53 protein-coding genes and 1 pseudogene (1 of these 54 cut by a window edge) are annotated in these 56,695 nt (G+C 61.0%); 28 read left to right on the forward strand and 26 right to left on the reverse strand.

Annotated elements, in window-relative coordinates; all coding sequences use genetic code 11:
- Both cobD and cbiB read right to left on the reverse strand, forming a co-directional pair.
- Window positions 1-917: threonine-phosphate decarboxylase CobD (gene cobD / locus JOZ76_RS22260; RefSeq protein WP_291701914.1), on the reverse strand; the 917-nt coding region annotated here is incomplete at its 3' end.
- Between the two features lie 12 nt (window positions 918-929).
- Window positions 930-1,871: an adenosylcobinamide-phosphate synthase CbiB gene (gene cbiB / locus JOZ76_RS22265; RefSeq protein WP_291701916.1), complete on the reverse strand. Its 942-nt coding sequence runs from the start codon at window positions 1,869-1,871 to the stop codon at window positions 930-932.
- A gap of 119 nt (window positions 1,872-1,990) precedes the next feature.
- Here cbiB and cobU point away from each other — a divergent pair, with 119 nt between their 5' ends.
- Window positions 1,991-2,494, forward strand: a complete 504-nt coding sequence (gene cobU / locus JOZ76_RS22270) for a bifunctional adenosylcobinamide kinase/adenosylcobinamide-phosphate guanylyltransferase (RefSeq protein ID WP_291701918.1) — start codon at window positions 1,991-1,993, stop codon at window positions 2,492-2,494.
- Window positions 2,495-2,504: 10 nt separating this feature from the next.
- Here cobU and JOZ76_RS22275 read toward each other — a convergent pair whose 3' ends face one another.
- From JOZ76_RS22275 to JOZ76_RS22285, 3 genes are read right to left on the reverse strand one after another with little or no spacing between them, the layout of a single operon-like run.
- The gene (locus JOZ76_RS22275; RefSeq protein ID WP_291701920.1) at window positions 2,505-3,071 is read right to left on the reverse strand and encodes a histidine phosphatase family protein; all 567 of its coding nucleotides are present in this window, start codon (window positions 3,069-3,071) and stop codon (window positions 2,505-2,507) included.
- A 2-nt stretch (window positions 3,072-3,073) separates the two neighbouring features.
- On the reverse strand, window positions 3,074-3,835 hold the full coding sequence (gene cobS / locus JOZ76_RS22280; RefSeq protein WP_291701922.1) for an adenosylcobinamide-GDP ribazoletransferase: 762 nt from the start codon (window positions 3,833-3,835) through the stop codon (window positions 3,074-3,076).
- 49 nt (window positions 3,836-3,884) lie between these two features.
- Window positions 3,885-4,688 carry a shikimate dehydrogenase family protein gene (locus JOZ76_RS22285; protein ID WP_291701924.1) on the reverse strand — a complete coding sequence of 268 codons (804 nt, stop codon included), beginning with the start codon at window positions 4,686-4,688 and terminating at the stop codon, window positions 3,885-3,887.
- Between the two features lie 113 nt (window positions 4,689-4,801).
- Between JOZ76_RS22285 and JOZ76_RS22290 the strand changes: the two genes are divergently transcribed.
- Window positions 4,802-5,017 carry a hypothetical protein gene (locus JOZ76_RS22290; protein WP_291701926.1) on the forward strand — a complete coding sequence of 72 codons (216 nt, stop codon included), beginning with the start codon at window positions 4,802-4,804 and terminating at the stop codon, window positions 5,015-5,017.
- A gap of 200 nt (window positions 5,018-5,217) precedes the next feature.
- A complete protein-coding gene (locus JOZ76_RS22295; RefSeq protein ID WP_291701928.1) occupies window positions 5,218-5,448 on the forward strand; it encodes a hypothetical protein in 231 nt (76 codons plus the stop codon).
- A gap of 2 nt (window positions 5,449-5,450) precedes the next feature.
- Here JOZ76_RS22295 and JOZ76_RS22300 read toward each other — a convergent pair whose 3' ends face one another.
- The 3 genes and pseudogenes from JOZ76_RS22300 to JOZ76_RS22310 form a co-directional block, all read right to left on the reverse strand.
- The gene (locus JOZ76_RS22300; RefSeq protein ID WP_291701930.1) at window positions 5,451-5,663 is read right to left on the reverse strand and encodes a hypothetical protein; all 213 of its coding nucleotides are present in this window, start codon (window positions 5,661-5,663) and stop codon (window positions 5,451-5,453) included.
- A 105-nt stretch (window positions 5,664-5,768) separates the two neighbouring features.
- On the reverse strand, window positions 5,769-6,050 hold the full coding sequence (locus tag JOZ76_RS22305; RefSeq protein WP_291701932.1) for a hypothetical protein: 282 nt from the start codon (window positions 6,048-6,050) through the stop codon (window positions 5,769-5,771).
- Between the two features lie 269 nt (window positions 6,051-6,319).
- A pseudogene (locus JOZ76_RS22310) lies at window positions 6,320-6,844 on the reverse strand (EAL domain-containing protein); the annotation flags it as partial.
- A gap of 777 nt (window positions 6,845-7,621) precedes the next feature.
- Here JOZ76_RS22310 and JOZ76_RS22315 point away from each other — a divergent pair.
- Genes JOZ76_RS22315 through JOZ76_RS22325 form a run of 3 tightly spaced genes read left to right on the forward strand, consistent with a single transcriptional unit; the run spans window position 7,622 to window position 10,906 of the window.
- Entirely contained in the window at window positions 7,622-8,722 is a 1,101-nt protein-coding gene (locus tag JOZ76_RS22315; protein ID WP_291702024.1) for a DegT/DnrJ/EryC1/StrS family aminotransferase, read from the forward strand.
- A gap of 47 nt (window positions 8,723-8,769) precedes the next feature.
- Window positions 8,770-9,735, forward strand: coding sequence for an NAD-dependent epimerase/dehydratase family protein (locus JOZ76_RS22320; RefSeq protein WP_291702026.1), 966 nt, complete (start codon window positions 8,770-8,772; stop codon window positions 9,733-9,735).
- 31 nt (window positions 9,736-9,766) lie between these two features.
- Window positions 9,767-10,906 carry a DegT/DnrJ/EryC1/StrS family aminotransferase gene (locus JOZ76_RS22325; RefSeq protein WP_291701934.1) on the forward strand — a complete coding sequence of 380 codons (1,140 nt, stop codon included), beginning with the start codon at window positions 9,767-9,769 and terminating at the stop codon, window positions 10,904-10,906.
- On the opposite strand, the gene JOZ76_RS22330 is transcribed toward JOZ76_RS22325, so the two are convergent.
- Window positions 10,903-11,952: a Gfo/Idh/MocA family protein gene (locus tag JOZ76_RS22330; RefSeq protein ID WP_291702028.1), complete on the reverse strand. Its 1,050-nt coding sequence runs from the start codon at window positions 11,950-11,952 to the stop codon at window positions 10,903-10,905. The two genes, JOZ76_RS22325 and JOZ76_RS22330, sit on opposite strands and share 4 nt — an antisense overlap.
- Window positions 11,953-12,019: 67 nt before the next feature.
- The gene (locus tag JOZ76_RS22335; protein WP_291701937.1) at window positions 12,020-12,502 is read right to left on the reverse strand and encodes an acyltransferase; all 483 of its coding nucleotides are present in this window, start codon (window positions 12,500-12,502) and stop codon (window positions 12,020-12,022) included.
- Window positions 12,503-13,344: 842 nt separating this feature from the next.
- Here JOZ76_RS22335 and JOZ76_RS22340 point away from each other — a divergent pair.
- The 4 genes from JOZ76_RS22340 (at window position 13,345) to JOZ76_RS22355 (ending at window position 18,172) form a co-directional block, all read left to right on the forward strand.
- Window positions 13,345-14,811 carry a lipopolysaccharide biosynthesis protein gene (locus JOZ76_RS22340; RefSeq protein ID WP_291701939.1) on the forward strand — a complete coding sequence of 489 codons (1,467 nt, stop codon included), beginning with the start codon at window positions 13,345-13,347 and terminating at the stop codon, window positions 14,809-14,811.
- The gene (locus JOZ76_RS22345) at window positions 14,811-15,749 is read left to right on the forward strand and encodes a glycosyltransferase family 2 protein (RefSeq protein WP_291701941.1); all 939 of its coding nucleotides are present in this window, start codon (window positions 14,811-14,813) and stop codon (window positions 15,747-15,749) included. The genes JOZ76_RS22340 and JOZ76_RS22345 overlap by 1 nt, the downstream gene beginning before the upstream one ends.
- Entirely contained in the window at window positions 15,746-17,311 is a 1,566-nt protein-coding gene (locus JOZ76_RS22350) for an O-antigen ligase family protein (RefSeq protein ID WP_291701943.1), read from the forward strand. The genes JOZ76_RS22345 and JOZ76_RS22350 overlap by 4 nt, the downstream gene beginning before the upstream one ends.
- Before the next feature lie 105 nt (window positions 17,312-17,416).
- Window positions 17,417-18,172, forward strand: coding sequence for a class I SAM-dependent methyltransferase (locus JOZ76_RS22355; protein ID WP_291701945.1), 756 nt, complete (start codon window positions 17,417-17,419; stop codon window positions 18,170-18,172).
- 49 nt (window positions 18,173-18,221) lie between these two features.
- Here the strand turns inward: JOZ76_RS22355 and JOZ76_RS22360 are convergent, their stop codons facing one another.
- Entirely contained in the window at window positions 18,222-19,196 is a 975-nt protein-coding gene (locus JOZ76_RS22360) for a glycoside hydrolase family 16 protein (protein ID WP_291701947.1), read from the reverse strand.
- Window positions 19,197-19,655: 459 nt separating this feature from the next.
- On the opposite strand from JOZ76_RS22360, the gene JOZ76_RS22365 reads away from it, so the two are divergent.
- The gene (locus JOZ76_RS22365) at window positions 19,656-20,798 is read left to right on the forward strand and encodes a glycosyltransferase family 4 protein (protein WP_291701949.1); all 1,143 of its coding nucleotides are present in this window, start codon (window positions 19,656-19,658) and stop codon (window positions 20,796-20,798) included.
- 14 nt (window positions 20,799-20,812) lie between these two features.
- Here JOZ76_RS22365 and JOZ76_RS22370 read toward each other — a convergent pair whose 3' ends face one another.
- The 4 genes from JOZ76_RS22370 to JOZ76_RS22385 all read right to left on the reverse strand — a co-directional run bounded on the left by JOZ76_RS22370 (window position 20,813) and on the right by JOZ76_RS22385 (window position 25,287).
- Complete coding sequence (locus JOZ76_RS22370) at window positions 20,813-21,751, reverse strand: glycosyltransferase family 2 protein (RefSeq protein WP_291701951.1); 939 nt, start codon at window positions 21,749-21,751, stop codon at window positions 20,813-20,815.
- Window positions 21,752-22,127: 376 nt separating this feature from the next.
- Window positions 22,128-23,108 carry a glycosyltransferase family 2 protein gene (locus JOZ76_RS22375; protein WP_441300074.1) on the reverse strand — a complete coding sequence of 327 codons (981 nt, stop codon included), beginning with the start codon at window positions 23,106-23,108 and terminating at the stop codon, window positions 22,128-22,130.
- 66 nt (window positions 23,109-23,174) lie between these two features.
- Window positions 23,175-24,200 carry a glycosyltransferase family 2 protein gene (locus JOZ76_RS22380; RefSeq protein ID WP_291701955.1) on the reverse strand — a complete coding sequence of 342 codons (1,026 nt, stop codon included), beginning with the start codon at window positions 24,198-24,200 and terminating at the stop codon, window positions 23,175-23,177.
- Window positions 24,187-25,287, reverse strand: coding sequence for a glycosyl transferase family 1 (locus JOZ76_RS22385; protein WP_291701957.1), 1,101 nt, complete (start codon window positions 25,285-25,287; stop codon window positions 24,187-24,189). The genes JOZ76_RS22380 and JOZ76_RS22385 overlap by 14 nt, the downstream gene beginning before the upstream one ends.
- Window positions 25,288-25,620: 333 nt before the next feature.
- Between JOZ76_RS22385 and JOZ76_RS22390 the strand changes: the two genes are divergently transcribed.
- Entirely contained in the window at window positions 25,621-27,864 is a 2,244-nt protein-coding gene (locus JOZ76_RS22390) for a polysaccharide biosynthesis tyrosine autokinase (protein ID WP_291701959.1), read from the forward strand.
- A 64-nt stretch (window positions 27,865-27,928) separates the two neighbouring features.
- Here JOZ76_RS22390 and JOZ76_RS22395 read toward each other — a convergent pair whose 3' ends face one another.
- Together JOZ76_RS22395 and JOZ76_RS22400 are read right to left on the reverse strand one after the other, a co-directional pair.
- Window positions 27,929-29,143, reverse strand: a complete 1,215-nt coding sequence (locus JOZ76_RS22395) for a glycosyltransferase (RefSeq protein ID WP_291701962.1) — start codon at window positions 29,141-29,143, stop codon at window positions 27,929-27,931.
- A 287-nt stretch (window positions 29,144-29,430) separates the two neighbouring features.
- A complete protein-coding gene (locus tag JOZ76_RS22400) occupies window positions 29,431-30,726 on the reverse strand; it encodes an ATP-grasp domain-containing protein (protein WP_291701964.1) in 1,296 nt (431 codons plus the stop codon).
- Between the two features lie 185 nt (window positions 30,727-30,911).
- On the opposite strand from JOZ76_RS22400, the gene JOZ76_RS22405 reads away from it, so the two are divergent.
- The gene (locus tag JOZ76_RS22405) at window positions 30,912-32,132 is read left to right on the forward strand and encodes an NAD(P)-binding domain-containing protein (protein ID WP_291701966.1); all 1,221 of its coding nucleotides are present in this window, start codon (window positions 30,912-30,914) and stop codon (window positions 32,130-32,132) included.
- 567 nt (window positions 32,133-32,699) lie between these two features.
- The gene (locus JOZ76_RS22410) at window positions 32,700-33,713 is read left to right on the forward strand and encodes an acyltransferase family protein (RefSeq protein ID WP_291701968.1); all 1,014 of its coding nucleotides are present in this window, start codon (window positions 32,700-32,702) and stop codon (window positions 33,711-33,713) included.
- 57 nt (window positions 33,714-33,770) lie between these two features.
- Here JOZ76_RS22410 and JOZ76_RS22415 read toward each other — a convergent pair whose 3' ends face one another.
- Complete coding sequence (locus JOZ76_RS22415; RefSeq protein WP_291701970.1) at window positions 33,771-34,490, reverse strand: metallophosphoesterase; 720 nt, start codon at window positions 34,488-34,490, stop codon at window positions 33,771-33,773.
- A gap of 350 nt (window positions 34,491-34,840) precedes the next feature.
- Here JOZ76_RS22415 and JOZ76_RS22420 point away from each other — a divergent pair, with 350 nt between their 5' ends.
- From JOZ76_RS22420 to JOZ76_RS22450, 7 genes are all read left to right on the forward strand, one after another.
- Window positions 34,841-35,533, forward strand: coding sequence for a hypothetical protein (locus tag JOZ76_RS22420; protein ID WP_291701972.1), 693 nt, complete (start codon window positions 34,841-34,843; stop codon window positions 35,531-35,533).
- 60 nt (window positions 35,534-35,593) lie between these two features.
- Window positions 35,594-37,855 carry a polysaccharide biosynthesis tyrosine autokinase gene (locus JOZ76_RS22425; RefSeq protein ID WP_291701974.1) on the forward strand — a complete coding sequence of 754 codons (2,262 nt, stop codon included), beginning with the start codon at window positions 35,594-35,596 and terminating at the stop codon, window positions 37,853-37,855.
- Window positions 37,856-37,875: 20 nt separating this feature from the next.
- A complete protein-coding gene (locus JOZ76_RS22430; protein WP_291701977.1) occupies window positions 37,876-38,631 on the forward strand; it encodes a hypothetical protein in 756 nt (251 codons plus the stop codon).
- Window positions 38,632-39,461: 830 nt separating this feature from the next.
- The gene (locus tag JOZ76_RS22435) at window positions 39,462-40,052 is read left to right on the forward strand and encodes a sugar transferase (protein WP_291701979.1); all 591 of its coding nucleotides are present in this window, start codon (window positions 39,462-39,464) and stop codon (window positions 40,050-40,052) included.
- Window positions 40,053-40,463: 411 nt separating this feature from the next.
- On the forward strand, window positions 40,464-40,595 hold the full coding sequence (locus JOZ76_RS22440; RefSeq protein WP_291701980.1) for a hypothetical protein: 132 nt from the start codon (window positions 40,464-40,466) through the stop codon (window positions 40,593-40,595).
- A gap of 101 nt (window positions 40,596-40,696) precedes the next feature.
- The gene (gene galE, locus JOZ76_RS22445; protein ID WP_291701981.1) at window positions 40,697-41,674 is read left to right on the forward strand and encodes a UDP-glucose 4-epimerase GalE; all 978 of its coding nucleotides are present in this window, start codon (window positions 40,697-40,699) and stop codon (window positions 41,672-41,674) included.
- Window positions 41,675-41,835: 161 nt separating this feature from the next.
- A complete protein-coding gene (locus tag JOZ76_RS22450; protein ID WP_291701982.1) occupies window positions 41,836-42,492 on the forward strand; it encodes a transglutaminase-like cysteine peptidase in 657 nt (218 codons plus the stop codon).
- 26 nt (window positions 42,493-42,518) lie between these two features.
- Here the strand turns inward: JOZ76_RS22450 and JOZ76_RS22455 are convergent, their stop codons facing one another.
- Both JOZ76_RS22455 and JOZ76_RS22460 read right to left on the reverse strand, forming a co-directional pair.
- The gene (locus JOZ76_RS22455; protein ID WP_291701984.1) at window positions 42,519-43,925 is read right to left on the reverse strand and encodes an O-antigen ligase family protein; all 1,407 of its coding nucleotides are present in this window, start codon (window positions 43,923-43,925) and stop codon (window positions 42,519-42,521) included.
- A 30-nt stretch (window positions 43,926-43,955) separates the two neighbouring features.
- Entirely contained in the window at window positions 43,956-45,164 is a 1,209-nt protein-coding gene (locus JOZ76_RS22460; protein ID WP_291701986.1) for a polysaccharide biosynthesis/export family protein, read from the reverse strand.
- Between the two features lie 703 nt (window positions 45,165-45,867).
- Here JOZ76_RS22460 and JOZ76_RS22465 point away from each other — a divergent pair.
- Window positions 45,868-46,122 carry a hypothetical protein gene (locus JOZ76_RS22465; RefSeq protein WP_291701988.1) on the forward strand — a complete coding sequence of 85 codons (255 nt, stop codon included), beginning with the start codon at window positions 45,868-45,870 and terminating at the stop codon, window positions 46,120-46,122.
- 24 nt (window positions 46,123-46,146) lie between these two features.
- On the opposite strand, the gene JOZ76_RS22470 is transcribed toward JOZ76_RS22465, so the two are convergent.
- Complete coding sequence (locus tag JOZ76_RS22470) at window positions 46,147-47,226, reverse strand: hypothetical protein (protein WP_291701990.1); 1,080 nt, start codon at window positions 47,224-47,226, stop codon at window positions 46,147-46,149.
- Between the two features lie 403 nt (window positions 47,227-47,629).
- Here JOZ76_RS22470 and JOZ76_RS22475 point away from each other — a divergent pair, with 403 nt between their 5' ends.
- A complete protein-coding gene (locus JOZ76_RS22475) occupies window positions 47,630-47,914 on the forward strand; it encodes a hypothetical protein (protein ID WP_291701992.1) in 285 nt (94 codons plus the stop codon).
- A 95-nt stretch (window positions 47,915-48,009) separates the two neighbouring features.
- The gene (locus JOZ76_RS22480) at window positions 48,010-48,219 is read left to right on the forward strand and encodes a hypothetical protein (protein ID WP_291701994.1); all 210 of its coding nucleotides are present in this window, start codon (window positions 48,010-48,012) and stop codon (window positions 48,217-48,219) included.
- 12 nt (window positions 48,220-48,231) lie between these two features.
- Here the strand turns inward: JOZ76_RS22480 and JOZ76_RS22485 are convergent, their stop codons facing one another.
- Both JOZ76_RS22485 and JOZ76_RS22490 read right to left on the reverse strand, forming a co-directional pair.
- Window positions 48,232-48,846: a hypothetical protein gene (locus tag JOZ76_RS22485; RefSeq protein ID WP_291701996.1), complete on the reverse strand. Its 615-nt coding sequence runs from the start codon at window positions 48,844-48,846 to the stop codon at window positions 48,232-48,234.
- A 1,032-nt stretch (window positions 48,847-49,878) separates the two neighbouring features.
- Window positions 49,879-50,271, reverse strand: a complete 393-nt coding sequence (locus JOZ76_RS22490; RefSeq protein ID WP_291701998.1) for a GFA family protein — start codon at window positions 50,269-50,271, stop codon at window positions 49,879-49,881.
- Between the two features lie 214 nt (window positions 50,272-50,485).
- Between JOZ76_RS22490 and JOZ76_RS22495 the strand changes: the two genes are divergently transcribed.
- The gene (locus JOZ76_RS22495; protein WP_291702001.1) at window positions 50,486-51,514 is read left to right on the forward strand and encodes a Gfo/Idh/MocA family protein; all 1,029 of its coding nucleotides are present in this window, start codon (window positions 50,486-50,488) and stop codon (window positions 51,512-51,514) included.
- Between the two features lie 254 nt (window positions 51,515-51,768).
- Complete coding sequence (locus tag JOZ76_RS22500; RefSeq protein ID WP_291702003.1) at window positions 51,769-52,167, forward strand: hypothetical protein; 399 nt, start codon at window positions 51,769-51,771, stop codon at window positions 52,165-52,167.
- Between the two features lie 333 nt (window positions 52,168-52,500).
- Here the strand turns inward: JOZ76_RS22500 and JOZ76_RS22505 are convergent, their stop codons facing one another.
- Window positions 52,501-53,154: a hypothetical protein gene (locus JOZ76_RS22505; RefSeq protein WP_291702005.1), complete on the reverse strand. Its 654-nt coding sequence runs from the start codon at window positions 53,152-53,154 to the stop codon at window positions 52,501-52,503.
- 1,037 nt (window positions 53,155-54,191) lie between these two features.
- Here JOZ76_RS22505 and JOZ76_RS22510 point away from each other — a divergent pair.
- A complete protein-coding gene (locus tag JOZ76_RS22510) occupies window positions 54,192-54,434 on the forward strand; it encodes a hypothetical protein (protein ID WP_291702007.1) in 243 nt (80 codons plus the stop codon).
- 89 nt (window positions 54,435-54,523) lie between these two features.
- Here JOZ76_RS22510 and JOZ76_RS22515 read toward each other — a convergent pair whose 3' ends face one another.
- Complete coding sequence (locus tag JOZ76_RS22515) at window positions 54,524-54,973, reverse strand: GNAT family N-acetyltransferase (protein ID WP_291702030.1); 450 nt, start codon at window positions 54,971-54,973, stop codon at window positions 54,524-54,526.
- Between the two features lie 175 nt (window positions 54,974-55,148).
- Between JOZ76_RS22515 and JOZ76_RS22520 the strand changes: the two genes are divergently transcribed.
- Complete coding sequence (locus JOZ76_RS22520; RefSeq protein ID WP_291702009.1) at window positions 55,149-55,655, forward strand: MarR family winged helix-turn-helix transcriptional regulator; 507 nt, start codon at window positions 55,149-55,151, stop codon at window positions 55,653-55,655.
- A gap of 14 nt (window positions 55,656-55,669) precedes the next feature.
- Here the strand turns inward: JOZ76_RS22520 and JOZ76_RS22525 are convergent, their stop codons facing one another.
- Window positions 55,670-56,695: the 3' portion of an indolepyruvate oxidoreductase subunit beta family protein gene (locus tag JOZ76_RS22525; RefSeq protein ID WP_291702011.1), read on the reverse strand. It continues 624 nt past the right edge of the window; only the last 1,026 of its 1,650 coding nucleotides appear in the window; its start codon lies beyond the right edge, outside the window — the gene reads right to left on this strand; its stop codon occupies window positions 55,670-55,672.

The raw sequence follows: 56,695 nt of genomic DNA on the forward strand, positions 1-56,695 counted from the left end.
GGCAAACCCAGGCGCAACCAGCCCGGCCGGTCCCTGAAGATGCGCGACCAGATTTTTGCGCGCGCCAGCCGTTCCTGCGCGGCGGCGGCATCGCCGACTTCATAGAGCCGGAACAACGGCGTTCCGCCCACCAGTCTCCAGCCGGCGTTCTGCGCCATGCCGTCGAGCCGCGGCACCTCCTCGGCAAGGCGCGCTGACGTCGCCTCCGCCCATGCGCGGTCCATGAGCGCCTGCTGGCCGATCGCGATCGCCGGACCCGAGACCGGCCAAGGACCGGCCAAACGCGCGAGAGCGGCGACGTCTGCTTCAGGGCCAAGCACGAAACCGAGACGCAGGCCGGCGAGTCCGTAAAACTTGCCGAGCGACCGCAAGATCAAAAGGCTCGAACGGCCCGCTTGCGGCGCAAGCGACAGGCCGGGCACCGCATCCGCAAAGCTTTCATCGACGACGAGATGGCCGACCTGCGGCAGCAGCGCGAGCAGCGCCACCGGATCGTGAACGCGCCCATCGGGATTGTTCGGATTGGCGATGATGGCGAGGTCGGCGCCGGCGAGCCCGTCGAGATCGGCAACGTCCCGGACATTCCAGCCGGCCGCCCGCAACACCTCCGCATATTCATGGTAGGTGGGTGAAAGAATCCGTGCGTCGCCGCGGACAAGCCAATGCGGCAGCAATTGAATGGCCGCTTGCGCGCCTGGCAGCGCCAGGACTTTTGCCGGCGTGGCATAGGCCTGGCGTGCGGCGTCTTGCAGTCTTTCGATATCTGAGCGCGACGGCAACGCCGTCCAATGCCGCAAGGCAAGCTCGGGCACCGGATAAGGGCTTCGGTTGATGCCGGTGGAGAGGTCGATCCAATCATCCGGCCGGCCACCAAAGCGCCGCATCGCCTGATCCAGATTGCCGCCGTGGTCCAACATGGCCTCTGTTAATCAGGCGAGCGCGACGATGACAAGCAGGCCTGTCAGCACGATCATCGCGCGGACATAGATCTCGAGCCCGAGCGCGACATCGAGCGCGCCCGGATCGCGCGCGTCCCGGTTCAGCCATGGCTCCTCCGCGAGGCGGCCGCGATAGGCCCGTGGTCCCGAAAGACGCACGCCGAGCGCGCCCGCCATGGCCGCTTCCGGCCAGCCGGCATTGATAGAGCGATGCTGCCGCGCATCCAGCATCATGCAGGACATGGCCTCCGATCGTCGTGCCGCAACGAGCGCAAACAGCAAGCCCGTGAGGCGCGCCGGGATAAGATTGACGATGTCGTCGATCCGCGCCGCAGCCCAGCCGAATGATTGGTGGCGCGCGGTGCGATGGCCGATCATGGAATCCAGCGTGTTGACGGCCTTGTAACTGAAGATGCCGGGCAGACCAAACAGCGCGCCCCAAAGCACCGGTGCCACCACGCCATCCGACGCGTTCTCAGCAAGGCTCTCGATCGCCGCACGCGCCACACCGGCTTTGTCAAGCAGCGCCGGATCGCGCCCGACAATTTTGGCGACCGCCAATCGCGCCGCGTCGAGGTCGCCTGCTTTGAGCGGCTGCGCGACGGCGGCGACGTGATCGTAGAGCGAGCGGAGCGCTAGCAACGGCCAGGCGATGATGCCGACGAGCACGAGGCGCGCCCAGCTGGCATCGATCGCCGATTGCACCGCCCAGCCTACGCCGGCCGCGAGCGCGATCACGGCCCCTGCCGCCGCGACGCCGATTGCGCGCCGCTGAAGCGGCGGATCGGTCTCGCGATTGCAGCGCGCGTCGAGCGCAGTGATGAGCCGGCCGAGCCAGGTGACGGGATGGCCGAAGCGCACGAACAGGGCGTCCGGCCAGCCCAGCACGCTATCCACCGCCATCGCCACCGCGAGCGCGTCCGCAAAGCCCACGCATCCTCTCCTGTTTGCCGCTTCCCTGATGCGCAAGAATGGGCCGTCAGCGCAAGAGGCGATTTTGCTTTGTCACCATAGGCGATAGATGGTTATTGGGGGTTCGAGGACGGACGAGCATGACCATCATCCTGATCACCGGAGGTGCCCGGTCGGGCAAGAGCGTGCGCGCGGAAGCCCGCGCGGCAGCCTTTGCAGGCCAGCCGATCTATCTTGCGACCGCGGAGGCGCTCGATGCCGAGATGAGCGAGCGCATCGCGCAGCATCGAGCGCGGCGCGGCCCGGACTGGATCGCGCGCGACGTTCCGCTGGAGCTCGCGCAGGCGCTGATCGAGACGGATGGCCGCGGCGCCCGGCTGATCGACTGCCTGACGCTGTGGCTGTCCAACCTCATGCATGCCGAGCGCGACGTCACTCAGGAGTTATCGCGGCTCGCGGCGACGCTCGCGGGCCAGAGAAGCCCGGTCGTGCTCGTGACCAACGAGGTCGGGCTCGGCATCGTGCCGGACAATGCGCTGGCGCGCCGCTTTCGCGACGCGGCGGGCGTGATGAACCAGACGATCGCCGGCGTTGCCGACGAGGTTGAGTTCGTCGTGGCCGGATTGCCGATGCGGCTGAAATAGCCTCGCAGTCTCACGCGCGATTGACCGCAACGATCCGCCAGCCGCCATCCAGGCGGTCGAGCCGGGTCAGCGACCAAGGATCGATCACGAAACCCAAAGCGGCCTCAGCGGCGATATCCAGCGCGATTGCAAGCGCGGCTCGAATCGTCCCGCCATGCGCGACGATGATGACGTCACCCGCCGACAGCGCATCGATCGCACCGCGCACGCGCGCGATCTGCTCGACAAACGTCTCGCCGCCGGGCGGCCGGCTGGTTGCAGGTGCGCGCCAGAAATCGTCATAGGTGGCGCCGAACGCGCGCCGGAGTTCGTCATGGCTGCGGCCGGTCCACGCTCCAAAGTCCTGCTCGTTGAAAGCCGGCTCGACGCGCGGCTCGAGACCGAGCGAGCGCGCGGTCTGTTGCGCGCGCCGCGCCGATGAGGTGATCGCAGAACGGTTGGCGGGGAGCTGCGCGCCAAGCTGCGACAGGGCCGCGACATCGCTGATATCAGCCGGCGCCTGGAGATCGTGTAGCAAGCCGGGCGGTCCCGAAACAGGCGCATGGCGGATCAGCCAGAGATGCGTTTCCAGCGCCACGTTCAGGCCTGCGTGGAGAGCAGCGCCAGCAGGGCCACCTCACCGACCTGCTCCGCCGCACCGAGAACGTCCCCGGTCTGGCCGCCGATCTGCCGCTGTGCCAGAACGGCAAGGCAGAACGAGGCGGCCGCCACGACCAGCATGGCCCTGATGGCCGCACCGAACGGCAGGCAGAGCAGCGCGATGACGGCCGCCATGAAGCAGGACGCAACGGCCGTCCTTGCGTCCGGCTGTCCGGCCGCGACAGCAAGCCCGTCATCGCGGGCGTAAGCCATGCGCGCCGCGATCACCGCGAGCGGCGCGCGCGACAGCGCATGAATGACGATCATGTCGAGCAAGATGTCGCTGCGCGGCAGCACGGCCAGTGTTCCAACCTTGACGGCAAAGGCGACCAGAAGGGACAGCGCGCCAAACGTGCCGAGCCGGCTGTCGCGCATGATCTCGAGTTTTCCCGCCTTGTCCCGGCCGCCGCCAAAGCCGTCCGCGACATCGGAAAGCCCGTCTTCGTGAATCGCCCCCGTGAGCAGCATGCCCGCGCCAAGCGCGAGCGCAGCGGCCGGCATCGGCGAGAGCCCTGCTCGCAGCAGCAGGAGATCGGCGCACGCGATCACCGCGCCGATCAGCGCGCCGATCAGCGGAAAGGCGCGATAGGCGCGTGCGAGACCGGATGAGGTCAACCCGGCGCGGCTCGGCACCGGCAGACGGGTAAGGAACGCCATCGCGTTCTGGAGGTCGTCAAGCCACTGGCTGATGATCGGGTTCATGCCGTGCCATTTACGGAAAGCGTGCGGACGACACCAGTAAAACATGCGCTTATTGCGACGCCCCGCCTTCGAAAAAATCCGCCATCAGGCCGATATTGCTCTCGAACATGCCGATGCCGGTCTGGATGGCACATCCTCTCTCCCGCGCGGCCGCAAGCAGCGGCGTGATCTCCGGCACCGTGATGACGTCGCCGACAAAGGTCGCCGCATCGAGGCGGGCAATGTCGAGCGGTAACGGATCATCCGCCCTCATGCCCATCGGCGTGGCGTTCACCAGAAGATCGACGTTCGACGCATCACCGGTCGTCTGCCCGATCCGGTCGCCAAACCTGTCAGCGAGCTTTGCGAGCAGCGCAGCGCGCCTGTCGGTATCGATGTCGTGAATGGCAAGCTTCGCCACACCACGATCGAGCAGAGACAAGGCGATCGCGCTGCCGGCACCGCCCGCGCCGATCAGAAGCGCGCGGGCGCCTTGCATGCGACATCCAACGCGCGCAGCCGCATCCGTAAAACCCTCGCCATCGAGCATGTCGCCATGCCAGCTCCCATCCGCATTGCGACGCGCGACATTGGCGGCACCGAGAAACCCCGCGCGATCCGACAGCGTCGAGCAATGCGATGCGAGCGCGAACTTATGCGGCACCGTCGCGATCAGCCCGTCGACATTGCGCGCACGCGATAGCACGGACAAGCCCGCGCCGACATCGGCCGTTGTGAGTTGCAACGGGACCACGATCCAATCCCGGCCGCGCTTGCCAAACTCGCGCGTCAGCCCACCAGGTGCTTTCACCTGCGCGATCGGATCGCCGATGATGACATGGAGCCGCGTCGCGCCGCTGTAGCTGTCGAGCATCACAGAACCAGAATCAACCAACCGGTAAATTACGGAACCGACAACGTCTCAAGCTGGCACAAACCCTGCAAGAGTGAAACCAACGGGTATTCTCCCGAGCAATGAAGGCACCCATGCTTGTTACTCTCGTCGCTATTCTCTGCAACGGCCAGCTCTGCATGGAGAAGGTCGTCACCAACAGTGAGCAGTCCGGTATTACGATGGCATCCTGCGCAATGAATGGGCAGATCGGGATTGCGGACTGGCTCGCACACGGGCCCTACCACGACTGGAGGCTGGAGCGCTACAAATGCATCGCCGGGCAATATTTGCCGAAGCGGGACGTTTAACTCACCGCGACAGCGCCCCTGCCCCGGACGCCTTGAGGCTCCCGCCCCGCGCAATTTGCGAGCGGACTGCGCGCCAGACGAGGCTCTGGGAGACGCGGTCGTTTACTCCATCTTCAGCATCTTGCCGATGCTGCGAGGCGCGTTTACCGCATTTGAACCGGACGCTGGGCTTAATCGCCTGCGGCAACCCGGCAAGCGCCATGGCAGCGAGAGTGACCATCCCGATCGACAATGATCACGCGCGCGCGATCTGCGATGAGATCGGCGAGCGCCTGCGCATTTGGCTCAAGCGCGACATGCCGACCCGTCTCCCGCCGCGCTTTCAGCAACTGATCGAGCAGCTGGCCGCGACCGACCACGACGTGGCACCGTCGATCGTACCGTCGCTCGACGACATTTCGGACAGCGTGGCTCCAACGCCCGCAAGCTGAGCTCACCAGCCGGTAAAGCGCGGATCCGGTCCCTCGTGGATCTCTTTCAGATAAGCACGCGCGTATTCTGCCAGTCGCAGTGGATCGCGTTGGCCGGCCGAGATGAGGCTGTCGATGTAGCGGGCCACCCTCTCGCGCGAGACTGCAACTTGCGCGGCGTCCATGGCGTCGGTCAACTCGTAGCTCTTGAAAGCCTGCTCGATGACTTCTCTCATCGAAACTCCAACGCTGCGCTGCACTCGACGCATTGCAGCATCGAAATTCGGGAGCGTCAAGGCTGGTGGGGTCGCAGCTAATTACCTCTCGCAACTTAGGATGAATCAGGCTGGCCCCTCGGACAGCTCAAACTCCTGCTGGCGCGCCGCCACCACATCCGCCAGCACGCTCCCGCATCGTTTGCGATCGGCTTTGCCGTACCTCACACCCTTGACGGCCCAATTGGCCGCATCGGGCCATGGCGGGACGACCCGCTCGACGAGAACAGCCACCAATCCCTCGCATTCCGGATGGCTGGCTCTGACCGCGTCGGCAAGCGCCTGCTCCAATTCGACGCGTGTCATCGCCTTGCGCGGTTTCGACTTGTCCTTGCTCTTCGCGTTCATCGCGTCCTGCGTGGCGTTGGAAGCGGGGTGCCATGCTACCTTCCGACCGGCTAAACCAGGCAATTGTTACGGAAAGCCGCGTGACCAGGCCGAAATAAGCTCTCGAGACACGACAGGATATCCGCCGCGGGCGAGCCTCGCAAGCTGGCGCCAAACAAGCCGCCTGATGTTCGCGGAGCAGCGTTTGCCATCCGACAGCGTTCCGCTAGCCGGCTTTTGCGACGATTGCGCGCTGCGCCAGGGTGGCCGCAATTTCGGAGTGCGGGAGCTGGCGGCGAGTAGAAATAGCCCTGCACCAGGACGCCTCCAAGCTCCTTGAGCGTGGCCATCTCCGCCCCGGTCTCGACTCCCTCGACGATGCAGTCGATCTTCATGTCGCCGCTGAGCGCGAGCAGCGACTTGACGATCTTGTAGCTCGCCGGTTTCTCGTGCAGGTCCGTGACGAAATCGCGATCGACGTTGATCTTGGTGAGCGGCAGCGCATGAAGCCGCGACAGGCTGGAATATCCCGTCCCGCAATCATCCAGCGAGATTCCGCAACCGAGATTCCTGAGCATGGGGATTGATTCCTGCAGCTGGCCAAAATCGCGCGTGAAGGCCGTTTCGGTAATCTCAAGCTCGAGGCGCCGAGCCTCGAAGCCGCTCTTCTCGATCGTGGCAACCACGGCGAGAACACCCTCGGACGAGGTGAGATCATAGCCCGAGAGATTGAACGACAGGCGCAGCCCGGCGGGCCAGCCCCGGGCTACCAACAATGCCTTTTCTAGTAACGGGCGCGTCAGCCGGCTGGTGATCATCCTATTTAGCCTGGTGATCTGGCCACCACTGCGCCCACCGCGTCTTTCAGATGATCGGGGATCCTGCCTTTGTGCTGAGTGAGAAGCAGAGAATCCAGCGGCTGATCATTCGCGTGAGCCCGCCCACGGCTGCCACTTCTGTGGCGACGTGCAACACGCTTTGATAGGAGCGCGCCCGAAATTCCCGACCTCCTCGCCTGAGGCGATCTGGCGTTCGACACCCATTCAAGACACGTTCAAGCCGGGGGCTGGCGAATATTCCGCAATGCGCGTGCGCCGCTATGGTTGAAGCGGTAGCGACATAGAACGCCGCCATATCGAGTTCATGATTTGCGTAGGCCGCCTCGGCGCGCTGGACCTCCGCCTCAAATCGAGCAAAGCTTGCTAGAAGTCGCGCGGCCGAATTGGATAACCCTCACGCTCCCCTCTGAACTCTTCGATTTTGTCACAGGACACTGACCAGCCGCTTGCTTGCGCCATTCTCGGTTACAAAAATTGACAAGAAATCCTATCCTTGCTGGCGACCTTGTCTACTCGGATTATGCTTAATTGGAGATGTTCGTTGCGTGCCTCATGGCACACGGATAGGTTAGTCGTTCTGATCGGTTAGCCTTTTTGCTGAAGCGGGTCCCCCACAATCCGGCTCGCTTTCGTTCGTAGTCTAGGAAGTGCGGCCTTCAGACCGGTTCTGACGAAGCGGTCCAGGCGGGTCATGTGGACCAGTTCAGGTTATATGAGCTTAAGACGGCAAACGCATTTGAGTTGGAGCTGATGATAATTCCTTTTGTTGACTTGAAAGTGCAGTACAAGGCCATCCAATCTGAGATTGATACCGCGATCAACTCCGTGTTGGATTCCTGCCAGTTCACGCTCGGAACGGAAGTCGTCGAGTTCGAGAAGGAGTTCGCGACGTACTCAGGTAGTGTCCACGGCGTTGGTGTAAACACCGGGACAAGCGCTTTGCACCTTGCGCTGTTGTCGGCCGGCATCGGCCCCGGCGACGAGGTCATCAGCGTTCCATTTACGTTCGTCGCGACGGCGGCGGCCATCCACTACACCGGCGCGAAGACAGTATTCGTTGATATTGACCCGGTCACTTACTGCCTCGATCCTGCACTCCTCGAAGCAGCGATCACCCCGCGCACAAAGGCCATCATACCGGTTCACCTGTATGGGCAGGCTGCCGATATGGACCCGATCTTGGCGGTCGCGCGAAAGCATAACTTGGTCGTAGTCGAAGACGCGTGTCAGGCGCACGGGGCCGAATACAAGGGGCGCCGCGTTGGAAGCATCGGCGACATCGGCTGCTTTAGCTTCTATCCTGGCAAGAACCTTGGCGCCTACGGGGAAGGGGGCATGGCGGTCACCGGGAATGCGACATTCGGTCGCTCGCTGCGCATGCTGCGCGACTGGGGGGCCGAAAAGAAATACGAGCACGTATTGAAGGGATACAACTACCGCCTCGAGACGATCCAGGGCGCCATCCTCCGCGTCAAGCTGCGCCATCTGGATGGCTGGACCGAAGCGAGACGGCAAGCTGCGAAGAGGTATGCGGCGTTGCTTGCCGAAACCGGCATCCCGTTGCCGCAGGAGGCGTCCTACGCCCGGCACGTCTATCACATCTACGCGATCAGAGCGCCGAATCGTGATGCGCTTCATGCACGGCTCCTGGCTAAGGGCATTCAGAGCGGAATTCACTATCCCCACCCGATTCATCTTTTGCCCGCCTACGCCGATCTTGGCTACAAGCGCGGTCAATTCCCGGCTGCAGAGCAAGCCGCAGCGGAAGTTCTTTCGCTCCCGATGTATCCGGAGCTTACCCAGTCTGCTCAAGAAGCGGTAGCGGCCGCCGTCATCGAAAACTACCAAAAATAGCGCTACCCTTCATCTTCATGCTTAAGTAGGGATAAACAATAATGGAAATCGAAGGCGCTCGAATTCTTGTGACTGGCGGTTGCGGCCTGATCGGCTCGACAACGATCGATCTCCTGCTACGCGAGCATAATCCCGAGCAGATCGTCATTTTGGATAATCTGAGCCGGGGCACGACGCGAAATGTCGAGGAGGCGCTGAAGGATCGGCGCGTGAAGCTGATCGAAGGAGACATTCGCGACGTCCCGACGGTGCATGCGGTCACGCGGGGCATGGACGCGGTCATCCACATGGCGACCTTGAGAATAACTGCCTGCGCTGCGGAGCCGCGTGAAGCCCTTGGCGTGATGTGCGACGGGAGCTTCAACGTGTTAGAGGCGGCCCACGCGGCCGGTGTTCGGAAAGTCGTCACCGCATCGACAGCGTCCATCTACGGACTTGCCGATACCTTTCCGACCCGAGAAGAACATCATCCCTACAATAACCGCACATGGTACGGAGCCTCCAAAATCATGCTGGAGGGCCTGCTTCGCTCGTTCAACGACATGTACGGCTTGCCTTACGTCGTGCTACGCTATTTCAACGTTTACGGCCCGCGCATGGACACTCACGGCAAGTATACCGAAGTGTTGATCCGTTGGATGGATCGTATCGCCAGCGGCCAGCGTCCCCTCATTCTCGGCGACGGCTCGACCACCATGGATTTCGTCTATATCGATGATGTTGCCCGGGCGAACATACTCGCACTGCAGAGCGGCGTGTCGGACGAGGCCTTCAACGTTGCAAGCGGGATCGAGACCAGTCTGAACGAACTCGCGGCGACATTGCTCGACGTCATGAACTCGAACCTCAAGCCGGAATACGGCCCCGAGCGAAAGGTGAATCCCGTTTCACGACGGCTCGCTGACACATCGAAGGCGGAAAAGCTGCTCGGCTTCCGGACGCGTGTCGGGCTAAGGGAAGGCTTAGAGCGACTCGTTACCTGGTGGCATGCCAATCGTGAACTGGTGAGCTAAGATCCGCGCTTTCATTCCTGAGGTTGCCGGCATGATACCGATCATCAAGCCCGTAATGGACGAACGGGAGGTTGAGGCTGCGCGACGCGTGATCTTGAGTGGCTGGATCACACAAGGGCCCGAAGTCGCGGCCTTTGAACGCGAATTCGCAGCGTTCACCGGGGCCGAGTTAGCCGTAGCCGTTTCGAACTGCACCACCGCTCTCCACCTGGCGCTCCTGGCGGCGGGAATTTCGCAGGGCGACGAGGTGATCACGGTCAGCCATTCCTATATCGCGACAGCCAACTCGATCCGATATTGTGGCGCGATACCGGTTTTCGTCGACATCGAACCGGAAACGTTCAATATCGATCCGACATTGATCGAGGCCGCGATCACGCCAAGAACTCGCGCGATCCTTTGCGTGCATCAGATGGGCATGCCCTGTGACCTTGGCCGAATCGTCGAGCTTGGCCGCCGGCATGGCCTGGTTGTGATCGAGGACGCCGCCTGCGCGATCGCCTCCGAGATCCTCATCGACGGCGAATGGGAAAAGATCGGCCGGCCGCGCGGCGACGTGGCGTGCTTTTCCTTCCATCCCAGAAAAATCATGAGTACTGGCGACGGTGGCATGCTCACGACTTCCAAGCCCGAGTGGGCGGCCAAGTTCCGCCTCCTCAGACAACATGGAATGAGCGTCCCCGACACGGTGCGCCATGGCTCGCCGCAGGTCATTTTCGAAGATCATCCTGTTGTAGGTTACAACTACAGAATGACCGATATTCAGGCCGCTGTGGGTCGGGAACAGCTGAAGCGTCTTCCGGTGATCGTCCAGGCGAGACGGCAGCGGGCCAGCCGCTATTTGGAACAGCTTGCAGCAATCCCGGGGCTTGGCTTGCCAGTCCAACCCTCCTATGCCCGCAGCAACTGGCAAAGTTTTTGCGTTCGTCTACCCGACGGTTGCCATCAGCGCCAGGTAATGCAGGCTATGCTCGATGAAGAGGTCTCAACCCGGCGCGGCATCATGTGCGCGCACAGGGAAAAAGCCTATTCTGGAATGCGGCACCTCCATTCGCTCGCAAGATCGGAAGAGGCCCAGAATCGAACCGTCATCCTGCCGCTCTATCCGCAAATGACCGATACCGATCAGGACCGCGTTGTGGACGCGCTGGCTAGGGCCTGCGGCCGCTAGCGAGACGCATATGTCAGCGGCTCGTCGGATTTGTGTCGGCGAATACGAACGGTTTCTCCCCGGCCACGCATCGAGCTTGTGGCGGCTTCGATCACTTCCACGATGCGGAGGCCAAGCCGGCCATCTGTGATGGGAGGTTCGCCCTTTGCGATACATTCCACGAAATGTTCGACAGCGACCCTCAATGCTTCGCTTCCGTCGAGTTTCGGCGCCCACATATCTCCTGTGCGATAGCCGACGCGCATCTCGTGTATCACCTTCGGATCATCGGTGAAGCTAATACCCTTGTCGTAGACCCTGACCTTCTCGCTAGGCTCTAGGTCATCGTATGTGATCATTCTCTTGCTTCCACCGACGAGAACCTTCCGAACCTTCACGGGCGCAAGCCAGCTGACGTTGGTGTGACCTATCGCGCCGGAATCGTAGAACAGCGTAATGTACGCAAGATTTTCCGGAGTCCCTGGAAAGTGGTTGATGCCGCTGGCAGAGACCGCTATCGGATGCTCATCCAAGAGATAGTCGAGAATCGCGAAATCGTGAACTGCAAGATCTGCGATCACGTTAACGTCGCGCTGAAACAGGCCGAGATTAACTCGCGTCGAGTCGTAATAGAGGATCTTCCCAAGATCTCCGCTCTTGATCAATTCACCCATCTTGCGGACCGCACCGGTGTAGATGAAGGTGTGATCCACGAACAGTGTGAGTGAACGCTTCTCCGCCTCCTCAACCAGCTTTTCTGCCTGGTGACTTGTTTCCGTCATCGGCTTTTCGAGCCACAAATGCTTTCCTGCCTTGAGGGCTGCCATACCGAATTCGAAATGGGTCGCAACTGGCGTTGCGACCACGATGGCTTCGATACTTTCGTCGGCGATGAGATCTTCGAAATGCGTTGTTGTTCTAATCGAAGGATATCGGCGCGAAACAGACTCAAGCTGCGCAGGCCTGAGATCTGCGACGGCGACCGTCCTGACGCCGGGCAATTCTGCAAAATTTCTCAGTAGATTGGGTCCCCAGTACCCGTAACCGATGAGGCCAATGTTCACCACTGCTTTCGATCCCAGTTTGTCTTCCATTTCCGTGCGCCTCGTGCAGCAATGAAGCAACAGAGGCCGTTCAAGCCGTTCTCTTCCGAGTGTCGCCAATGACGCGCGCAGGTACTCCTGCGACAATCGCATAGTCCGGGACGTCCTTGGTCACAACCGAACCGGCGGCGATCAGCGACCCTTCTCCGACGATAATGCCGCACAGGATGGTCGCGTTGGAGCCGATCGAGGCACGACGCCTGACGAGTGTTTTTTCAACGGACCAATCTGCTTCCGTCTGCGGCACGCCGTCCAGATTGGTCGCCTGCGGGAAACGATCATTGGTGAACATCACGCCGTGCCCGATGAAAACTTCGTCTTCAATTGTGACGCCTTCGCAGATGAAGCTGTGCGAGGAGAGCTTGCATCGCGCACCGATGGTGGCGTTCTTCTGAATCTCGACGAAAGAGCCAATCCGGCTTTCATCCCCGACGGTGCAGCCATAAAGATTGACTTGATCCTCATGGTAAATCCGCACATCTTTGCCAAGGCCCACCGTGCTCGCGATCGGCATAACACATTCTCCTGATAAGTTTACGCTGCGCTTAGAAAGCTGGTCAACCAAGGATGCCGGGCGCCGCCACGTCAACAGTAGCAGCCGCCCGAGCGGTTTTGGAAAATTCGCTGGCCTTTGCTTAACGCGCCGGTGCGACGTATTCGCGCAAAGGTGTGCGACTTGGTGTTTGAATGCCGGTCGTTAAGTAGTGGCAGCACGCCGGCGTGGCACCTACGACAGTTGGACGCCATCAGCCCGGGCGCCAAGGCATTGAACTCACCCGCCACGATCGCAAGTGACTCACGCTACGGTTCCCCGCGGGCGTGTCATCGCGGGCCTATCTGGCCGGCACCTATGGGTCATTGGGGGCGAAAGGCAATAGATGAACCAAAGTGCCGAGAAGAGAACAGCGATAGGGGTAGTCGTGTCGGCGGCCCTGCGCCCCCTGTCCAAGGCGGTATCGTGCCTGCTCGGCAAAAATGTCTGACGCCATGATCGCGGCAGCGATGAGCGTATCGATTTTATCGCCTCTACCGGTTTTCGAGTCTTCCTGCGGTACCATGATGCCTCACCAACCCGTGCGCCAACTGCTGAGAGGGCTGGCGCAGAGCGCATGACCGTTGGCGTTCCCGCATTCATTAAGAACAATGATAGTAACCGAAGTACAAGAAAAGGGCCTTGAGCTTTCCCGATTGTGCCGGGCACAACAACACTTGTTGTTTTTGCTTTCACCTCTGCCTTTACTATGAATTCACGATTATGTGCCGCAACTCTCTGAGCCCACCCTCTATGCTATGGGCTAGTGACCGAACTCGACTGCACGCCCGGGGACTGCGGCGCGCGATAGCAGGATCAGTATAGTGTCACTCCGCAGGATTGTGACTGGTACCGCACTCGTCTCATCGGCCAGCCTCACCCGCCTCCTCGCGCAGTTCATCGCCGTCCCGATTCTGTCGCGCCTGCTCACGTCCACCGACTACGGATTGGTCGCGATTGCATCGCCCCTCATACTCTTCTCAATGCTGATCACGGACGCGGGACTTGGCATGTCCCTCGTTCGCTCGACGCCGCTAAAGGACGAGACGGCGTGGTCGACAAGCTTCTGGGTGATCTTCTCCTTGGGCGGTGCAATAGTGCCGATCCTGGTCCTTCTTTCGCCGCTCGTGGCCTACACCTTCGGCGAACCGAAGCTCAAGCTAATTGTCACCACGCTGTCCTTAATCATCGCGGCACAGGCGGCCGCCGTAATTCCCGGCGCGGCGCTCCAGCAGGCCCGCCAGTTCTCAACTATTGCGGCTATCGAAATCAGTTCGACCGTTCTTGGTGTCGCTACGGCTGTCACCGCCGCATTCATGGGAGCCGGGGTCTGGGCCTTGGTTGCCCAACAGATTACCTTTTTCTTCACCCGGCTGTTAGTGACCTTCGTCTGCTCGCCATTCCGCCCGCGCTTGGTCTTCGATCTCGCCGCGATCAAACATCACCTGGTATTCGGCCGGGACGTTCTTAGTACCAACCTTATCGCTCAGCTGTCCGGATCGGTCGACAACCTTGCTCTCGGAGGTGTGCTGGGACCGACTTCGGTGGGCTTCTACACCATCGCCATGCAGTTCATTCGCCTGCCGACGATGGTCATCACCGGGCCGATGCAATACGTGCTCTATTCGCATTTGGCGACAGTCAAGGAGAACTTGCCGGCCATCCGGCGGACTTTCCTGCTCGCCACTCGCGTCCTCAGTGTCCTCGTGGTCCCGTCGATGAGCTTGGTGGCGGCCGCCCATCACTCGATCTTCAAGATCCTGCTCTCCGAAAAGTGGGCCCAATCGGGCACAATCTTCATGATCCTGGCGGCGGCTGGAGCGATCCAGGCAATGATGGCGCTCGGCGGTGACATCATGCTGGTGCTGGGCCGGCCTGATCTGAGGCTGCGGATGACGATCGAGTTCAGCCCCATCTGGCTCGGCGCGCTGCTGCTGTCGCTTTTGTTGTCCCACGATATCCATTGGGTGGCCGGAGCCTACACCTTCGCGGTCCTGCTTTATGTACCGCGCACGCTGAGCCTCGTGCTCTCTCTCCTTCAATGCCGGTTCGCGACATATCTCGAGACCTTGGTTGTGCCAGCTCTGATCACCCCGATCGCGATACTGGTCTACTCGGAGGTCAACAGAACCTTTGCACTTCAGAAGTTTGCCGACGTCGGGCTCTGCGCCCTCTTGGCTTTCGCGACGATGGTCGTCTGTGTCCTCGTTCAGCGACGTTCCTTCATCGACGAAAGCGCGCTGCTGTCTCTCCCGTTCGGATCGACTCCAGCCGTGCAAAAGCAGAGCTAATGAAAGTATCCGTCGTCATCTGCACCAAAGACCGAGCTCACGCGATCGTTCATTGCCTGCAATCGATCGACGCGGCTGCGCGGGCGGCCTCGCTGAGAGATGCCGAAATCGTGGTGGTTGACAATGCATCGATTGACGACACGGAGGCCGTTCTGCACAATTTCGCAGCCGACGCATCGATCCCGGTTCGGGTTGAATGTGAGCCTCGCACCGGCATCGCGATAGCAAAAAATCGAGGACTCCGAACAGCGCAAGGCGACATTCTCGTCCTCATCGACGATGATTGCCGCCTGCAGCGGGACTACTTCGTCGAGCTCGTGCACCTGCATGCGACGGATAAGGACCTCGCACTGCGTGGCGGCCGGGTCGAATTGGGGAACGCCGGGGACTTATCGCTGACGATCAAGACCGATACCACGCGAAACCAATGGCATATCAAGGACCGCTCCGCGCGATATGAGAACCTCGGGAACTGCTTTCTGGGCTGCAATCTTTTCGTGAGCCGGATGGTCTACGAACGACTTGGCCCGATGGACGAGCTGTTCGGGGTCGGGTCCATCCCGGCAGGAGAGGATACCGACTATATCTTTCGTGCCTATACCGCGGGCATCAAGCTCGAATACATGCCGAACATCGTAGTTTACCATCATCACGGCCGCCAAACTTCAGAGGCCGCCCAGCGACTCTGGCGGAGTTACATGATCGGCTCCGGCGCTCTCTACGCCAAGTATCTCTTCAAATGCCCCGATCTGTGCCGACAGGCGCCCTGGGATCTAAAGGGGTTCGTAAGAGAGACGCTCGCCCGCGAGAACCGGTTTCTGCCCGAATATGACTTTTCCTACGCGGATAAGATGCGTTGCTACGCAGCCGGCGCCTCTTCCTATCTCTCGGCCAACATGAGGGTTCAGGGGCAGAATCGCCGCTCATGCGGAGCGTGAGCTCGTTAACCGATCTGGCGTCAATCTGGCCCTGCTTTGTTCACGGACGGCGCAGCCTGGCGCGCAACCGCGTTCATCAAAACCTTCGAAACGGCCGCAACCTGCCGCTCGGCGTCTTGACGACACGTGATCAAAAATCGACAATGGACCCGCCCGATAACCAGCGGCCGTCAACCACCGATTCCGGTCACGCTGATGAATCGCAGCAGCGACAAATAAGGCCGCTGTCGCGCCAGACATCGGGGAGTCCACTGCCGGCGGTCTACGAAATGGTCTCTAGAGCACTATCGACACAAAATGCCAGATCAGATGCGCGCGCGCAGCGGTACGACCCTCTCGCTACCGGCGATTGGCGCGACATGAGCTCCCCGTCACTTGCCATTGCGGCCCATCAGACGGACTGGGAATACCGGGTCACCTGGCTGTTATGGCTTTGCTGCGCGCTTTCAAGCACACTCATTATTGTCGTCCAGACCATACCAGCTATCATCTTTCTGTGCGCGGTCCTGCTCTATTGCGCGCTGTTTCCGCTTCGCTTCTACCAGGCCCTGACCTGGAATATCATTCCGTGGGCCATCGTGTTGTTCGGAGCGCTCTCCGTCATCTGGTCCGAACAGCCGACGCAATCATTGCGCAGCGCGGCCCAAATTTGGGTATCGGTGCTTGCGGTCCTCATGTTCGCGCAAGGACTGCGTGCCGGATCGTTCATCCTCATTACCTTTTTCGCATTCGTCGGTGCGAACGCGACCTTTCTGTTCGCCCCTTCCGTGTTCGGTTCCAAGAACATGGTCGGTCAAACGCTTGCGCTGGTTGTGCTATCAAGCTTCTGGCTGATACTCGACCGACAGCATCTGCTCATTCGAGCCATTGCCCTCGCCGCTTTGCTGGCTGCGCCGAGCATGCTCATAGCAGCGGACTCGGAAGGCGCTTTGCTGGCGGGGAGCCTGGCTCTCGTTTGTTCCCTCGCTCCCTTTCTGATGCGACCGTTTCGACCAGCCACGCGAATATTTCTGGCCTGCGTTGGCGCGTTTGTTGCCAGCGTAATCATATTGGCTTCGTTCCTGCTGTTCGATGGCCTGTTTGAGACGATCCTACAATCAATCGGGAAAGACGTCAGCCTTACCGGCCGTACGCTTCTATGGTCTCACGCGGCTGAAATCATTGCCGATCACCCGCTTGGTGTCGGCCTCCAGGCATTTTGGAACGAAAGCAATGCCGACGCGATACGGTTCTGGGAAACTTTCTACATCAATAATCACTACGGTTTTCATTTTCACGATCTGTGGCTCGAAACAGGGGTGGAGCTGGGCGTGATCGGAATTGTGATCGCCGCCGCCACGACGCTTGTCGTGTTCTTCAGCGTCTGGCGGTGGGCACTATGGTATCCTGCACCGGAAAGCTGCTTTTTTGCCGGATATGTGACGTTCATCCTGGCGCGTACAATTGGCGAGGTCGAGCTTTACAGCCAGTTCAATATGACCTCGATGATGTTCATCGCAGCTTTTTACTATGCTCGCTCGCCATCCCGACAGCAAGCTGACAACAGGGGCGGCCATGGCTAGAACAAGAAGTCAGATCGAACCGCCCGCCGGGAAACTAGCGTTCTGAACTTAACGGCCTGAGCGCTACATCATGTCCTTTTGAGAGAATTTTAGTGAGAGGCCGATATGAGCCACCAACCGCGTATCGAGCGAGAACGTGATTTTCACAATCAACGTTTCGGAGCGGAGCACGACATTCGCGAACCGTTGAACAAGTGGTACGGCGCACTTGCCGCCGGCACACAGGCTCAAAACGATCTCGTGCGGCAATATGGGCGCGGCGCGAACGTCTTGGAGTACGGCTGCTCAGACGGCGTCATCTCCCTCGTCAACGATCGACTCGCTCAGGAGACGGCTCATTTTCATGGGATCGACATATCCGATAAGGCCATTGAAAAGGCGCGGCAGATTTGCACCTCGCTAGGGTTGAGCAATTGTGACTTCGCGGTGATGAACGCCGAAGCCCTGACGTTTCCGGACAATGAATTCGACCTGGTGTTCGGTCGCGGCATTCTCCACCATCTCGACCTGAACAAATGCTTTTCTGAAATCTTTCGGGTGCTCCGCCCTGGCGGTAAAGCAATTTTTAGCGAGCCATTGGGGCATAATCCAGCGCTCAACCTCTTTCGGAAGATGACGCCTCAGTATCGCACGGAAGACGAGCATCCTCTCGTCATGAGCGATCTAGAAATTGCCCGCGGCGTTTTTCGCGATATTGAGTGCAAATTTTTCGGGTTGACAACGCTCGCCGCAGTTCCCTTCAAAACAACCCTCATCGGTCCAACTATGATGAAGCTGTGCGAGCGCGCAGACGACCTGTTGCTTCAAGTTCCTTTTGTCCAGCGCCACGCTTGGTCTGTGCTCATTGTTCTTACCAAGTGAGCGGCCTCGAACACCAACGCTTCTCCGACCGGCGCAAGAGCCGTGGCGGTTAGCGACCAACGTACTGAGGCCTTTGCCAAACCCTGATGTAGGCGACCTGCATCGTGGCGGGAAAATGCGTCGAGCTATCAGGTGCGCCGCCCCAGCCGTTTTCCTTGCCGACGCCGACGTTTGCCACGATGTAACAGGGCTTGTGCAGATCGGGTGGCGTGGGCCGCGAGTAGACGAGCTTTCGGTCGAAATACCAGTCAATCTTTTCCGGTCCCCAATCGACAGCGTATTCGTGGAAGGCGGCGCTCAAGTCGAGATGGGTGTCCGTACCCAATCCATACGCCGTTTCCCTATGGGGAATGTTCGTATGAAGGCTCGTGTACAACGTGCTCGGCTCCACACCAATCACTTCCATCACATCGATTTCGGGGGGCCAGCTCTTGTCCGCCGGCAATAGCCAGAATGCCGGCCAGAGTCCCTTGCCCAACGGGAGTTTCGCAGAGATGGCGAAGATGCCGTATTTTTGCGCGAAGGGATAGCTGTTGATGGTCGCGCCGATATACTCCTTTGGGTCCTCCTTGCCGACGGTTCGGGCAAGTTCGGCGGGCATTTCCTGCACTGTGAGATTCAGCGTTCCCGACCACGTGAGCGGAACGAGCTTGCCTTCCATCTGGCGCATCATATCGCCATTGGGACTGGCGTCTGCTAAGCCGTTCGACGTCCAAGCCGGGAAATCCTTCGCGGGTGGCGGCCATAGCACCGGCTGCCCCGCCAAATGATGGTTCCAGATATACCCGGCCGCCCAGGAAAATGATGGATCATTGAACGGCAGGACCGGCGCATCGACCTGCACGCCCCCTTCTCTCCAAACAGGCGGCGAACCGAAGTGCTGGTCAAGCATTTCCAGAGTGTTGGCGAACGACAGCTCACTACCGAGCACTGAGCCCGTTTCCAATACAGGCCGTTCCCCTGAGAATGCCGTGGCGACTTGACAGACTGAACACACGGCTGCCAGCACGCTCAAAAATCTCATATGACGCCTCCGCCAGGACTTCCGCGGAAACCAGCCGCGCCAGGGTGCGACCCAAGAGAGACAACAAGGCACAGTTAAACGACGATCATCCATCTCAGCAAAGTGAAAAACGCGTGACGAGGCAATAGGGCTCTCCATTGGAGGCCAACCGTTGGGCAACAATGCGGCCGTTGACCCGATCTCCGCGTTGATCAACCGCAACCGTTTCGTGCGGGCTGTTTGGTCTGCAGCCGAGCCGGCTCTGTGACACTCGTCACGAACGGTCGCCCCCGGCTCGTCGCCGCGCGGACGCGCTTACCTTTTTACCGAACCTGACGCGGAAAAGCGATGCAGCCAACGTCGCGGCAACGGGGTTGAGCAAGAGCCACGCGAACAGCTCCGCTTTGACGAGCAAATCTTGCCAATGCAATAATGCGGGGTGGCTTTTCAACCGGTAGACTAGTTAGCATGAGACATGCATTGAATATATTGGCGCCGACCCGTTATCCGTGGCTGTTCAACTCACCCAAGCATTCCACGCACAACATCTCCATTCGAAACTTCCTGCCCCTCAATTACATTCATACATCAATCGAAGGCGCAACGATTTTCAGCCCGTTTCCGCTTCGCAGATTCGATCTCATACATGCCTTCAACCGCATTCCTATTGGCGTGACGCCCTTCGTGATCGGCTACGAGTCGCATCTCCCTCGCGTCTTCGGCCGCGAAGATTGGAAGATCTTTGCAATCCTTTCGAGAATGCTTGCCGGCCAGAGATGCCGGAAGATCGTGGCAATCTCGGAGATTGCCCGCCGCCAATTCCTGCACCAGCATGCCGGCAGGCCGTGGCTTGACGATATTGCCCCCAAACTCACCGTTCGCTATCCTAATATCCTCATTCCCCCTGAGGCAGATGGTTTCGACCCGTCACAACCGGAAACCATCAAGCTGGTCTTCGTAGGCAATCACTTTTTACGCAAAGGCGGTCTCGTTGCCGTGCGCGCCGCTCAGCTCGCGCACGAACTTGGCTTTCCGCTCAAGGTCGACATCGTTTCCGGGCTCGACGTGGGGGCCGGCTCATGGATAGGTCCGTCGCGCCCGGAATTCTTCGAGGCATATCGTCGGCTTATCGACACGCTTCCCAACGTCACGTCGCATGGCTCGTTGCCAAACCCCGCCGTCCTGGAATTGATCAGGCAATCGCATTTTCTTCTTCTGACGACTTTCAGCGATACCTTTGGTTACAGCGCAATCGAAGCAATGGCGCGCTACACCCCCGTTATTGCGACGAACATAGGGGCGCTGCCGGAATTCATTGAAGATCAGGTCAACGGCATCTTGCTCTCTCTGGACAGGAACGAGATGGGAGAATGGAAGTATGAGGGGAACACCGAGAGGCACCTTCCTTGGTACGAGGCGATGTTTCGCGACGAAGTCGAGCGGCTTGCCGGCGAGCTCCTCGAGAAAGTTCAAGCCTGCGTCAAGAACCAGTCAACCTATCGCAGCATGCGAGCGAAGGCCCGTGCCACCGCAGAAGCACTCTTCGCCCCTGGCGATGCGGAACGGTTCTGGGATGACCTGTATCGCGAGGCTGTGGGTCGTCGGCCCCAAGCCGGCGAGTAACTTCGCGCGCACTCTTATGACAGTCCGAGTGACCTCTTGCTCCTGATCATGAGCTGCTCCAAGAGACAGCGCATCAGATAGACGGACGTAGTCCAGCGAAGGAAAAAAGGCGCGAGAAAGGCCGCTAAGCTTCGCGCTTTTACGGCGTCAATCACATTGAGCCATTGCACGCGCGCATCGATGGATTCGAAGTGCTTGCGCGCAAGCCTCTTGTCCAGCTTCGACAGGGTCGGCAACGTCTGAAGTGACCTGGCGCTATCGCGCAGGCACTCCAGATCGTGCTTCGAGTGCTTGCCGCTAAGCGAATCCGCCCGAATGACCGAAACATATGTGCGGGCCGGAATGACCCTGAAAACGGCCCCGGCACCTAGCGCTCTGGCGTAGAGTGCGAAATCCTCTCCCAAGCGCAACTGTTCCGGATACCGCAGCTGGTTCGTGTCCAAGAACGACCTGCGCATGATGGGCTTGAGAAAACCGAATTCCTTCCTGAGGCGGCCCCCCCTGCTGATGTTGTTCGCAACGAAGATCGCAAAGTCGAGGGTCATGACGGTGTCATGACCGATGAGGGCATCGCCGAACAGGTCAGGATCCTGACCCTGCTTCACCTGGATCTGATCGTCCGCGACGAAGTCAGCTCCCTCGGAAGCATCAAGAAGCGCCTTTATCCGGCCAGGACAAAAATAGTCGTCCGCATCCAGGACCGCGACCCAAGGCGCACTGGATAATTCCAGGCCGCGGTTGCGCGCGACCGACGGCCCCTTGTTTTGACCCAATCGCTGAAGAACAATCCGGGCCCCGATCCTGTCTTTGATAGCTTCGACCACCGCATACGTGCCGTCGGTGGATCCATCATCGATGACGATGACCTGGCTGACATGATCGTCCGACAATGCCGACTGCACCGCTCTTTCGATCGTGGCGGCTCCGTTCCACGTCGCGATCACGACGTCCACATATGCCGACCCGCACGATTGGGATAAATTGGTGATCACGAGCCTCGAATTCCCGAACAAGCCGCGCTCTCTCTCCGGCCGCGCAGATATCCACTGCTCCAATCGAGCAGCAGGACCTTTCAACGGGCGGAATTTCTATCCGTGCTCGACTTCGGCCGCTACGATATTCCGTGTCGGCCGCTCGAATGGACAGTCCAGCTTTGTTTTCAACGTCCTAGTTCCAAATACCCTGGCCTTCCATGGTTAACACGAGAGCGGGACATCGTCACAAGAACTCGTCGACAATGATACCGGCGGGATGGTCCCTGCCCGGGCCACACCGCCGCAGGCCATGCCGCATGACGGATCGAAATCAGCGCTCTCTGACACGTGCTCATCAGTTCTGCAACCGCCGTTCCGTGGCGTGCTCGTGCTGATCCGAAATGGTTCGCGGCCCGAAGACCTTCGGGCCGGAGCGGAGACGTTTGAAAAACTGCCCGAGCGAAAGCCTCAGCAGCCAGGCCGCGGCGGGATCGGCTGCGGCCAACGTTGCCGCTTTCATCAGTTGTCGTGACTTGATGGCTTCGACCAGTTCCTCAAAAGCGAGTGCCCGCCGGATCGAGCGTTCACGCGCGCGGAACAGGGGCTGCAGAGAGGCCTGGGGCCATCGCTCTGCCCAACCTTTCTCGGCTTCGAGAATGCCCTCGAGCGCCTTGGGGTTGAGGCGATGCGAAATCGAGCCGCTGTGCCTGCGGTAGAAATAGCCGGCGTAGGTTATGGTGAGAAAAGCCGCCCCGGCCATGAGGAGCTGAAATACGAAATTGTAGTCCTCCGCAATTGTCAACCGTTCGTCATAACGCAGGTTCTGCTTGTCGATGATCGATGCCCGAAACAAGGGTTTGAGATACCCGAGAGCCGGCCCCTTCCCGTAGAAATTGTTGGTTGCCAGATAATCCTCGGGAGCAACCCAGTATGAGGCCTCCGACCATCGCCCACCCAGCAACGACTGTGAAGGTGCCCGGTAGTCGGTATCGAAAAACAGCAGGTCGTCGGCCACGATGTCGGCGTTGCTCTTCACGCCTTCTTCGATTAACCGCGAGAGCCGATCGGGATGCATGACATCGTCGCTGTCCAGGACGCCGATCCACCGGCCTCTGGCGACCTCGAGAGCCCGGTTGCGAGCTGCCGCAGGACCGCCGTTCACGCTGGACTCGATGAGGCGAATTCGGCTGTCTTTGGCGCTCAGTGCCTTCACGATCTGAACGCTGGAGTCGCTCGACGCATCGTCCGAGACGATGATTTCGATAGTCCGAAGGCTCTGGTTGCATGCCGAGCGGACGGCATCGGCAAGAAATTGCTCGCCGTTGTAGTTCGCCACGATGACACTGACGTCGACTACAGGCGATCCGTTGTTAAGCCGCCCTATCATTGATCCATACCAATCTTACGTGATGGCGCTCTGGGCGTCGCGGCTCGATCGCCGCCCCCCGGCGCGCAGCGCCTGTGAAATGAACCCAAATGAAAACCCAAGGTGCATCAGCAGCGCTGCCGCTCCTGCGCCACAGGCGCACCTGCTCCTGTTGCGAACGCCGAGCGCAAGCCCATACGAGATGCCGGCAATCGCCCAGAGCATGGCAGGGATTGCCAACAACGGAGTCAAAGGCCACAGCAGCGACATGGCGACGGCCGGGCCGACCAAAACTGGAAGGACCTGCCGCAGCTTCGGCTTGGTGCGATGCTTCAAGATCGTCATCGCCCGACCGCGTCCAAAATTCCTGTACTGATTGAAAAGCGAGGCCGGGCTCTTTCTCGGGTAATAGGTGATCTCGGCGCCGGCGCACAGATAGATCCGAAATCCAGCAGCGATGAGCCTGCGGTCGAGCTCGGCGTCCTCGTTGTGCGAGAACGACTCATCATATCCTCCCACCGAGCGGAACGCGTTCACGTCCATCAGCGCATGATGCCCATGATCGACGTACCCGCCCTGCGCAAGCCTGCGGTGCACCGAGCCTCCATTGCCCAACTTCGAATTCTGCGCGGCCGCGGCGGCGACCTGAAAGCAGGTAACCCCCTTGGCGATCATGCTAACAACGACCGCTTCGGCCCCCGTCATCTGCTGAGCCGCGAGCAACCTCTTGCAGAATCCGGGGGGATAGTCCGCGTGTGCGTCGGCTCGAATGATGAAGCGCGCCAGGTGCCCATATTGCTCGACAGCCCTGTTCAAGGCGCTGCTCTGGATTCGCCGGTTGTTACGCAGCAGGACGACCCGGTTGTCGCGGAGCGCGCATTGCTCCACGATCTTGACCGTCCGGTCCGTGCTGCCGCCATCCGAAACCACGATCTTCCGCACCGCGTCATAGGGCTCCGCCATGAAGTGAGCGAGCGTCTTCTCGATATGCTCCTCTTCATTGAGACAAGGAACCACGACAACGACACCATCCGGCGAGCGAGCGGCCTCAAATGTTGACATGTTCGACATCCGGCTCGAACGAAACCTTGGGCTTCTCGAGTGCTTCGAGCAGCCGCTGGCAGCTTTCCCTCCCGTCGGCCAATTCGGTCAGTGGTACGCTTCGTAGAGCGCCGGCCAGCTCTCGATAGCGCTGATCAGTCAGCGTCTCAAGGAAATTGCGCAACGCCAGTTCAGGCTGACCTTCGAGGATCACCCCGATTTTCCTTTGCCCAAGCCAGCATGCTGTTTCAACGCCCTCGACGGCAATCGGAACCGCCCCAAAAAATGAACTCTCGTAAACGCGATTGGGGAGCAACCAGGTGGAATTCGCTCCCTGTTCGAAGAAGTCCACCGCCCAACTGAAATGCACATCGCTATAAAGCGGTGCCAAGTCGTCAGGCCGATAAGGTCCGGTATACCTGACATGCGGAGACGCGCCGACGAGCGCTTCGAAATCCGGAAATTCCTTTGGAGACGGACGGCCGGCGATCCTGACCTGGAGGCTGCCGCCCGCATCCCGCGCCGCCGATCTAAGAATTTCGAAACTTCGACGGCACCTTATCATGCCGAACCAGCCGATTTTCCAGGGCGGCCCGACTGGCTGCGAAGACCAGCTCGGAGGGCCGATGCCAGGGTTGGAAAGGAGGACCTTGTTCTCGACAATTCTTATGGGACGGTTGAACTTTCTTGGCCCAAAATATTCGGAGATGAAGCGCGGTGAACTGGTCAATATCAGGTCCACCTTGCGCATCAGACCAGACTCGATCGATCGCAGCAGGCCTCCCGCCAGACCCTTGCCCAGCAATATTCGATGGATGTCGAGGCACTCGAATACCAAGCTGGCACCGGGGACGTAACGACGACGGGCTTCTACGGCCAGAAGCAACATTTCCAGGTTTCGTGCGAGCACCACTCGGCAGCCGCGCACAGCCTTCCGGAGCCGCCTCAGCCGCATCGCCGCCAAGGCAATCGAGCCGACCCTTGCAAGCAATGCACCGTCCCTGGTCGGGCCGAGATCAATCGTCTCGCAGCCCTCAACGTTGGTCATTGGCGCTGCGGTTCGCCTGAACCCGATGACGACGATCTGGGCCGATGCGATCTTCAGCATCCGCAGCCGTCGATGTACGGCGGGATCTGAAAGATCATGTACCAAATATGCGATCTTCAGTTTAGCACTCCCGCGCCAGGGAACTTGAGATCATGCACTTCACTATAACATTTCATAAGGAGCCATGCAGGATTTTGCGTAAATGGCGCCTATCGATCGACTAAAGGGCTCACGCAAAGCCCGAAAAACGGCCATTACTATGTCGGCGGAGGTGTGATTGGATTCCACCTCCTTGTCATGATAGATTTGGTTTAGCAATTGGTTTGGGAGCTGCAACGCGAACCGGGGTTGGTCCTCACGAACTATGGTTAACTCGTCGCGGATTCAGGACCCATGAACCTAGCCAGACCATTCCAGCGGTATGCCGCAACGCCGACCGCAGCCGGCTCCACCGGTGCGGCCTGGCAACTGTTGCAGGTGAAGGATTTTCTCGGTCGGCAATGGCGGCTGATTGCGCTCGCGCTTGCGGTCGCGCTCGCGCTGGCCGGCGTGTACCTTTCGGTGACACCTGCGCGGTACACCGCGCGTCTCGATCTGGTTATCGACACCAAACGGATCACCTGGTCCAATTCCGAATTGTCAACCGAAAACCGCATCGTCGAGGACGCGTCGGTCGAAAGCGAAATCGAAGCAACACAATCGGAGAACATCATACTCTTGGTGGTAAAGCGGCTGCACCTTGACGAGGATGCCGAATTTGCCAGAACCAGCCCCGGCTTGCGCCAACGCCTTCTCGCATTCCTGAAACTGGCGCCGGCTGCCGCGCCCGAGGATTCAAAAGAACAGCTGACGCGAAACGCTGTCGACGCTTTGCGACGCAATCTGGACGTCACCCGGATCGGACGCAGTTATATCGAGCAGATCGCGTTCACCTCGCTCGATCCCGACAAGGCAGCCAAGATCGCCAACGGATTTGCCGATGCTTATATCGAAGACCAGCTGCAGGCGAAGTTCGACGCGACCCATCGCGCAAGTCTCTGGCTGGAGCAACGGATAGGCGAATTGCGGCAACAGGCGAGTGATGCCTTCAGGCAAGTTCAGGATTTCAAATCAGCAAACAGCATCATCATAGGTGGCGAAGGCAAGCTGGCCAGCGAAATCGAACTTGATCAACTCGGCAAGGCGCTGGCAAAAGCCCGTGCAGATACCACCGAAGCCCAAGCCAAGCTTGAACGGATGACGCATGTCCTGCAACAGCGGGCAAGAAAGCAAAACGTCGATATTCCTGACCCGGCGGTGACAGACGCGCTCAGCAATCCGGTGATCACCAAGCTGCGGCAACAGTTCTTCGACGACCAGAACAAGGACATCGAATGGAGCGCGCGTTACGGCTCGGACCACCAAGCCACCAAGAACCTACGGGCCGAGATGGCCGCGCTCCGCCAAGCCATCTGGGATGAGATCTCGCGTATCGCCGAGAGTTACAAGAGCGAGGTCCAGATCGCGCAGAGCCAGGAAGCAGCGATCGATCAGCGGATGTCGGAGGTATTTCAGCAATCCGCCCAAACACGTCAATTGCAGGTCCGCCTGCGCGAACTCGAGACAGCCGCGAACACCTATCGCGGGCTCTACGAGACGTTCCTGACGCGTTTCACGCAATCGGTCCAGCAGCAGTCGTTTCCGTCTACTGAAGCGCGGGTGATCTCGACGGCCGCAGTAGGCACGAAAAGCCACCCGAAGACGGCATTCACGCTCATCTTGGCCAGTCTTTTCGGACTTGGCTTGGGAGTTGCGGGGGGGCTCGCCCGCGAGCAGATGAGCCGCAGGATCCGCACGCGCGCGCAGCTCGAAAGCCTGCTCGGAACCAGCTGCCTTGCGGTCGTTCCTTCCATCGGTTCCCGACTGCTTCCCCGGCGGAAGAAGGGCGCAACCAAGGACTCTGGGGCATTTCGCAAGATAACCGAGGTTGCGCCGTTTTCCGCGACCGCAGAGGCGTTTCGCTACGTCAAGGTGGCGATCGACCTCAGTCCAGCCGACAGCAAGGTCATTGGAATCGTCTCGGCGTTGCCGGGAGAAGGTAAGACCACGATCGCGGCAACCCTTGCCGCCTTTATCGCCAAGAGCGGCGCACGAGTCCTGCTGATCGATGGCGATCTGCGCAATCCCTCGATTACCAAGTCGCTGGGCTACACCAATCATCAAGGCCTGATCGACGTGGTGGTCAACAACGCGTCCGCCAGTGACCTCGTCATCCACGACCACAAATACGAGTTCGATTTCCTGCCCTCATCGACGCGAATGAAACCGGTCAACAGTTCGGATGTCCTGACCTCGGCGGTGTTCACGAAAACGCTGAAATCGGCCGCCGATGACTACGACTACGTGCTGGTCGACTTGCCTCCCGTTCTTGCGGTCGTCGACGTCAAGGCAGCGGCTCACCTGTTCGATGGGTTCATTCTGGTGGTGGAATGGGACAGCACATCCAGCGACGATGTCGTCAGGGCCCTCTCCGCCTCAAGCACAGTTTCGGAACGGCTGATCGGCACCGTCCTCAATAAGGCCGACGTATCGACCTTGCGGCGCATGGAAGGATATTCGGATCGAGACTACAAGTACTACACCAAAGATGGGATTTGACCTTAGGGCCCGGCACCGATGCGTCGATAAGCGCCCGCAGCACGCGCATTGCCGAGCCACTCCCTCACTTGCGCCGGCGGAAATGGGCCACCACGCTAGCGTAACAAGCCTCGGCTGAGAAGTGGTCGCGCACGACGGCGAGTGCGCGCTCGCCATAAGCCCTCCTGAGCACGGCATCCGCGAGCAGCGTCGTGATCGCGTCCGCAAAGGCCTGGGCAGCGTCGGCGACCAATACGGCCGGCGCGACGACGCCAGCCACGCCCTGGAGTGTCGTCGGGGTTGCCACGATGGCCTTGCCTTGGCCGAGAGCCTCGATCAGCTTGATTTTCAGGCCAGAACCGCCGCGCAGCGGAGAGATCACGACAGCGGCCTCGGCATAGAGCGGGTTCAAGTCATCTACCCGCCCGAGCAGGACGACGCCGTCCGGCACGCCCGTTGGAAACGAGACAGCAACGTTGCCAGCGACCTTCAAGCGGGCCGCTTGGTTCGCCCGCCGCACCGATGGCCAGACGTCTTCGAAGAACCAGCGCAATCCATCCACATTCGGGGTGGTGTTGCTGCCAATGAACAGGAGATCGAGCCCTTTGCCGGCCTGTGGCGCGTCGACTGGGACGGTCGCCATGGGCGCGAGCAGAACCGGCGTACCCGGCAGCTGTTGGCGTACTTTGGCGGCTTCTTCCGCCTGAATGGCGATCACGGCGCCGGCGCGGCCAAGCATCGCCATCTCGGTATCGAAATCGACGAGGCCGCCGGTTTGGTCGGAGCCGAGCGGCCCAAAATCGGATGGCCGGCTGGAAAAGAGATCGTGCATGACAACCGCGCTGGGCCCGCAGGGGGCAGGCACTCGCGCAATACCTTCGGTCAGGAATGCGTAGTCGACCAGGACGCCGTCGGCCTGCCTTGGCGCATGCCGTTCGACGTAGCGCAGATCGGCCGCCTCCCAGGGCAGCCCGATCGCGTACGGCGCCGGCCTGGACAGGGCCGCGATACGGATGCCCATTCGCGCCAGAACCTTGCCGAGGACTCCGACAAAAGCTCGTTTCAGCACCATAGGGTCAACGGCGACGTAGACGTTCCCGATCCGCACGGCGCGGCGGATCTTTATCGAACGGAAGATCGCCATCTCCCGTCCCATCACCAGGGCTGGCCAGCGCCCGAACATTGTGGGAGATGGACATAACAGGTGCAGCACGTGTCCATCTTGGTGCAGCGCCTCGCACAGGCTCAGCAGATAGGTGGAGCTGCCGTTCGTATTGCCGACAATGCGTTGCCGTGACAAGACGCAGATTCCACCCGCGCGCCGCTCGCGAGCAGCGGAACGCTCGTGGTGGTCTTTGGCCTCCACTGGTGCCGGTCCGGAGGGTTCGCTGGACAGATCTCTTCCTACGCTCAAATTATCTACCGTTCCGCAATCATATCATCGACAGGCGATAGCATGCGAGCGGCCACACGCCCATGCCGGTCGGGGAAACTCTTCGCGAGATCAAGGATGCAAGTAAGAGCACGTGCGGCTGGTTTGCCGCTTCGTCCGGGGCGCGTTTCCCGGCGCGGCGGCCATCGATGGTCTCAGGGCTCCTGACATAACCCAGGCGCTGGTGGTCCTGGATGGGACGGAACTGGCGCCGCGCCCGCAAAATCTACCTCCGGAATCTCATCCGCAGGAGGGAACGTGTTCGCGAACGACTTGGCCAGCACGCGCGCCGGGTCAGGCCGCCCCATCACGAAGCCGGTCAGACGCGCCAACGGGCTGCGGACATCCTTCGGCCGCCGCAGCAATTCGGCGACCAGTTTCGGCTCGTGCCACGGAACGTCAAGATATGCATCCGAAAGCAACGGGGCGTCGGCCTCGGCCAACCACGCCTGCGGGAAGAAGGCGACATTTGGTCGTTCCGCGCTGCGCCCGCCGTTATCTGCCGATACGGTCTCGCCGCGAACACGCGACAGCAGCACGGACACGAGCGAACCGGCCGGACCGAACGGCAAGTGACCAAGCTGCGTAGCCCTCGGATTCAACTCGATCATGATGGCTCGATCGCTCCCCTCTTCAAGGATGAAGTCGAGGCCGCAGAAACCCGACATTCCGAGGCGGCGAACAAGCCGCGTTGCCGCAGCCTCCATTCCGGGATGCGAGATCAGTTTGACGATTGTCGCGGCACCGAAATCTTGCTTGGTCTTCAGCGCGACGGCGCCGATCGAGGCAAGGACCTCGCCGTTCCAACAGGCGACCATGATGTTCGCAGCGCGACCTTTGACGAAATCTTGACCGATCACGCCAGGACGTGTTCGATCGAGCCACCCGCACAGCGGGAATGGGTCGCGATTGGACAGCAGGAATTTCAACACACGCCAGGTGGCAAGCGGGCGCGACAGTCGACGATAGGCGGCGAGGGCGGAAGCCAGACTGTCGACCAACGCGACCCCCGCGCCGCCCCAGGTACCATCGGCCTTGATCACGGCGGGAAACGACCGGTTTGCGCACCAGTCTAGCACGTCCGCCTCGGAGTGGAGTTCGTGCGATGCCGGCTCAGGACTGCCGTCCTGGGCGGCCAGGCGAAGTGCTTGGCCGCGGCTTCGCGCGGCGGCGTACCCCGCCGGGTTGCCAAGCGAGCGCTCGATGAGCCGGCGCAGACCGTCGTCGTCAGGCAGCGAGGCATGGAGAGCGTGTAAATGCCCCAGCGCACGGTCGTCGCACGGAACGATGAGGTCGGGCCGCATCCTGCGCAGCGCTTCGGCGACGGTCTGCGTGGGAGAGAGCGCAGAATATTTGAAGATCTCTCGGACGGAACTGACGGAGAGCAGCGGGCTATCGCGCGGGCATATGGCGCCCGTGTAGGCCCCCGCTTTCCCGAACTCGGACGCCAAACGCGCTGCCAAAGGCCACCAATTGGTCGAACTAAACAAAACTCTAGATTGCACCCTGGGAGTATCCTCGTTGGGGTTGACACCCCTTAACTCTGACTGATCTTGACTCTTTACAGCGTATTAGATTTTCACAAAGTGGCAAGCGACCAGCAGAACTCTGGCGGTGAAATGGTGCTGAGATGACGATGAACGCGGCGCGCAGGTCTGACACTGATTCCACCGGTATCGCGATCATCGGTGCGGGGCCGTACGGCCTTTCGCTTGCGGCGCATCTGAAGGCTCGCCGCCTGGACTTTCGAATTTTCGGCGACCCGATGGCGATGTGGCGAAGCCGGATGCCCAAAGGCATGCGGCTGAAATCCGAGGGATTTGCGTCCAGCCTCTATGATCCAGGGGGAATCTTGACGCTCGCCCGATATTGCGCCGACAACGATCTTCCTTACGCGGACGTGGGTCTACCGGTCCCGCTGGAGACATTCACGCAGTACGGATTGGAGTTTCAGCGTCGTTTCGTCCCCGACGTGGAAAACCGAACCGTCAGCGACCTTCGCAGCAACGCCGATGGTTTCAAGCTCACCTTCGAGGATGGCGGCGTCCTGAGCGCGCGCCGAGTTGTGGTGGCAGTCGGCATTGGCCATTTCGCATGGCTTCCTCCGATGCTCGAAGGGGTGCCTCCAGCGTTGGTGACGCATAGTTCGGACCATCATGGTCTTGAGAAGTTCGCCGACCGGGACGTCGCGGTGATCGGCGCGGGCGCGTCCGCGGTCGACATCGCCGCGCTGCTGCAGCAAGCCGGCGCCCGCCCAACGCTGGTGGCTCGCACGGATCAGCTTCGCTTCCAGGACCCGCCGCCGCCGCGCGGTCAGTCGCGCCCGCTGGCCGCGCGATTGCGGTGGCCGATCTCGGGCATCGGCAACGGTTGGAAATCCTACCTGTGCGCAGAACTGCCGCTGGTCTTTCGCGCGATGCCAGAGCCATTCCGGCTCACCGTGGTGCGCACCCATCTCGGCCCCGCGCCCTGCTGGTTCACCAGGGACGAGATCAATGGCCGTGTGGCCCTGCGCCTGGGCCGGTCCGTCGACCAGATTCAAGCGGACCAGGATCGCCTGCGACTGTCCCTCAGCGGACCCGACGGCGCCGAGGAATTGCTGGTCGACCATTTGATCGCCGCGACCGGATATCGCGCCGATTTGAGAAGAGTTCCGTTCCTTTCCCCCGAATTGCGCGGTGCTATCGCCAAGACCGCCGAGACGCCCATATTGTCGTCGCGGTTTGAATCTTCGGTGGCCGGTCTGTTCTTCGTTGGGGCGTTGTCGGCAAATACCTTCGGGCCCCTGACGCGGTTCGCTTTTGGCGCCGGCTTCGCCGCCGAGCGCGTGACGGAGCGGCTCGCAAGAGCGCATTAGCGGCCGTTGTCGTCATCGGACCGGCAGATGCCAACGCCGCACTGAGCTGATTCGAATTGGATCGCCGAACCGGCAGGAGGCTTCGCAACGCGTCACGCTGCTGCAAATCGCTCCCCTGCTCTTGCAAAGACCGCCAGGTAGCCCATGATGGGCCGCAGTCCGAACGCTATGGAAATCCGACGCGGGAAACGCACGGGCCGCTGAACAGCGACGCAAGATCCGGCCAGTCGCCGTCGCCTCGCGTTTTGCTCGTTCGGCGGATCGCCGTTCAAGGACGTACGCGCCGTTGCTGCGTATCGGGAAGGCGGTCCACCAGACCAAATGATAGCGGTCGAAGCCTTTAACCAAGTTCAGCCGCGTCAAGTGACATGGTTCTACTGGGGCTGTACCTTAGCCTTCTGAATAGAAGACTGGCAGCAACAACAATCTCAGGTTATTCATACGTTTCTAAATTGTCAATCTTCGGGTGTATTCCCTCAATCAAATATTTCCTGGCCACCTTGAAACGATACGCGCGCAGGCGTGCGGGAATGTCGGGCTCTTCACCGAGTAGAAAAGGTTCTAGTTGTGAAGCGCGAACTTTATGGCATCCAGTACTTGCGCGGCATCGCATCGCTCTCTGTTCTGGCCTACCATCTCACGCTGCGTGCTGGTGGCACGCCGTTCCTAGGCACCTTTCGCATCGACCTGTTTTTCGTAGTCAGCGGCTTTATCATGTGGGTGATTACGGTCGACCGCGACATCGCCCCCTCCACTTTCATGCTTCGGCGCGTCATCAGGCTGGTGCCAAGTTATTGGCTCGCGACCGCAGCGACCGCGCTGCTCATTCTCGCGAAGCCCAATTTCACCTACGGTCACCAGCTTGATTCATACCGTTTGGTGGCGTCACTCTTCTTCATTCCGACCCTCGCCGGCGATGACATCCTTCCTGTGGTCTTGCAAGCTTGGACACTCATCTATGAAATGATGTTCTACCTGTTGATTGCGGCCTCGTTGCGGGTCGAGCAACGATATCGCTGGCAGTTCATCGCCGCGACGCTTTGCGGGTTGGCGGTGTTGCACGTGCTGGTGCCGGAAGCTCACCTCGCATCGGTTACGAACCCGAACATTCTGCTCGAGTTCCTCGCTGGCGTGCTGGTCGGCGTCGTTTGGAAACGTTGTGATGTTCCTTCGGGCTGGGCTTTGCTGTTCCTCGTGATCGGGCTTCTCGGTTTCGCCCAGTCCGAGTATTTTCATCCTGACATGCCGCCGATGCTGAAATTCGGCATACCGTCGGTTTTCGTTGTCGCCGGCGCCGTCTACTACGAAAAGGCGAAGCGTGTGCCGAACATCCGCATCCTCAGTCTGCTGGGTGAAGCGTCCTACTCCATCTTCCTCTGGCATGTCTGGGTTTCCCTGATTCTCGAAGGCCTCCTTCTCCATCTGCACCTTCCACTCAGGGCACAGTTCATGCTGGAATTGACCGGCACCGTCTTTATCAGTTGCCTTATCTGTATCTGGGTCGAACGGCCAACAACCGAATACCTTCGCTCGCTCGTTACGCGGCCGTCGCTCCCGCTTGCCCGTGGTACTCCCTCGTAGGAGAAGGACGGCGCTGCGATTCAGGTTTTCGCTACGCGACGCCGTCGCGGCGCCGACTCAGCTCCGGTTCTCCTGAGCCCCGCGTTTCTCGGAATCGATTACCGACAACGAGCCCTGATCGATCACGAGGCAACTGAGCCGCCCGGTGGCGAAGGCGCCGGTGTCGATGTTGATGCGGTTCGATGCCACCTCGATCTCGCGCGTGGGCGTATGCCCGTGCACGACGATCTTGCCGAAATCCTCGTTCGACGACAGAAACTCGTCCCTGATCCAGAGTAGGTCGCTCTCCTTTTGACGCGACAAGTGGACATTCGGCCTCACGCCGGCATGGGCGAAAAAGAAGTCACCGCAAGAGAACGACATCTGCAGGTCGCGGAAAAAGCGGAAATGCGCCTGTGGCAGCGCGCCGTGAAAGGCCGCCTGCAGCCTGACGATTTGCACCTCATCCAGCCCTGGCTTCGGCGAAATGCCATATGAAATCAATGTCTCGATCCCGCCCAGCCGCAGCCATTGATCAAACAGCGAGCGATCGGACAGGCACTTGATCGCGATCTGTTCGTGATTGCCTTTCAGGAATACGCACTCGTTGCTCCGACCATGCGCGATCAGCCGATCAATCGCTGCACGCGATGACGGTCCCCGGTCGATGTAGTCCCCGAGAAATACAAACATCGGTCTGGCCACCGGACGAACTGAGACGTCTTGCTCGATCCGCGCCAGCAACAGATCGAGAAGATCGAGCCGCCCGTGAATGTCGCCGACGGCATAGATTCTCATGCCCGCCGGTAAGCAGGGACGCCGACCTTGAACCTGAAGCTGCTGCATATCCGCGAACGAAATCGGCACCCGTCAATCCACCATCGCCTCATCGCATCCGGGGATGCTCGCTGCTCCAGACAGAGGCTTCGTGATCCGTTCGCTGGTAATATATCCCATTTTTGCGTTGCAATCCGCGCCTTCGCTCCAGCTTTATGCCACGTCGAGCGGTATAAAAATCAAGCCCCATGATCGTTCGCCGTCAAAAAGCCGTTATCTAAGCCAGAAAATGCCGATATTGGCGCGAAAGCTCGCGCAGTCAACCATACCGCTGAACTCTGGTTGATCGGTTGAGCAGCATTCGATAGTTGTTGTGTTCTGAAAGCAATTCGCAATCAGAAACAGTTGTTTGGAGTGGTTCCATGAGTAAGGGCCTGATCGCGAAAATCTCATCTGCTCAGTTGTTCCTGGTCTCTTGCCTCAGTGCATTTTGTTTCGGATCGGCTTCCGCTGCACCTTGCGTCCTACCGCCCGCATCTAGCCAGGCGATCGTTCAATTCAAGGCGAGTCCGCAAGCCCTCGTTGCGCCGGAGTCGGATGCCCGAACACTTGAGGCAACAGTCAGGGATCTCGCAGGCACCGACGCCAATCTCGCAGCCGATATCGTGCGCTTGGCCGAAAGCGCGTCGCAGCGCTTCCGGACGGCCATTGCTGCGGGCCTTGCGCAAGCAGCGGTTGCCTGCGCAAACCTCGATCAGCATGCCGCGCTCATCATCCAGCAGGCGGTGGCGGGCTTCGACGATGGCGACTTTCAGGCCTCCTTCGCCGCGGTCGCGGGCGACCTCTCTACCGCCGCCACGGAGGCTGCGGCAGCCTCGGCCTCGAGCTCCGTTGGGAGCGTGGTCGTCGTGAACCCCAATACGTCCGAGAAACTGGCCATCAATCGTGGCGGGGGCGGCGGCGGAACTCCGCTCAGTGCGATCACCTCCATTACTGTGACCGCTGCGACCACCACGCCCTCCCCGTCGACGACTGCGGCAAGTCCAGTCAGCGCAACCCATTGAACTTCCTTGGCGGGAACGGCGACTCACGGCTGACGCAACGGGTGGTTCGAGAGATTGTGGATGAACGTAACCGGACAGTTTTCACCCTATTCGCCCGTCTACAACGATCCACGGGCGGAGTCTCTGCCGCTGCTCCAGGTTAAAAGCTTTCTGCGCCGGCAGTGGCGGCTGATTGCCCTGGTGACCGGCCTGTCGCTCATCGTCGGCGTCGCCTACCTGGCTGTCACGCCGGCACGCTATACCGCGCAAGCGGACATGATCATCGACACGAAGAGAGTGACCTGGACCCAATCGGAGCTCGCGACCGAAAACCGCAGCATCGAAGATGCCGGTGTCGAGAGCGAAATCGAGACCACCAAGTCCGAGCGGGTGGCCCTCTCCGTGATCAATCATCTGCATCTGGACGACGATCCCGAATTCGCCGGCGCCGGCCAGGGCCTCAAGCGGCACGTCCTCTCTTTGTTGCACCTTGCTCCGGCGGTCCAGGTCGAATCGGCAAAATCGGACCCGCTGCGCACCGCGCTCGCCGTCGTGGAAGGCAACCTGCGCGTGACCCGCTTGGGGCGCAGTTATCTTGAGCAGATTGAATTCACCTCGCTCGATCCCGAGAAGGCCGCGAGGATCGCAAACGCCTTCGCCGACGCGTATATCGAGGATCAGTTGCAGGCCAAATTCGAGGCGACGCGCCGCGCCAGCGTTTGGCTCGAGCAGCGCATCGGCGAGTTGCGCCAGCAGGCCAGCGACGCCTACAGGGAAGTGCAGGACTTCAAATCTAAGAACAGCATCATCATCGGTGCCGACGGCAAGCTTGCCAGCGAGATCGAGCTCGACCAGCTTGGGATTGCACTGGCGAAAGCTCGCGCCGACACCAGCCAGGCGAGGGCAAAGCTCGAGCGCATATCGCGTGTCCTCGAACAGCGGCCCGAGTCGAGCAAGGAAAGCTTCAACATTCCAGATCCAGTCGTGACCGACGCACTCAACAACCCGGTCATCACCAAATTGCGGCAGCAGTTCCTCGACGATCAAAGCCGCGAATCCGAGTGGAGCGCGCGCTACGGCGCGGACCATCAGGCGGCGAGAAACCTGCGCGCTGAAATGGCGGCCTTGCAACGCGCGATCTGGGACGAAATCTCGCGCATCGCGGAAAGCTACAAGAGCGAGCTGCAGATCGCAAAGAGTCAGGAAGATTCGATCGACAAGCGGATGGTTGAAGTCTTCCAGCAATCGGGGGCTACACGGCAATCGCAGGTGCAGTTGCGCGAGCTGGAGACGGCCGCCAACACCTATCGAAGCATTTACGAGACTTTCCTCTCTCGTTTCACCCAGTCGGTCCAGCAGCAATCGTTTCCCTCGACCGAGGCGCGCGTCGTCACTCTGGCTACGCCTCCGGGCAGGCCAAGCTCACCCAAGACGAGCTTGACGATGGCTTTGGCCTTGCTCTGCGGGATTGGCTTCGGAGTGTTGTCGGCCTTCGCGCGTGAACAGATGAACCGGCAGATTCACACCCGCGCGCAGCTGGAAAGCCTCTTGGGCGCCAATTGCCTTGCCGTCATTCCGGCGTTCGCCCGAGAAAAGGCCGCGCTGCGAAAGAACCGGGCATTGCGTGAATCGGGCGCATTCCGGCAGATCAGCGAAGTTGCACCTTTTTCCGCGACCGCCGAGGCGCTGCGCTACATCAAGGTTGCGATCGACCTGCACCCGTCCGGCGGCAAGGTGGTCGGTATCGTCTCTGCACTTCCAGGCGAGGGAAAAACCACCGTCGCCGCGGGGTTCGCTGCGTTCGTCGCGCGAGGCGGCGCACGAACCCTGCTGATTGACGGAGATTTGCGCAATCCATCTCTGAGCAGCACATTCGGCTATACGAACACTCCGGGGCTGGTCGAACTGGTGGCGGAGAAGTCGTCCTTTGAGGACCTGGTCATCACCGACTCGAAATACAAGCTGGATTTCCTGCCATCGGCGACGCGAATCAAACCTCCCAACAGTTCGGACATTCTGAACTCGCCGACGATGAAGCAGACGCTGAAGGCGGCGGCGAGCAAGTACGATTACGTACTGGTCGACTTGCCTCCGGTTCTGCCGGTGGTCGACGTCAAGGCGGCTGCCCATCTGTTCGATGCCTTCATCCTCGTCGTCGAGTGGGGGAGCACATCGACCGAAGAGATCCTCAAGGCTGTTGCCGCCTCCCCGGTTCTCTCTGAACGGCTCTTGGGCGCGGTTCTCAACAAGGCCGACGAAGCAGTGATGCGTCGCTTCGAGGGCTATTCGGACCGAAACTACCACTACTACACCAACGAAAGACTCCCCGCCGAAGTTGCCTAGCGTCCTTGGGCGCTTTGGGCTTGCGGATCGGAGCGGTTGCGCCAGTCTTGCCCCCTGCATCCAAACCAGCGCTCTCCGTTCGCTTGCTTTTTCTGCGAGCCCTCACCGCTGCCGTCGCTTGCTTCGGCTTTGCCTGGGGCCTTTCCACCGTGTGGGGAGGTGAGGTGACCGACGATTTTCGCGATATCGAGTCGCGCCTGCTGCGGTTTGAAGCCTTCAATCAGGCGACAACAGCGGAAGTGTTGTCGAGCGCGGCCGCGCGCGAAGCGAGCCCCTGCGACAGTCACACACAGCGTGCACTGCTGCTGATGGAGATTCCCCTCGCGGATGCGGCGCTGCGGTCTGGCGCCCTCAACGAATACAGTCGACGAACCCAGGCAATGGAGATCCGGGCCAGAGAGCTCCTCGCCTGCACCCCGCGGGATTCATTCGTCTGGCTCGTGTTGTTCGGGATCGCGACCGGGCACGGCAATTTGGACCAGAGCGCGTTCGACCTGCTTGCGATGTCCTACGAGACGTCGCCAAACGAAGCTTGGGTCGCGAACCGTCGCATCATGCTCGCAATTCCGGTCCTGCGTTCCGCGCCCGAGCCGATACAGGAACGTATACTCGGCGAATTTCAAGAACTAGTCCGGCGCGGCTTTGTCGACATTCCCGCACTCGCCTATCTCGGCGCATCTGAACCTGTTCGCGCATCGCTGCGAGCGCGGATCGAAGCACTCGACGAGCGCACGCAAAAGGCCTTCACCGAGGCAATAAAGCAGCGTCGGACCTGAATGCCGCGGCAGCTATCGCCGTCGTCAGAAATACCTCACAACAGACGTGGGTCCGCAATGCCAGTCTGCTGTATGCCCTTGCTGCTGAGGCTCCAAGCCTGAGGAGTTCATGCGGACCCGCGCTCAAAGAGGGTCACCCCCACGGCGTGGCCCCGACCTCCGCCTGGTCCGGCGCCGGCGGGGCCGATCCGAGCCTCCGTCAAGGCGACACGGGGCAACCGCAACGGCTCCGTCGTTCTTGTGAACCGCCACGAAGAGAATCAGCCTGAAGAACGTCGTGATGATTGAGGGCGCCGCCGAACCATCCGCCGTAGCTGACTACCTAACCGAACGTGGAGTGAAGAGGACGGGAGGTCTCTTCCGCGCCGAGGATTTCGATACCGTGAGCACGCAGCGCGGACGATCACCACAAACACATCGAGCTGTCATTAACCCAGGCTACCGTCTTTGCAGATTATGTCCGCGCGCCGCCGCAAAAAAATCACATAAAAAGCAAAACAATCTGGAAGTCATTGAGCGCACGACAAGCTGCATAACGACGTTTCAGCGAAGCGGGCCGGTAGCAATCTGGCTACCGCGCCGCCCACTAACGGACGGTTAAACGGTCGCGTAGTTGACCGTTTATCCTAACGGAACATTACCCAGAATAGGGTTGTACGATGCATGTCTGCTTCGTACACGGGGAGAGAGATGAAGAAAGTCTGAAGGACAGCCCGGGGATTTTAGATTTTGTTTCGAGTACCGAGGTAAGTGTCTTGGCCAATACCCGTATCGCTCTGCAATTTGCTCCCGTGACATCACGGGGCCCGATTGGACTGACCCCGAAGAGGATGATCGACATCCTGCTGGCGCTCTCCGGGATTGTGCTTCTCGCTCCCTTATTGATCATCTGTTTCGTTGTCACCGTCCTCTCATCACCAGGTCCTGCGCTGTTCCGCCACAAGCGCGTCGGCTACAACGGCAAGCACTTCGACTGCCTCAAATTCCGCACCATGGTAACAGACGCTCCTGAGCGTCTGCATCGGCTGCTGGACACGGACCCGGTGGCAGCCGCCGAATGGGCGGCGAGCCGCAAGTTGCGCTACGACCCCCGGATCACGGCGATCGGCTCCCTCCTGCGCAAGTCGAGCCTGGACGAACTCCCCCAGCTGTTCAACGTTCTCAAGGGCGACATGAGCATCGTTGGACCTCGGCCGATTACGGACGAGGAACTCGAGAGGTACGAAAGCTGCGTCGGCGCGTATCTGGCATGCCGGCCAGGCATAACCGGGCTGTGGCAGGTCAGCGGCCGAAGCTCGGTGACATACGGCAAGCGCGTGGCTTGCGACACGTTCTACGCTCGCAACTGGTCGATGGCTCTCGACATCAAGATCATGATTGTCACGATCCCATCCCTCCTGGCTTCCGACAGCGCGTTCTAACCTCCGCGGCGCGAGGCCAGGTGCGCCGCTAGCGGGCTTTCGCTGACCCGGCAGCGGTCTCGGCCAGCATGATGCTCGATCACGCCCCCAAGCGGTGCTCGCCCCTCCGGCCTCGTCGCAAGGCGCAGACCATGAGCGGCGTTACTACGGCGACCACGGTCGCCTGACCCGAAAAATCCCGTCGTGACCGACAATAGTGGCTGAAAAGTCGCTGCACGCAGTGGTATAAGCATGCCAATGGGCACTTCTTTTACGTTAATTCCTCCTTGAGATTGCTGGCAGCGCTCGTTTGCAGGTACTCATGCGAGGTCAGACAGCGGCACCCCCCAAATGAGCCACCTGAAACCGATCAACCTGCAGGATCCGCGGGGCAAGGTTCGACCCTCATCCGCGTCGGTGGGGAGAAAGATTGTGATCGTATCGCTGGCGATCGTGATCGTGTCCGCGACGATCGCATGGTGCTACCTTCTCGGCTGGGGAGTTGTCGAAATCTTGCGCCTGGGTGGGACCGCGCTCTACTGGCTCTGGCCGACGTTCTTCTGACGTCCAGGCCCGCCGGCTCGTGGGGGGTCGGGCGTGAACTTTCGCCATCATCGATCACGAGAACAGCATCATCATCACAGCCGACCCGGAGCTTCCGGCCAATGACAAACATTCTGGTGGCAGGCGGAGCCGGCTACATCGGCGCGCACACCTGTGTTGACCTGTTCAACAAGGGCTTCCGGCCCATCGTCTACGACAATCTTTCGAACGGTCACGCCGAATTCGTCAAATGGGGACCGCTGGAGATTGGTGACATCCGCGACCGGCGCAGGCTTGACGAAGTCTTTGCGAAATACCGGCCTGCGGCCATCATCCATTTCGCCGCGGCAATCGAGGTCGGTGAATCGGTCCGCGACCCCGCCGCCTATTTCGACAACAATGTCGGCGGAACGCTCACCTTGCTGCGGGCAGCGCAGTCGGCCGGCATCGACAAAATCGTGTTTTCCTCGACCTGCGCGACATACGGGGTGCCTTCAGCGATCCCGATGAGCGAGGCCCACCCGCAATCGCCGATCAATCCCTACGGTCGCAGCAAGCTCATCGTCGAGCAGATGTTGCAGGACCTCGATCGCTACCAGGGCTTTCGGTCCTTTGTCCTGCGCTACTTCAATGCGGCCGGGGCAGACCCGGACGGTCGAATTGGCGAATGGCATCTGCCAGAGACGCATGCGATTCCGATTGCAATGGATGCGGCACTCGGCCGGCGGCCGCACTTCGAGGTCCTCGGCACCGACTACGACACGCGCGACGGCTCCTGCGTCCGCGATTTCGTTCACGTCCTCGACCTTGCCGACGCCCATACGCGCGCAATCGCCCATCTGCTGAATGGCGGCCCAAGCCACGCCGTCAATCTCGGGACCGGCCAGGGGACGACGGTGAACGAGCTGCTAGCCGCCATTCGGCGCGTCGTCGGCCGCGATTTTCCGATTAAGTACAGCCCGCGTCGGCCCGGCGACTCACCTGAACTGGTCGCCGACAACAGGCTCGCCGGTTGCACGCTCGGCTGGTCTCCTAGGCACGATCTGCGATCGATCATCGAAACAGCGTGGAAGTGGCACGCGAACCACCTTCCACATTGAAACGATCTCGTTCCTATGATACCGTACCTTCCTCATAATACCGCAAACCGCTTCAAATGCTCGCGCGCTCGTTAGCGTCGCCTTAATGCCGCCACGGGATAATCAGCTGATCATTCGGCACGCCGCTTGGCGATCGCATCCTCTTGACCAGGTGACATATTATGGCGCGACCCCGAGCAACGATATCGCTGTTAGCGGCGCTTGCGGGCTGTCTCTTTTCAGGGAACGCCGAGGCTCGCAACCGCATTGCGCCGGAATCGGATACTTCTTCGGGAATCGTCGAAGCATTCCCCGTTCTGGCTCCATTCCAGCACGTTCGTTTCTGCATTCGCTATCCTGGCGATTGCAAATCGAACCCGAACGAAGCTGATCGTCTCGAGCTCAATGATGAGACCTCAGCGCTCCTGAAGCGAATCAACGGCCGCGTCAACGCTGCCATTGCCCCGGCCCTCAAGAGCTACGGCTCGAATCTCGCGGATCGCTGGACGATCGCACCTACGAGCGGAGACTGCAACGACTATGCCGTGACAAAGCGGCACGAGCTCGTCGCGAGCGGCCTGCCGGGACGCGCACTACGGCTATCCGTAGTGAAGACAGCGTCGGGAGCAGGACACCTCGTCCTTGTTGCCGCGACCACAAACGGCGACCTGGTGCTCGACAATCTGACGGATGCAATTCGTCCGTGGCAGAGAACGGGCTATGAATGGCTCAAGATCCAATCGAGCCGAGACGCAAAGTTCTGGTCCGGCCTCAAGGCGTCGCGCGCTGCTCCGGCCGTGTCGCAGGACCAACGCAAGCTGCGGTTCGCCGATCGCTAGCCGAGCTCCGCCGCGCGTCGCGGCCGTCACGCAGCGTTCGCCGACAGTGGCGAGCGCTCCTTGTCCGGTGCCGACTCCGCCGACGCGCGCGCGAGACCGCAGCCAAGCAGAATGCCGAATACAATGAGATAGCCGGGAATCTGCAGCGAAAAATCGATCAGCGAGTGCAGGTAGCTAAGGACGGCTATTCCCGCGATGGCCGATAGCGCGCTCCGACTGCGGCCTTGCGAACGAAGCGCCGCCCGGGCGAGAATCAGAAACGAGACGACTGCGGCTAGAATGACGATCGCAGCAATCGGCAGTCCCATTTCGACGGCTATTTCGACAATCGTCGAATGCGCATACTCCCAAACACCCCAGGAACTGAGATCGGTGCTGCGCAGTGAAGGGAAGATGTCGGCGAAGGTGCCGATACCCGACCCGAGCAGCGGCCGCTGCCGGATCGCATCGATACACAATCCGTACACCGACCAGCGGCCGTCGTCGAACAGTCCGCGGGTGCCGATGCTACTGGTCTGGCCGAGCCAGATGACAACCAGCACCAGCGCCACGACGCCCGAACCGAGAATGTACCACAGCCGCGTCTTCAGCCTGTTGGCGATCATCAGGCCGATCGCCGTGAGCAGGCCCAACGATGCGCAGATCAGTCCGCCGCGCGAGCCGGTGAACAGCAAGGCGAAGAAGCACACGAGGCCCGCGCCCGAGCGGAGAATGAGTTCGAACGCCACACGCTCGCTCGAGGGCAGCAGCAGCAACAGCCGGATCGACGAGATTCGAAGCGATTGCAGCGAAAGGCCGGCCGAACAGAACCAGAGGATCGCCCCGGCGCCCACCAGGGTCGCGGCGGTGTTGTGGTTGACAAAGGTCGCGGTCAGAAATCCGCGGTAGGCGACCTTGGGTGACCACAAGAGCAGGCTCGGCGTAAGGGCGAGTGCGAGGATCCCGTAGATCGCATAAAGCAGGATCGCCGATTGCGCGAAGCTGACGAGAAGATCGCTGTTGCGCCGCGACGTGGCGGCGAAGAAACCGCTGGCAAGGGAGGTGACGAGGAGCAGAAAACGTCCCAGCGCCTCCGGCGGGATCTCGGCGCGGGTCGAAATCCGCGGCAAGGCGCCCAGTCCCAGCAGGCTGTTGACGCGCTGCCAGATCGGATCGTCGAGCGCCTCGATCAGATGCGGCGCGACCTGCACGATCGCGACAACGGCATAGGCGGCGCAGACGGCAAGAAAGCCTGCAAGCACGCCGCGCTGCGCGGTTCCGGGCTGCTCTGCGACGCCGCAGAAGGTGCTGATCGAGAGCAACATCGCCCAGATCGCGATCCACACCCGGTCGACCGACCCGAAGAACAGTGGCGCAAGCACAAGCGCCGCAATGGTACCGCAGAGCTGGACCCACTTGAGCGCCTCGATTGCTGACTTCGACAGACCAGTCATCGTGACGCGATTGAAGCGTTTGGTTTCAGTTCACCACCTGGTCTTTACGGCCGTGTTCACGTTCGTCACCGAGTTCGCGGTGTTGGAGACCGAATTTGCGGTGTTGTTAACGAGCGTCAGGAACTTGTAGTAGTCCACGACCTTGGCGTTGGCGACGTACATCACGTCCTTGGTCCGCATCTGGAAGGTCGACGCAAGCAGCAATCCCGAGGGATCACGCAAGTTTATGTGGTAAATCGTCGGAACACTGTCGGTGATGAACCGCGACGTGTCGATGCCGAGCCGCTGCAGGAAGGGGCGATCCTCATGCCGATAGACGTAGACCTCACTCGGATCGGACTGCTGATCGTTGAGCCCGCCCGCCTTGCCCATGGCCTGGGCCAATGTCAGCGTCTCCGTATCGAACGCAATCTCCGAGTTGAAGCCGAAGACGTTCTGGTTGAGCGCACCAAGCGCGGTGAAGGTCGGCGACTCGCGCGTGATGAAGATTACGTCGTTCGGGCGAATGAAGATGTTTTCGCTCGGGTCGTGCACGATGCGGCTGAGCAGAACCTTGACCCGCCTGCCGTCACGCTGCAGCGTCACGTAGCTCTCGATCGCCTCGAATTTCGGTCCACCGGCTCGGGCGATCAGGTTCAGTATGCGCTCGCCGACGCTGTTGAGCGACAGCACGCCGGGGGTGTTCACATCCCCGAGCACGCTGACGATGCTGGAATGCTGCTCGGCCAGCCTGACGACCACCTGCGGCTCGATCGCGCGATTGCGGAGACGGGCCACGATCGCGTCCTGAATTTCCGGAATTGTGCGCGCCGCGGCCGGGATCTCGCCGGCATAGGGAACGGCGATGTTGCCCTTCTGGTCGACCGCCTGCGCCGGCAGGTCGACGAAGTTGCCCGGGCGGGCGCCTGCCGCCTGTGCCGGGGTGAACAAGCCTCCCGGCGCGGCCTCGAAGATCGAGACGTTGAGCACGTCGCCAACGCCGACGACCTGGACCGGCTTGGGGCGCTTGTCGGAGAACGCTCCCTTGAAGGTCACCAAGTTCGGCTGCGACAGGAAACCGATCGTGTCTGCCGAGATGTCAACGAGCGCGTAAGGCAGCGCGGCGTTGGACCGAATGCCGGAGGTGGCCTGGGTCTCGACGGCATCGCTCTTTGGTCCCGTTCCGGGCAGAAGCGAGCACGCGGGCAGCAGCGCAACCGCGACGAGTGCCAGGAGTGGATTTCCAAGCCGTTTCAGCATGCCCAATTGTCTCGCTTTTCGTCGATTGCGGTTGTCGAAATCGCGCGGCCAGACAAGCAGCGCCACGTGATCGTCCCCAAAAACCGCAAATCGCGCCCCTCAAGTGCCATATCAGTATCGAGCCGCACCGCTAACTTGATGTTAATTAGCCGAAAAACAGCCCGCTAAAATCCGTGTCATCGGGACCCTACAGGGCGATTCTCCCGCATCAAAGCGCGGAGTTCCTCGCCGCCCCTGATTTGCGGAACAAGTTGCAATCAGGCCACACCGCCGTCATCTCCCATTCAAAATAAAACGTTTGGCGCACAAGCGCTTAGTGGCGAATCAGAGAAGTTCCGGTATTATCGTCGCTGGGGGCTGTGGACAGGAAATTACTTCACATAGAGGAGATCTACGCCAACCGCCTCACTATCGCCGGCATCGCTGAGAAGCTGGAGTTTGGCTGTCGCGATTTTGTCATGAACATGCCGCTTGAACTGCCGGGATCGTTCGCTACAACGCCATGTGAATTTCGTGAGCCTGTCGCGATGGTGCGGAACCAAGACTGCAATGGTCCGCTTGAGGTGATATCAATGGATGATATCGACAGGGTGTAGAGCCGTACAATTTTAGGCGGTACTCGCGCGGGGATGCGCGTGAGCTTGCGCCGCCGCGTGGATTGTGGCTAAATTTCGTTAAAGAACGAAACGACGGGGACACTGGAATGCTATTCGCGGCCATTGCGCTCGCATTGGTGGGATTCGTGGTCGGCGTTGTGTTCCGATTCAAGGTGCTGTTGCCGATCCTCCTGCTACTGCTTCTCGTCTCGATCATCGTTTCGGTTGGCCGCGGCTTTGGCTTTGGCGATTCGGTGCTCACCGTCTTCGTTGCCCAGACCATCATCCAGTCCAGCTATTTTCTCGGGCTGGTGGCGCGTGCGGTGTTCTCGGCAACCGACCGCATGCGGCAGATTCTCTGACCTGCGGACATTGCGCCAGGCAGCTCAGAGCTTCTGGCATTCCGAGTAGAACGCACCATTGGCGGCCTCCGTCCGCTCCAGGCATTGCGCGAGCTCGGTGACGTTACCCCCGACAGTAAAGTCATACCCCTGCCCTCTCAACGCCAGGACGTAGCGGCCAGGGGCAAGGGTGAAATCCGCTTTTTCCGGCTGCACCAGCAGCATCTCGGGATTGCCGGCCACCGGCCGCACCCTGAATTCGTAGGACACGTTGCGGATGCTCCAGGTGTCGCTGACGGGCAGAAGCTGCGGCTTGCCTTTGGCGTCGAAGCTCAGGGCCCGAACCACGCGAGCAACCACGCGGACCTCGATGCGGTCGGGCGCATTGCCGACGAGGTCGCGGCGAAACAGGATGAACTTGGCTTTGCCGTCAGGCAGCGTCGTCAGGCTCGGCTGATTCACCGGCGTCGACACCGCGATCCGCTTGTCCGGCACCTGTGTGGAGAGAGCGGTGAGTTCGCTGAGCGCGCCATTGCTGAGGACGTAGACGCCGTAGTCGCTCGGCAGCGGAAACGGCGGCTTGCTCGGCGGCGGGGCCGGCTTCGCATCAGCGGCCGCCACCCCCGCAGCGCCGGGATCGGCCGCCGGCGGTTTGACGTCGGCCCCGGTCAGGGCCGCGCTCGCGCGATCAAACCATTCGGGCAGGCTTTGCTTGTTGTAGGCGAGCGTCACCACCAGGCCGAACAGCAGCATGCCGACCGAGAAGCGGAGCAGCATGGATGCCAGGGCCGCCGGCCGCTGCTCCAGCACGATCCGCAGCTCCTGGTGCGAACGCTCCGGCGGCAGAATGTCCCCGTCGGCCGGGCTCACCGGATAGACGCTCGCCCGCATCGACGTTCCGGACGGTCCGTCAGCGGTGGGGCCTGCGAGCGCAATCTGCAGGCTCGGCGCCGGCGGCGGCGCCAGCGCTGGCCGCTCGTTATCCCCGTGCCGCACCGAAAAGGCCTCCACGCCCTTGATCGCCGTCTCCAGCGCGCCGAGGAGGCGCTTGCGTTCGCCCTCGTCGGCGATCGACGAATCGATCTTCAGCCTGGCGCGGGCATATTCATAGACGGTGGCGCGCATCCGCGCGGGGTCGTCTTTCACGCCATCGATCAGGCGCGAGAGAATGAGCGCATATTCGATCTCCTGCCCATGCGGCGAGACCGGCTCGTCCGGGGTGATGCTGGCAATATTCGAATTCACGGCCACAACCGGCTTGTCACATGATCTGCCGACGACATGTCAACCATTTGACCTAACGCAGTTTTTCATCAAGCTTCGTTCCAGCCGATTGGCTTTGCAGGCAGCGTTCCGAAAACAACCAAAGCGGCATTCTTACCCTGCGCGCTCTCACTCTCCTTTTCGATTCGGCCACAGCCTCGAAAGGAAAGCCCACCGCATGCCCTTGGCGATGGCGGAGGTTACAGTCTATTGTGCCTCCGACCAAGCTCCACCGTCCACCAGGGACGCATTTCGGGATCAGCACATGCCGCACGCCTCCAAAATCGCCCTCGCCGCCCTCCTCGCCCTGCTGGCCGGCCTGTCGAACCCGGCCGAGGCGCGCGGACGCCACTACCCCCTGACCCGCTGCGGCCCCGATCTCGAATCGCTCTGCCCGATCCACGGCTCTTTCGACGGCGCCCCCTTCCACTACCACGTGGCGGTCTATCCCGGCTGCGTCCGCGTCGCGTCCGTCGAGACGCGGCATGGCCTGCGCCACCGGCCCGTGCTGGTCTGCGACGTCGTTCAGCGCCCGATGATCTGGTGGTAAGCCATCAGAACCGCAACCTGGGCATTGCGAGCCTCCGTCAAGCGGTGGCGCCGGCACATCACCGCGGTCGGACGCCCTTGCCGGGGAGATGACACATGGAATGGGTTCTGTTGGTTTCGCTGCAATGGATCGTCTATGGCAGCCCGACGCCGCCGACGACCGTGCAGATCACGTCGTTTCCGTCCGAGGAGCTTTGCAACAAGGCGGCCGAGGCTATCAGGACCGAGATCAATGCGCCGATTGCCGGCCAGCTCCGCGCCCAGACGCTGGGACGCGTGGTCTGCCTGCTGCGCAAGGACAAGTGAGCGAAGCGTTGGTCATGCGCTCAGCCGGTCGGACGTGACCTGCCACCAGTCGCTGATCAAGGCGAGGCGCCGCTTGTAATTCGCGGAGGAATCGGCCACCGGCCTGTCCTTCGCCGGAATGGCCGCCTCGATCCGGCTAATCGCCCGCGCGGCGTCCTGGGCGTCGTCCTGGCCGCTGAAGCGATAGCTCTCAAAGCCGCGGTAATTCGGCATCATGTGCTGAAAGCCGAGATGCGCCAGCCAGCCGAGCTGCAACAGCTCGGTCACTGAAAGGTCGAGGCGGATGCGGCCCGCCGCCGGCGCCTTGCGCCGCACGCCCGCGCCATGGCCCCTGAGCCAGCAGGCTTCGCCGATCGCGTTGCCGAGAATCCAGAGTTGCGCATGCACCGGATCGGTCGCCTTCGCCTTGCCGGTGGTGCGGCGCCGCGCCGGCGTCGCCCCTACGGCCGCCATCGCCTTCTCCACATCGGGCGGCAGCGCGCCACCCTCGAGCTGGCAATGGGAGCTCACCCCCCGCGCCATCTCGCGCATGGCCTCTTCAATGCCCTGGCGACGCCCGGACTCGAAATAGGATCGCGCGCTCGACCACGCAGCCACCATCAGGGCGACGATGAGGCCGCCCAACATCAAAAGAATATCCACTGCCCAACCCCCACGCGGGCCCATCCAATTCGAGGCTAGATGAATTTGGTTAACGCCATCGTACCGAAGGCCGCCGGCCTCGCTTTCGAGGCGCAAAAGCTGCGCGATTACTTGGGTTCGAGCCCCGATCGACTTGGGAGGCTCACGACCATCAGAAGCAGAGTGGGAGACGAATACTGGTATCATGTCGCGCCTGCGCCGTTCGATCGGCTCGTAAAATGACGGGCTCGCATGCCGATCAGAGATCGCCATCGACCCGAAAACATGATGCCACTTCGAGCTTGGTCGCTCATGACCCAAAAGAGACTTTGGGCGAGCGACGCCGGCTGTGCTCTCTCGCGCCGTCGGGCTTGGCCCATCGTTTCAATATTGGCAGACCGCACTGACCTCCTCTTCCGAAGGTATCGCCGACGTGATTTGTCGGTCGCGAGCATTAGGGACTAAACACGCTGTCGAGAAATCGCTCCTTTTCGCCAGGCGCGTAACCCTGGGAAGCGCCAAAATACGGTTCATTGTAACCATTGTACGGTGCAGACCGGTAGTACATCGGCGACCGACGTGGCGCGTAGGCAAAACCCGAAGCGGGATCCGAGGCGATCATGCCGTGATAGGGACGAACCGCGTGCCGGTGTGCGTGATGCACCGTCGCCGCGTTCGCAGAGCCAAACAGGGTGACTAAAAGGCTCAAGGCCAAGATAGAACGCATCGCTTTTTCTCCCAAAGCCCCCGCTCCTGCTTAGGTAAGGCTCAGCCGCGCCGTCCCAACAAATAGCGGCTTCACGATTAGTCACATCGCTGGCATCATGGACGCGGCGTGTCGACTTCATCACGGCCCGGCCGACATGAAGCGCAGCGCCGCGGGACCGAATTTGACTTGAGGCCGACATTCCGGCCGTCTCCGCTCTTTCGGATTGGCAGCGCTTGGACGCTGGGGCGACCCAAAAGGTCTGCCATCGCGGAGAAGCTCCGACTGGGGCGGATCGACGGCAGGCTTGATACCGATTCCAGAGGGAAAATTCAGCGTGCGGGAGCGACATCCTTCTCATGCTGTCCGGCGGCCTCGATCGGATGCTGCCACGGTTCGCGTCGGATGATCCAGCCTTCGTCGATCGGAGTGATGCCACTCGGCACGCGGTCAAGCGTACCGATGTATATCTCGATTTGACGCTCGCTAAGACTGAAGAGGCGGGATCCACAGATCGGGCAGAAGCTTCGTCCCCGATAAGTCGTTACTGCGCCGGTGTATTCAAATTGCTCCGGTCGCCAATCCGCGTAGGCCAGAAAGGCCGAACCGGTCACCTGGCGGCAATCGGTGCAGTGGCATAGGCCGCTCTTGTACGGATCGCCTCTCAAGGTGTAACGGATGCTGCCGCATAGGCACCCACCTGTCCTGATGATTTCGGCAGCCATGAACGCTCCTCTCACACCAGATCCTCGGAGGACCGGTCATTAACGTGCCGCGGTCTGTTTGGTTGCCGATGCCACCCGATCGATCGGCCCTGGGCACGATCTTGCAGGCGGACTTTCGGTGAGGTTTACAGAGAGGCCGCACGTCACTACGGTGATGAATGCTAAGGATATCCTACGCGCTCAGCCGCTGAATTCCGGGTCGAACACAATGTCGATGGACACGCCAAGCCAAACGCTCAAACCCGTGCGCTGGGGTGTTCTCGGGGCTGGCAACTTTCCCTTGAAAGTCAGCCTGCCCGGCATGAAGCGCGGCCCGCTGACGGAGATCGTTGCGCTCGCCTCGCGCGAGACAGCCAAAGCGCAGGCCGCGGCGCAAGCGCTCGGGATTCCCCGGGCCTATGGCAGCTATGAGGAACTGCTGGCCGATCCCGAGATCGAGGTGATCTACAACCCTCTGCCCAACCACATGCATGTGGACTGGAGCACGCGCGCCGCGCGGGCCGGCAAGCATGTGCTGTGCGAAAAACCGATCGCGCTCGATGCCGCCGATGCCGAAACGTTGATCGCGGTGCAGCGCGAGACCGGCAAGCTGATCTGCGAAGCCTTCATGATCCGCTATCACCCGCAATGGCGCCAGGCGAGGGAATGGGTGCAGAGCGGGCGCATCGGCGAACTATTGAGCGTGCAGACGGCGTTTTCCTATTTCAACCGCGATGCCACCAACATCCGCAACCGCAAGGAGGTCGGCGGCGGCGCGCTCTATGACATCGGCTGCTATGCCGTGAACACCTCGCGCTTTCTGTTCGGCCGCGAGCCGCTTCGCGCGGTCGCGCTGATCGAGCGCGATCCCGATTTCGGCACCGATCGCCTGACCTCGGGCCTGCTCGATTTCGGCGGCGCGCATTTGACCTTCACCTGTTCGACCCAGCTCGTGCCCTATCAGCGCGTCAACGCGCTCGGCACCAAGGGACGCATCGAGATCGAAATCCCGTTCAACGCGCCCGCCGACCGGCCATGCCGCGTCTTTCTCGACGACGGCTCGGTGCTGGGCGGCGGCTCGGCTGAGCTGACAACGTTCCCGATCGTCGATCAGTACAACCTGCAGAGCGAGGCGTTTTCGAGAGCTGTCCGAACCGGCTCGGATGTCGAAAACGGACCGGAGGTCGCGGCCGCCAACATGCGCGTCATCGACGCGCTGTTTCGCTCGGCCGCAAGCGGCGGCTGGGAGAAGATCGCGCGCTGAGGCGCGCTCTCGACGGTGCCTCAGTGGATCGACCCTTAGTCGATTCCGGCGGAGGACGAAATAACGCGGCGGGCCGATTCCGACGTCAAGTCGTTCTGGCACAGGCCGCTTGCCGGTCCGCATCGCGCTCTGCAATGACAGTCTCAGGACACGCACGGACGGCGAGCATGGTTCTTCCTCAAAGCCTGAGCTCTTATCAGTATCGCCCGCGCACCTTTTCATTTCAGGGCGCTCGGACGAGCGGCAGGTGGCGTGTGAAGATCAATGTCATAACGGTGCGGGACACGGCATCGCAATTCACCGATATTGTCGAAGCCGCGTGGGAGACAGTTGTTTCTATTCTTCGCGGAGTACCCGAAACGGACATCGATACGAATGTCGCTTTCCTCACCCTGCATGTAGGTACGGCGGGGGTATGGCTTCTGATTGACCGATGGGAAGACGGCGACATGCTGCGCCATCATCACTTTCGTGCTGCGTTGGATGATCCGATCCACTTCGCCGATGTCAGCTCCGACCACTATGGCCCCTGCGTCTGGGAGCTGGCGGTCCAGGCGTACGAGCGACAGGCTTGGCTTACCCACGTTTTGGCCAATCCGGCAGGACCCGACATCGAGGCATACCTCACGGCCGGGCTGAGTGGCTCCATCTGAATCTGATGGAGCGAGGAAGCGTGCGATATGTCCACCGCGAGAATTGATGGCTGCCTTTGCCCATCGTGGGCGATCCTTTCGCGCCGACGACATGACGCCGCTGGGTCACCGGCTGCCTTCCTGACTGCGCCAGCATCGCTGTTTACCGCCCTCATACCCCCGCTTGTTGCGATCCTGGCCGCTGTCTCCTCGACAACGAGAGCATGCCAAGTCGCGGAGATTGAGAGAACGGAGAACCGGGCGCTGAGAAACCAAAGTCTGCGTCGGGACTGAGGCACCGCGTCCGGGCCGTGAACCAGGTCCACGCACCGCGTGCGTTGCGCGGGCAAGTTGCTAGACGCTCTCGTGAGCATGCGGCCTCAGCGAGCTCGCTAGCACGCCGAATCTGGACCTCGCCATCTGCAGCATCGCATCGTGCCGCCACAGAAAACCGGGAACGATCGCACAGAGCGTGGTCCTGATCTGCTCTTCATCCGAATCGCCTGCGAACCAGTCCATCTCGTCTTCCGACCAGATCCGCGAGTGCTGCGCAACCGAGGCGATCCAGCCGGCGCTTGCAACATACTCGCCCCAGACATGCGCAACGAGCCCGAGCGCCGCTCCTTCCTGGTGCGCCCGCTCGGAAATCGCACCGAGCACGCAGGCCCTGAAAAAGTGATGCAGCCGCCTGAAATGGATGTCATGGGGGCTTTGCGCTTCTGGCCTGCTCGCCGGAAAGTCGTCGAACTGCAACGCCAGCATGCGCCCCTGCGCGGCATAGGTCTTGGGCAGGCCGCTTGCATAGGACTTCTCGACCGACCGATTGATCTTGAGCTCCGCGCGTATGTTGGCGAAGGCGACCAGAAGCATGGCGCGCTCGACGGATGCCTCGTTCTTCAGCCTGGCGAGCAGCATCTCTGCGAGCTCCGGCAACGACATATCGAACGCCCGCGCGAAGCGCTCGCCTCGGGTCGGCTCCCTGCTCTTTCCCGCAAGCCACCGAAACATCACGGCGGTCCTCAAGGCAGTTGTCGCTGCTGGCACCGCTGATTGTCGACGTCCGTGCGAGCTGCCCGCGTCCCGGCTCTGGCGTTCGTATCACCTTGCGGCGAACTCGTTCACGAACGTCGGAGCGCTCCCCCGGGGGCACGCCCAAATTCAAGTTCCGGTGTGATCTCTGTCCGACATTCGCCGACCGGACCTAAGGTTCATTTGCTGAAGCGAATGTCGGGCACGCCACACCGGTAGCGTCCAGGCAACGGACTTCGACTCAAAAAAAGCGGCACCACATATCATCGGCCGTTGCGAGGTGTCCCGGAATTCCGAAATGGGCCTCGCTCCGGCCGGCCCCATGCTCCCATAACCGATGGCCGCTTTGCAAGTACCCGCGTGATGGCGCAGCGCATCGGACCGCCACTGTCGTCTTCGGCCGAAGCGCCAAGCTCATGATATTCAGCATGCAATATGCGATATCCGATGTCCGTCGAGCGGCGCCGATGCAGCCGCGGGCCCGGTCCGAGATCGCAACCTGCCTCACCGACCGGTCAGCCCAGAAGCAGGTCCGCGAACGGATCCTGATGGAGCGGCCTTTGCGGTGCAGCCGTCGTTCGCCTGGGGACGCTATCGGCGCGATCGGTCCGGCCGCCAGGCTGGCCGAACTGCCGCGTCTTGGAAAGATACGCAGGGCTGGCTGCGAATGAAACCGTGCACGCGGCCAGCACGGCCATGAGTATCGCGCGTCTTGATATGATGTTGGTCACTGCATTCTCCTCGATCGCAACGTCGATGCCGCGGCAGGAGCGTCGACGGCTCGGCGGTTGCACATCAAGGACGGCTCCGCACGCCAAAATATTTCACGCTCACACGACACGATTCCGTGCGCCCCGCGCGAGCCGATCGATCGCGATGATTGATTCACGCGCGGTTGAACGCGTGTGAGCGAATAGTGCGTTCGTTCGGCCAGTCAATATGAATATCTGGCTCAATGAATATCTGGCTCACACGGCCAGACCGCTTTGGCTCGTATTGCAAAATGGAGAAACCCGATGACCAGCCTCAGACTCATGTCGACTGGATTGATGGCGGTGGCGATGCTCGCGACGCCGGCTATGGCGCGAATCCACCATCACGCGAACCAGCCCCGCCTGCATGTCAGCGCGTCCGGGTCCGCGGCGCCCATCGATCTGGGGGGCGGCCGCCTGTGCTATCCGGCGCCGCGGATCGGCGCGTTCGCCACGGCGCCGTGGACCGGCGACAACATTCCCTGCGAGCCGAGTCCAGGCATGTAGACCGCCGCCGCCGTCGGACGCCGACGTTCCAAGCAAAGCCATGGCCGGGCCACGGGCCCGGCCATGATGCGATCGTCGCGATACGAAAGTCAGACCCAAGAGCGCTTTTCCATGAAGACGCTGAGCGGGTCCGGTGCGTAGTTTCCGAACGGCGCGATCGCCACGAAGCCGGCGCTCCGGTACAGCGCGATGGCTTCCTTCTGCTTGACGCCGGTTTCGAGCCGGACCACGCGTTTCTCCTCGCCTGCGATCGCTTCGAGCGCGCGCAGGATGCGGCGGCCCAGCCCCCTGCCCCGATGCGCCGCCGCGACGAACATCCGCTTCAGCTCACATTCGCCCGGCCGGCTGCGGACCAGCGCGCCACAGCCGACGGCTTCGCCCGCGCAGAGAGCGCCGAGAAAGGTGACGTCGGGCGAGGCGAGCGTCGCGATGTCCGTGAGATGATTGTTCTCGGCGGGATATAATGATGCGAGATAGCAGTCGCTCGCCGCGATCAGTTGACGGACGTCGTCGCGATCGGGAGCGATGATCGCCAGCATATAGGGGTCCGGCTCCGTCGTCGGCAAGACATCTCCCCAAATTACCATCGCCGAAATTTTCGAGGCCCGCCAAACGGTCGCCGGCGCGCCGGGGCACGGCACAAGATGGTTGCAAGCGACGCCAAATATCTGTTTGAGTCAAGCTGAAGCTCGAGAGCGGATCGCAGGAGAGGCAATGGCGGAGCGGTTTTCCGGAAGCGTGTTACGCAGCGATGCGGGCGACGACCAGCTGCTTCCGAGCCTCGGCGAGATCGGGCTCAACAATTTCGCCCCCTATCTGATGAACCGCATCATGGCGCGGTGGAACACCAACATTGCCGAGGAGCTGAGGGCGCTCGACATCACTACAGCCCAGATGCGGGCGCTCGCCGTGCTCAGCGTCTCCTCACAGGTCACGATCAACGAGCTCAGCGTGTTTGCGGTCACCGAGCAGTCCACCATGAGCCGGACGCTCGATTCGCTCGAAGAGCTGGGCTTTGTCCGCCGCCAGCCGCGCCTCGACGACATGCGGGTGCGCGAGGTCTCGATCACGGCGAAGGGCCGCACGGCATTCGACAAGGTCTGGCCGGTGCTTTATCGCGGGCTATTGCAGATGTTCGACGGCGTCGAGGAGGACGAGTACCGGAATTTTCTCGGCACGCTGCACAAGATCCTGCGCAACATCCGCAAGCACGACATCTGATCCCCGAAAAAAGCCTACAGCGTGGCGACCGTCTTCAACGCGCCGTCGAGTGCGAGCCCCTCTTCGTCCATCAGCGCGGCCTGGCACAGCCGCCTGAGCCAGTCCGCGCCGTCCTGCCGTCCCGCGAGCAGCGGCAGCGCCGCCATGACCCGGTCGAATTTCGACTGGCCACGCGCGTGCGTGTCCGAATAGCCCTTGACCAGGCGGCGGCACTTCAACGCCTCTACCGCGAGATCGTAGTTCGACGACAAAAGGCCGGTGGCGGCGCCGAGCCAGGCCTCGCGATGCAGCCGCTCGCGATAATGCCGCAGCGTGCCGCGGCGCATTCCGCGCAAACCCGAGACGAGATAGAGGCTGGCGAACCAGACAACCGTGCCGGTGCGCATGCGGCGGCCGCGGTTGACCAGCCGGTCGAGCGCCGCGAACAGTCTTGGGCGATCCTCGATCCATTGCCCGAGCCGCTTCGGCAGCGTGCCGCAGACCTCGTCCATGCGCGGGTGCAGGTATTCGGTGGTGTAGACGATCTGATCAGCCTTGGCGCCGACCTCGGCGCGCACCCGCGCAAAGCGCGCGCCGCGCACCTTGAGATCGGCGACGCGGATCACGTCGTCATAGGCCATGGCGACGGCGACATATTTGGCCGCTGCGACCGTGAAGGCAAAGCCGTCCGCGGCGCCGCCATGCTCGCGATCGCGAACGACGAGCGCACCGAGCCGGTCGAGATACTCGTTCGCATAGGCTACGTCCTGGAAGTCGACCAGGCGCTTCACGCCGGCGAACAACAGGCCGTGCGCGACATCGGGGAATTCGGCACGGATGCGGCCGACCAGTCTGTCGAGCGATGGATGGCCGGCGAAGTCCGGCAGCGGATCAAGCCGCTTGCGCGGGACGGCGGCGACGTCATCCCGCGGTTTGTCGCGCGCACGGGCGTAGGCGGCATCAAAGGCCCTGAGGCTCGCTTCCGCGCCACGGCCAGCGGCCCTGATCGTCGCCTCGAACGCGCTCCTGTCGAATGGCAGCACCGCGGCCGCCGCCAGCGC

It is taken from the genome of Bradyrhizobium sp., assembly GCF_019244115.1.
Taxonomy (GTDB): domain Bacteria; phylum Pseudomonadota; class Alphaproteobacteria; order Rhizobiales; family Xanthobacteraceae; genus Bradyrhizobium.

What these genes read in the sequence shown, in the direction of transcription:
- cobU (WP_291701918.1), top strand. Translation starts at nt 1,991, where the DNA reads ATGACCATCATCCTGATCACCGGAGGTGCCCGGTCGGGCAAGAGCGTG.
- cobS (WP_291701922.1), bottom strand. Translation starts at nt 3,835, where the DNA reads ATGAACCCGATCATCAGCCAGTGGCTTGACGACCTCCAGAACGCGATG.
- JOZ76_RS22285 (WP_291701924.1), bottom strand. Translation starts at nt 4,688, where the DNA reads ATGCTCGACAGCTACAGCGGCGCGACGCGGCTCCATGTCATCATCGGC.
- JOZ76_RS22290 (WP_291701926.1), top strand. Translation starts at nt 4,802, where the DNA reads ATGCTTGTTACTCTCGTCGCTATTCTCTGCAACGGCCAGCTCTGCATG.
- JOZ76_RS22295 (WP_291701928.1), top strand. Translation starts at nt 5,218, where the DNA reads ATGGCAGCGAGAGTGACCATCCCGATCGACAATGATCACGCGCGCGCG.
- JOZ76_RS22300 (WP_291701930.1), bottom strand. Translation starts at nt 5,663, where the DNA reads ATGAGAGAAGTCATCGAGCAGGCTTTCAAGAGCTACGAGTTGACCGAC.
- JOZ76_RS22305 (WP_291701932.1), bottom strand. Translation starts at nt 6,050, where the DNA reads ATGAACGCGAAGAGCAAGGACAAGTCGAAACCGCGCAAGGCGATGACA.
- JOZ76_RS22325 (WP_291701934.1), top strand. Translation starts at nt 9,767, where the DNA reads ATGATACCGATCATCAAGCCCGTAATGGACGAACGGGAGGTTGAGGCT.
- JOZ76_RS22335 (WP_291701937.1), bottom strand. Translation starts at nt 12,502, where the DNA reads ATGCCGATCGCGAGCACGGTGGGCCTTGGCAAAGATGTGCGGATTTAC.
- JOZ76_RS22345 (WP_291701941.1), top strand. Translation starts at nt 14,811, where the DNA reads ATGAAAGTATCCGTCGTCATCTGCACCAAAGACCGAGCTCACGCGATC.
- JOZ76_RS22355 (WP_291701945.1), top strand. Translation starts at nt 17,417, where the DNA reads ATGAGCCACCAACCGCGTATCGAGCGAGAACGTGATTTTCACAATCAA.
- JOZ76_RS22360 (WP_291701947.1), bottom strand. Translation starts at nt 19,196, where the DNA reads ATGAGATTTTTGAGCGTGCTGGCAGCCGTGTGTTCAGTCTGTCAAGTC.
- JOZ76_RS22380 (WP_291701955.1), bottom strand. Translation starts at nt 24,200, where the DNA reads ATGTCAACATTTGAGGCCGCTCGCTCGCCGGATGGTGTCGTTGTCGTG.
- JOZ76_RS22385 (WP_291701957.1), bottom strand. Translation starts at nt 25,287, where the DNA reads ATGCTGAAGATCGCATCGGCCCAGATCGTCGTCATCGGGTTCAGGCGA.
- JOZ76_RS22390 (WP_291701959.1), top strand. Translation starts at nt 25,621, where the DNA reads ATGAACCTAGCCAGACCATTCCAGCGGTATGCCGCAACGCCGACCGCA.
- JOZ76_RS22405 (WP_291701966.1), top strand. Translation starts at nt 30,912, where the DNA reads ATGAACGCGGCGCGCAGGTCTGACACTGATTCCACCGGTATCGCGATC.
- JOZ76_RS22415 (WP_291701970.1), bottom strand. Translation starts at nt 34,490, where the DNA reads ATGAGAATCTATGCCGTCGGCGACATTCACGGGCGGCTCGATCTTCTC.
- JOZ76_RS22425 (WP_291701974.1), top strand. Translation starts at nt 35,594, where the DNA reads ATGAACGTAACCGGACAGTTTTCACCCTATTCGCCCGTCTACAACGAT.
- JOZ76_RS22435 (WP_291701979.1), top strand. Translation starts at nt 39,462, where the DNA reads ATGATCGACATCCTGCTGGCGCTCTCCGGGATTGTGCTTCTCGCTCCC.
- galE (WP_291701981.1), top strand. Translation starts at nt 40,697, where the DNA reads ATGACAAACATTCTGGTGGCAGGCGGAGCCGGCTACATCGGCGCGCAC.
- JOZ76_RS22450 (WP_291701982.1), top strand. Translation starts at nt 41,836, where the DNA reads ATGGCGCGACCCCGAGCAACGATATCGCTGTTAGCGGCGCTTGCGGGC.
- JOZ76_RS22455 (WP_291701984.1), bottom strand. Translation starts at nt 43,925, where the DNA reads ATGACTGGTCTGTCGAAGTCAGCAATCGAGGCGCTCAAGTGGGTCCAG.
- JOZ76_RS22460 (WP_291701986.1), bottom strand. Translation starts at nt 45,164, where the DNA reads ATGCTGAAACGGCTTGGAAATCCACTCCTGGCACTCGTCGCGGTTGCG.
- JOZ76_RS22465 (WP_291701988.1), top strand. Translation starts at nt 45,868, where the DNA reads ATGCTATTCGCGGCCATTGCGCTCGCATTGGTGGGATTCGTGGTCGGC.
- JOZ76_RS22470 (WP_291701990.1), bottom strand. Translation starts at nt 47,226, where the DNA reads ATGCGCGCCACCGTCTATGAATATGCCCGCGCCAGGCTGAAGATCGAT.
- JOZ76_RS22475 (WP_291701992.1), top strand. Translation starts at nt 47,630, where the DNA reads ATGCCGCACGCCTCCAAAATCGCCCTCGCCGCCCTCCTCGCCCTGCTG.
- JOZ76_RS22480 (WP_291701994.1), top strand. Translation starts at nt 48,010, where the DNA reads ATGGAATGGGTTCTGTTGGTTTCGCTGCAATGGATCGTCTATGGCAGC.
- JOZ76_RS22485 (WP_291701996.1), bottom strand. Translation starts at nt 48,846, where the DNA reads ATGTTGGGCGGCCTCATCGTCGCCCTGATGGTGGCTGCGTGGTCGAGC.
- JOZ76_RS22490 (WP_291701998.1), bottom strand. Translation starts at nt 50,271, where the DNA reads ATGGCTGCCGAAATCATCAGGACAGGTGGGTGCCTATGCGGCAGCATC.
- JOZ76_RS22495 (WP_291702001.1), top strand. Translation starts at nt 50,486, where the DNA reads ATGGACACGCCAAGCCAAACGCTCAAACCCGTGCGCTGGGGTGTTCTC.
- JOZ76_RS22505 (WP_291702005.1), bottom strand. Translation starts at nt 53,154, where the DNA reads ATGTTTCGGTGGCTTGCGGGAAAGAGCAGGGAGCCGACCCGAGGCGAG.
- JOZ76_RS22510 (WP_291702007.1), top strand. Translation starts at nt 54,192, where the DNA reads ATGACCAGCCTCAGACTCATGTCGACTGGATTGATGGCGGTGGCGATG.
- JOZ76_RS22515 (WP_291702030.1), bottom strand. Translation starts at nt 54,973, where the DNA reads ATGCTGGCGATCATCGCTCCCGATCGCGACGACGTCCGTCAACTGATC.
- JOZ76_RS22520 (WP_291702009.1), top strand. Translation starts at nt 55,149, where the DNA reads ATGGCGGAGCGGTTTTCCGGAAGCGTGTTACGCAGCGATGCGGGCGAC.